A 57,671-nucleotide genomic window follows, 5' to 3' on the forward strand; every position below is an offset into this window, starting at 1 on the left:
ACCCAGTCCTCCTCGTCGAAGGCCCACCCGGCGTGCGCCAGCGCCGCCACGAGCAGACCGTTCCACGCCGTGACGACCTTGTCGTCCCGGCCGGGCTGGGGGCGCAGGCTGCGCTGCACGTCCAGGCGCTGCCGGGTGGCCGCCCACCAGGGCGCGTCGTCGGGGTCGGCGGTCAGCTGGAGGGTCGACCGACCGTGCTCGAAGGTGCCCGCGGGGGTGACCCCGAGCAGGTCGGCTGCCCGCTCCCCGTCGCCCTCGCCCAGCGCGGCGACCAGCTCCTCGCGGGTCCAGGTGTAGGTGGCGCCCTCGACACCGTCGGTGTCGGCGTCCAGCGAGCTGGCGAAGGCCTCCTGCTCGGTCCACAGCTCGCGCAGGAGCCACTCGACGGTCTCCCGGACCACGCGCTCCGCCCAGGGGCGGGACACCGGGTCGGTGCGGGCGAGGTCGGTGTAGACGCCCAGCAGCAGCGCGTTGTCGTAGAGCATCTTCTCGAAGTGCGGGACCACCCAGGCCCGGTCCACGGCATACCTCGCGAAACCGCCGCCCACCTGGTCGTACATCCCCGAGCGGGCCATCCGCTCGCAGGTGTGGCGCACCATCTCCAGGGAGCGCGCCTCGCCCGTCCGGGCGTGGTGCCGCAGCAGGAAGGCCAGGACCATCGAGGGCGGGAACTTCGGGGCGCCGCCGAAGCCTCCCCACTGCGGGTCGGCATCCGCCGCGAGGGAGCGCGCCGCCTCGTCGGCGAGTCGGGCGTCCAGCCCCTCCGCGCTGCCTGCCGCTGCGCGCTGCTGCGCCTCGGTGAGCGTCCGCACGACCTCTGCGCCGCCGTGCTCCAACCGTGGCCGGTCCTGCTCCCACTGCACCGACGCGGCCCGCAGCAGCTGGAGGAAGCCGTCCTTGGGGAGGTAGGTGCCGGCCCAGAAGGGCTCACCGGTGGGCGTGAGCAGGCACGTCATGGGCCACCCGCCCTGCCCGGTGAGGGCCGTCAGCGCGCTCATGTAGGCGGCGTCGACGTCGGGGCGCTCCTCCCGGTCGACCTTCACCGTCACGAAGCCGACACGCAGCACCTCGGCGACCTCGTCGTCCTCGAAGGACTCGTGCGCCATGACGTGGCACCAGTGGCAGGCGGCATACCCCACCGAGAGCAGGACCGGCACCCCGCGACGCCCGGCCTCCTCGAAGGCCGCCGGGCCCCACTCCCACCAGTCGACCGGGTTGTCCGCGTGCTGCTGGAGGTAGGGCGAGGTGCTGGACGACAGGCGGTTGGGCATGCACCCAGTCTGCCTCGGCCGATCTCACCGGTGGGGTGCCGGCCCGAGCGACAACGTGCGACGGTCCTCGGCGCACCGTGCCCTGAGGACCGTCGCGATCGAGCGGTCCTCAGGGCAGGGTCATGCCGGGGAAGGCCGTGGTGCCGGCGCCGAGCCGGCGGGACCATGCGGTGGCCTCGACCGTGAGCCGCAGGGTGGACCCGACCTGAGCGGGGTCGGACCCGGCGCGGTCGGCGACCCGCAGGACCGCGGGGGCGATGTCCGCGACCACCGCCCGGGCCAGCCCCTCGCGGTCCGAGCGGCTCGCGAGCGGCTCGGGCAGGTCGTAGCCGAGCGGTGGCACCGGGGCGGCGTCACCGGCCAGCGTGGTCAGGGTCCTGGTCATCCCCCGCAGCGGCGCGAGGACCGCCTCGTAGGCCTCACGCTCCTCGCCACCGGATCGGGCGGCGACCACCTCGAGGGCGTAGACCGCGGGACGGGCGGTCGCGAGGATCGGCACCGCCGCGGCACCGGTCGGCCCGCTGAGCGCCGGCCAGTCGACCGGCGCCCCAGCCCGGTCCGCGCTGAACAGCTGCTGGGCCGCCAGGGAGAGCAGCATGGGGCGGTTCGTGGCGGTCGACGCGCCGATCTCCTCGACCATCACCTCTCGGTCCGCGCGCACCGTGCGACCCAGGGTCAGCAGGTCCGACGGTGCGGAGCTCGTCGCGGCGGCGTCGTCGGGCGGGCTCGTGCCGACTGCGGGATCATCGCTGCCCGAGGGGCGCTCGAGCGCGGTGAGCAACAGCTCCAGCCGTTCCGCCTGGAGCGTCCACAGCTCGTCGAGGCGGCGCACGAGCGCCCGCTGCTCCGACGTCGGTCCGACCTGCGCGAGCGCGCTGCGGTAGCCGGCGACGCGGTGACGTGCGGCACGGATCAGCGGCAGGTCCGGTGCGTCAGGACCGGAGTCCTGGGCCGGTGGCTCGGGAGCCCACGGGGTCCGCAGCCGGTCACCGCTGCACCCGGACAGCATCGCTGCCGCGCCCGCCCAGGCCGCGGCACGCAGCGCGGTGCGCCGGGGAACCGGGACGGGTGGCATGACCGTCATCCTCGCAGACGGTAGGGTGTGTGCCCCGGACGGCACCGCCGCGCCCACCCACCCGTGCGCGCCCGTCGCGGGCACGACAGCAGAAGACGAGGAGCACGCCATGGACGCACGCGCGGCCGCCGCCACGATCACGCGGCACGCGACCGAGGCGCTGGCGGACACCGATCTCGACGTCGTGGTGGACGGTGTGACCGTCCAGGAGGCAGGACGCCGCCGCCTCGTCCGGGTGCTGCTGGCACGTGACCTGTCGGGCCTGGCGCCCGACGACGTCACCTCGACCGTCCAGCCACTGAGCCTGGACGAGGTCTCCGAGGCGACCCGGAGCGTGTCCGCCGCGGTGGACACCTGCTCGGTCATGGGCGAGCGGCCCTACACCCTGGAGGTCGGCTCGACCGGGCTGGACCGGCCGCTCACCGAGTTCGGCCACTTCCGACGCAACGTGGGCCGGCTGCTCAAGGTCAGCCGGTCCGACGGGAGCACCCTGGAAGGTCGACTGGTGGAGGCCGGACCCGACCACCTCACGATCGCCGACCACGGCCCGCTGCCGCTGGCCGACGTGGCCAAGGCGACGGTCCAGGTGGAGTTCAGCAGCCCCGAGCGGAAGGACGCATGATGGATATCGACATGGCAGCGCTGCGCATGCTCGAGCGCGAGCGCGAGATCCCGATGGACGTCATCGTCGAGGCCATCGAGCAGGCGCTGCTCTCGGCGTACCAGCGCGTCGACGGCCACGCGCGGCACGCCCGGGTCGAGCTGGACCGGACGTCCGGGCACGTCACCGTCTGGGCCCGCGAGGACCCTCCCGTGAGCGAGCACGGCACGCCGGGGGAGCCCGGACCTGAGTACGACGACACCCCCGAGGGGTTCGGGCGGGTGGCGGCGGCCACGGGCCGGCAGGTCATCGCCCAGCGCATGCGCGACCTCGAGGACGACGCCGTGCTCGGCGACTTCCGGGGCCGCGAGGGCGACATCGTCTCCGGCATCATCCAGCAGTCCAACGACCCCCGCCGGATCCTCGTCGACTTCGGGACGATCGAGGGGGAGCTGCCCGTCTCCGAGCAGGTGCCCGGCGAGAGCTACGAGCACGGGCAGCGGCTGCGCTGCTTCGTGGTCAGCGCCAAGCGCGGCCTGCGTGGGCCGCACGTCACCCTGTCCCGGACGCACCCCAACCTCGTGCGCCGGCTCTTCGCCCTGGAGGTGCCGGAGATCGCCGACGGGACCGTCCAGATCCAGGCGGTGGCGCGTGAGGCGGGCCACCGGACCAAGATCGCCGTGCACTCCACCGTGCCCGGGGTCAACGCCAAGGGCGCGTGCATCGGGCCGATGGGGCAGCGCGTGCGTGCCGTCATGGCCGAGCTGCAGGGCGAGAAGATCGACATCGTCGACTACGTGGACGACCCGGCGCAGTTCGTCGCCGCGGCGCTGTCTCCGGCCAGGGTGTCCTCGGCCACCATCGTCGACGGTCGGGCCAAGCAGGTACGCGTGGTCGTCCCCGACTATCAGCTGTCCCTCGCCATCGGGCGCGAGGGTCAGAACGCCCGGCTGGCCAACCGGCTGACCGGGTGGAAGATCGACATCCGGGCCGACACCGAGGAGCAGGTCGACGGCGGGGTGGACGCCGCGGCGACGACGTCGGCGTGTAGAGTGGAGGGTCGGAGCGGAGCCGTCTCCACCTCGCAGGTCGGGCACTCACCGGTGCGGACCTGCGTCGGATGTCGGACCCGCTGCGAGCAGACCGCGCTGCTGCGGTTCGTTGCACGACAGGATGCCCCCGCACGATGGCGGGTGGTCCTGGACGTGCGGCGGCGGCTGCCGGGCCGAGGTGTATACGTGCACCCCGCCCCGGAGTGCGTGGAGTCGGCGATCACCCGTCGTGCTCTCCTCCGCGCCCTGCGCCTCCCGGCGTCGGGCGAGGTGGACCTGGGCGACGTCCGCCGGCACGCGCAGCAGCACGGCTGAGAGCACCACCCGGGCCACCTGGCCTGGGCGAGACCACCGGCGGGCCCGACGACAGGGCCTGTCATCGAGGACACCGGAAGCGGGTTTGACGCTGATGAGCACCCGATGAGTACTCAGCGATGAGCACCCACCAGCAGTAGTCGCGACCGCCCCTGAGCGGGTCACGGTCGTGGCGCCAACACCGAGGAGACACCACACCGTGCCAAAGCTCAGGGTTTACGAGCTCGCCAAGGAGCTCGGGGTCGAGAGCAAGGAGCTGCTCGCCCACCTGAAGGACCAGGGAGAGTTCGTGAGGTCGGCGTCGTCGACCATCGAGCCCCCGGTCGTCCGCAAGATCCGCGAGAACCCCCCCGCCACCGCCGAGAAGGGCGGCGGTGGCACGGCCGCGGAGACGACGAAGGCTCCCGCGAGCCCGCCCAGGAAGTCGGCCGCCCCCAAGCCCGGCCCCGCCGGCGGGGCCGCCGAGAAGGCGTCCTCCGCGGAGGCCCCGACCCCGGGCGCCGCGAAGGACGCCGCGTCGGCGACGGCGCCGGCGACCGACACGCCGCCCACCTCGACCCCGGCGCGACACCGTCCGCGCCGGCCGCCAAGGAGGAGGCGCCGAAGTCGCCCCGACCCGGCGCCAAGCCCGGCCCGCGGCCGGGCAACAACCCCTTCAGCTCCAACCAGGGCATGGGCCAGTCCCGTGACCGGCGGGGCGGGTCGGGCGACCGGTCCGGCACGCCGCGCCCGGGCAACAACCCGTTCGCGACGAGCCAGGGCATGCCTCGCCCCGGCGGCAGCCGTGGCGCCGAGCGTCCCGGTGGTCGGCAGGGCACCGGTGCTGCCGGGCCGCGCCCGGGCGGTCCGCGCCCCAACCCGGGCATGATGCCTGCCCAGGCGGCCGTCCCGCGACCCGGGGAGCGCCCCACGCGCGGCGGTGGCCGCGGCCGTCCGGGCGGCGGCCCCGGCGGTCCTCCCGGCGGTGGCTTCCGCGGACCCGGCGGTGGCCGCGGAGGCGGTCCGCGCGGTCGTGGCGGCACCCAGGGTGCCTTCGGTCGAGGCGGCGGGAAGGTCCGCGGGCGCAAGTCCAAGCGGGCCAAGCGTCAGGAGTTCGAGCAGATGCAGGCGCCCTCCATCGGTGGCGTCAGCATCCCCCGGGGCAACGGCGCCACCATCACGGTGCGCCGCGGTGCCTCGCTCACCGACTTCGCGGACAAGATCAACGTCGACCCGGCCTCGCTGGTGACGGTCCTGTTCCACCTCGGCGAGATGGCCACGGCCACGCAGTCGCTGGACGAAGACACCTTCGGCGTGCTGGGCCAGGAGCTCGACTACACCATCCGTGTCGTCTCCCCCGAGGAGGAGGAGCGCGAGCTGCTCAGCTCCTTCAACATCGACCTGGAGGCCGAGGCCGACGCCGAGTCCGACGAGGACCTCGAGGCCCGCCCCCCGGTGGTCACCGTCATGGGTCACGTCGACCACGGCAAGACCCGGCTGCTGGACGCGATCCGGCAGGCCGACGTCACCGCCGACGAGGCCGGTGGGATCACCCAGCACATCGGGGCATACCAGGTCCACACCGAGCACGAGGGCGAGGAGCGGGCCATCACCTTCATCGACACCCCGGGACACGAGGCCTTCACGGCCATGCGTGCCCGTGGTGCGAAGGTGACGGACATCGCGATCCTCGTGGTCGCCGCGGACGACGGTGTCATGCCCCAGACGATCGAGGCGCTCAACCACGCCCAGGCGGCGGACGTGCCGATCGTGGTCGCGGTCAACAAGATCGACGTCGACGGTGCGGACGCGGCCAAGGTGCGCGGTCAGCTGACCGAGTACAACCTCGTCGCCGAGGAGTACGGCGGCGAGACGATGTTCGTCGACGTCTCCGCCAAGAACCAGCTCAACATCGAGGAACTGCTCGACGCGGTGCTGCTGACGGCCGACGCGGCGCTCGACCTGCGGGCCAACCCGGACAAGGACGCGCGCGGTGTCGCCATCGAGGCGAACCTCGACAAGGGGCGCGGCGCGGTCGCGACGGTGCTGGTCCAGCAGGGCACGCTGCGGGTCGGCGACGCCATCGTCTCCGGCGGCAGCCACGGTCGCGTCCGGGCGATGCTCGACGAGCACGGCACCAACGTCGAGGAGGCCACTCCCTCGCGTCCGGTCCAGGTGCTCGGCATGGACACGGTGGCCCGGGCCGGCGACACCTTCGTCGTCGCTCCGGACGACCGCACGGCACGGCAGATCGCCGAGAAGCGCGAGGCCGCCGACCGGCAGGCCGCCCTGGCCAAGTCGCGCAAGCGGATCAGCCTGGAGGACCTCAACCAGGCCCTCGCGCAGGGCAAGGTCGAGACCCTCAACCTCATCCTCAAGGGCGACGTGTCCGGTTCGGTGGAGGCGCTGGAGGACGCGCTGCTGCAGATCGACGTCGGCGACGAGGTCGACCTGCGGATCATCGACCGCGGCGTCGGCGCGATCACGATGAACAACATCAACCTCGCCGTCGCCTCGGACGCGGTGATCCTCGGCTTCACGTCCGCGCGGAGGGGCAGAACGCCGACTACGCGGACAAGGAGGGTGTGGAGATCCGCTACTACTCGGTGATCTACCAGGCCATCGAGGACATCGAGAACGCCCTCAAGGGCATGCTCAAGCCGGAGTACGAAGAGGTCGAGACGGGCACGGCGGAGGTCCGCGAGATCTTCCGCAGCTCGAAGTTCGGCAACGTCGCCGGCTGCCTGGTCAGGAGCGGCGAGATGCGACGCGGTGCGAAGGCCCGGATCACCCGGGACGGCGTCGTCATCACCGAGGGTCTGCAGATCGCCGGGCTGCGGCGGTTCAAGGACGACGTCACCGAGGTCCGCGAGGGCTTCGAGTGCGGCGTCAACCTGGGGTCGTTCAACGACCTCCAGGCCGACGACCTCATCACCACCTACGAGATGCGCGAGATCCCGCGCACCTGACCCGGTACGGACCGGATCCGGGTCGGCCCCTTCCTGCACCGGGAGGGGCGACCCGCGCCCACGGTGCCTCCTCCTGCCCCTTCGTAGGATGGGTCCGGCACCGCAGCAGTCACCGACGTCGAGGAGGAGTCATGGCGGACCCGGCACGCGCCCGACGCATCGCCGAGCGCACCAAGCAGCTGGTCACCCAGGGCCTGTCACAGGTGGTCAAGGACGAGCGGGTCGGATTCATCACGATCACCGACGTCCGGGTGACCGGCGACCTGCAGCACGCCAGCGTGTTCTACACCGTGCTGGGGGACGACGCGGACCGGGAGACGGCCGCGGAGATCCTGCAGGACTACCGGGGCCGGCTGCGCTCGTTCGTGGGCAAGGGCCTCGGCATCCGGCTCACGCCGACCCTGGAGTTCATCCTCGACGCGCTGCCCGAGGACGCGCAGCACATGGACGACCTGCTGCGGCGGGTGGCCGAGCGCGACGCCGAGCTCGCGGCGGGCCGGGCGGCGACGGGGTATGCGGGCGAGGCCGATCCCTATCGCAAGCCGCGGACGGACGAGACCGACGAGCAGGTCGCCGACGCCGACCCGCTCCCGGACGGACTGCCCGACGACCAGGCATCGGGCGCGGACCGCTCTCGATGAGCGCCGCCGAGGCGCGGCTGCCCGGTCCCAGCGTGGGTGACGGTCTGCTCGTGGTCGACAAGCCGACCGGGTGGACGAGCCACGACGTGGTCGCCCGGGCGCGGCGGCTGTGCCGCACCCGCAGGGTCGGCCACGCCGGCACGCTGGACCCCATGGCGACCGGTGTGCTCGTGCTCGGCGTCGGGCGCGGCACCAAGCTGCTCACCTTCCTCGTCGGCCACGACAAGGCCTACGAGGCGACGATCAGGCTGGGGGAGAGCACCGTCACCGACGACGCCGAGGGGGAGGTCGTCCGTCGTGCCGACGCCTCCGGCGTCACCGACGACGACATCGACGCCGCCGTGGGCGGACTGACCGGCGAGCTCGAGCAGGTCCCGAGCGCCGTGAGCGCGATCAAGGTCGACGGGGTGCGGTCCTATGCGAGGGTGCGCTCCGGGCAGGACGTCGAGCTCACCGCACGGCCGGTGACGGTGAGCCGGTTCGAGGTGCTGGACAGGCACAGGTCGCGTCCGCACCTGGACCTGGACGTGCGGGTCGAGGTGTCCTCCGGCACCTACGTCCGGGCCCTCGCCCGCGACCTGGGTGCCGCGCTGGGCGTCGGCGGGCACCTCACCGCCCTGCGGCGGACGAGGGTCGGCGGCCTGGACCTGGACCGTGCCGTGACCCTGGAGTCGCTCGAGGCGGACGGCGCCGAGAGGCACCTGATCTCGCTCGCGGTGGCGGCCCGGAGCGCGCTGGCGGTGCGCGAGCTCGACGAGCCGGAGGCACGGGCCCTGGGCTACGGGCAGCGCGTGGCCTCCGCCCGCCCGGGACGCGAGGAGCCCGTGGCGGCCTTCGGCCCGGACGGCAGGCTCGTCGCCGTCCTGGACGAGCGGGCCGAGCAGGCCCGTGCCCACGTGGTCCTCGCCCCGGCCGGCGAGAGCTAGAGTGACGCCCGTGCATCGCTGGACCAGCCTGGAGGACGTGCCGGCCGAGCTCGGGCCGACCGTGGCCACGCTCGGCAACTTCGACGGTGTGCACCGGGGGCACCGGACCGTGCTGGAGACGGTGACCGGGATCGCGCGGGAGCGGGGACTCGCCTCGGTCGCCGTCACCTTCGACCCGCACCCGGTGGCGGTGCTCCACCCGGAGCGGGCACCCCAGGAGATCGCCGGTCTCGAGCACCGCCTCGACCTCCTGGAGGAGGCCGGGCTGGACGCCGTCGTCGTCATCGAGTTCACCAAGGAGTATGCCCGGCTCTCGCCGGAGGACTTCGTCGTCGAGACCTTCGTCGACGGGCTGCGCGCCGAGGTCGTCGTCGTCGGGCAGGACACCCGCTTCGGGCTGCACAACTCCGGCGACGTCGGCACCATGCGTGAGCTCGGGGAGGTGCACGGCTTCGACGTCGTGGTGCAGCACACCGCCGGCGCCCTGGACGGGGGCCTGCGCACCTGGTCCTCGACCGCCCTGCGCCAGGCGCTCGCCGACGGGGACCTCGCCACCGCCAACGCGATCCTCGATCGTCCGCACCGGGTGTCCGGCGAGGTCGTGCACGGCCACCACCGTGGCCGGGAGCTCGGCTACCCGACGGCCAACCTCGCCTTCGACTGCGTCGGCATGATCCCGGCGGACGGCGTCTACGCCGGCTGGCTGGAGCGTCCCGACCTCCCCGCCGGGCACCCCGACCGCCGGCTGCCCGCAGCCATCTCGGTCGGCACGAACCCCACCTTCGACGACGTCGAGCAGCGGACCGTCGAGGCCTACGTCCTCGACCGGGACGACCTCGACCTCTACGGCGAGGTCGTGCGGGTCGACTTCGTGCAGCGGCTGCGCGGCAACGTCCGGTTCGACTCGCTCGACGAGCTCATGGCACAGATGGCCGCCGACGTCGACCGCAGCCGCGACCTCCTGCAGCAGGACTAGCGCCGGGTGCGCGAGCGCTATCTGCGCACCGACTGGGCACCGGTCGTCGCGGCCCTCGGCCTCTGCCTCGTGGGTGCGCTGCTCGTGTGGTCGACGACGCATACCTGGGCCGGGTCGGCGCTGGCGGTCCGCCACCTTGTCAACACCGCGGTCGGCATCGTGCTGGCCCTCGTGCTGATCGGCACGGACGTGCGATGGCTGCGCGCCGCGGCGCCGTGGGTCTACCTCGCCGGGCTGGTCGGGCTCGCCACGGTCCTCACCCCTCTGGGCCAGACGGTCAACGGCTCCCGGTCCTGGCTCTTCCTCCCGGGAGGGTTCTCGCTGCAACCTGCGGAGCTCGCCAAGATCGGACTGGTGGTGGGGCTGGCCATGATCCTGGCGGAGGGTCGGGACCCCTATGCCCGGCCGGGGTGGCGCGAGGTGCTGCCCGCGTGGGTGCTCGCCGCGGTCCCGGTGGGCCTCATCATGCTGCAGCCGGACCTCGGCAGCGCCCTCGTCCTGGGCGTGCTCACGATCGGGATGGTCGCGACCTCCGGCGCCTCGTGGCGCTGGACCGCGACAGCCCTGGTCGGGACGGTGAGCGCCGTGGTGGCCGCGATCCGGGTGCCGTTGCTCGACCCCTACCAGGTGGACCGGCTGCTGGCGTTCCGGGACCCGGCGCTGGATCCCGGCGGCATCGGCTACCAGACCCGACAGGCGCGGCTGGCGATCGGGTCCGGCGGCTGGTCGGGCACCGGGCTGGGGGAGGGGCCTCAGACGCAGGGCGGGTTCATCCCGTTCCAGTACACCGACTTCATCTTCTCGGTGGCCGGGGAGGAGCTCGGTCTCCTCGGCGCGGGGGGCCTGATCCTGCTGCTCGGCTTCCTCGTGATGCGAGGACTGGTGGTGGCGCTGCGGTGCGAGGACCCGTTCGGCCGGCTCCTGGCGGTCGGGGTGGCGTCCTGGTTCGGCTTCCAGATCTTCCAGAACATCGGGATGAACCTCGGGCTCATGCCGGTGACGGGGCTGCCGCTGCCCTTCCTCTCCTACGGGGGGTCCTCGATGCTCGCCTGCTGGCTGGCCCTGGGGCTGCTCGCCTGCGCCAGCCGGCGCGAGCCGCGGACGGTCCCGTCTTGGCCGGTCCGATCGAACCTGCCAAGATGAGCACCCGCAGGACCCTTCGACCTCAGGAGTTGCCGTGGCCCGTCTCATCGATGAGCAGCCAGACCTGTCCGTGATCGAGAACCGCGCCCCGAGCGTGGGCCACCTCCTCCGTGAGCGGGTCGCGGCCACCCCGGCCGCCGACGCCTTCCTCTACCCCGAGGGCGAGAGCTGGACCGCCCTGACGTGGTCCCAGACCGGTGATCGCGCCTACGCGTTGGCGGCAGGGCTGATCGAGCTCGGTGTGCAGCCGGAGGAGCGCGTGGCGTTCGCCTGCTCGACGCGGATCGAGTGGGTCCTGGTCGACCTCGCAGTCATGTGCGCCGGCGCCGCCACCACGACGATCTACCCGTCCACGCTGTCCGACGACGTCGCCTTCATCGTCACCGACTCCGGCAGCCGGGTGGTGGTCGCCGAGGACCAGGAGCAGGTGGCCAAGGTGCTCGAGCACCGGGCCGAGCTCGGGGCCGTGCTCAAGATCGTCGTCATCGACGGCGAGGGGGACGGGGGCGACGTCATGACCCTCGCCGAGCTGGAGGAGCTCGGCCGGTCCCGGCTGGCGGCCGAGCCCGGTGTCGTGGACGAGCGGATCGACAGCCTCACCCCGGACCACCTGGCCACGATCATCTACACCTCGGGCACGACCGGTCGACCGAAGGGGGTGCGGCTGCCGCACTCCGCCTGGACCTACGAGGGCGCCAGCGTCGACGCGGTGCGCCTGCTCGGACCGGACGACCTGCAGTACCTCTGGCTGCCGCTGGCGCACGTCTTCGCCAAGTGCCTGCTGGTGCTGCCGCTGCAGATGGGCTTCCCCACGGCGGTGGACGGCCGGGTGGAGAAGATCGTCGAGAACCTCGGCGTCGTGCGACCGACCTTCATGGGCGCCGCGCCGCGCATCTTCGAGAAGGCCTACGGCCGGATCACCACGATGATGGCCGACGAGGGCGGGGTGAAGGAGCAGCTCTTCGACTGGGCCAGCGGCGTCGGCCGGGAGGTCGCCGAGATCCGGGCCGCCGGGGGGCAGCCCGGTGGTCTGCTCAAGGCCAAGCACGCCGTCGCGGACAAGCTGGTGCTCTCCAAGATCCGGGAGCGCTTCGGGGGCCGCATCCGCTTCTTCATCTCCGGGTCCGCCGCGCTGAACCACGACATCGCGCACTGGTTCGACGCCATGGGCCTGCGGATCATCGAGGGCTACGGCCTGACCGAGTCCAGTGCCGCATCGATCGTCAACCGGCCCCAGGACGGCGTCAACAAGATCGGCAGCGTGGGGTGGCCGCTGCCCGGCACCGAGGTGCGCCTCGCCGACGACGGTGAGCTGCTGATGCGCGGCCCGGGCATCATGACCGGCTACCACCAGAACGACGAAGCCACGTCCGAGGCGCTGCAGGACGGCTGGCTGGCCACCGGCGACATCGCCGAGATCGACGAGGACGGCTACGTCCGCATCACCGACCGCAAGAAGGACCTGTTCAAGACCTCCGGCGGCAAGTACGTCGCACCCTCGCGCATCGAGTCGCTCTTCAAGGGGGTCTGCCCCTACGCCAGCCAGCTCATCGTCGAGGGGGACGGGCGCAACTTCGTCTCGGCCCTCATCACCCTCGACCAGGACGCCATCACCGGCTGGGCGGCCAAGAACGGCATGGCCGGCGACTCGTACGCCCAGATCGTCACCTCTGACGCAGCACGGGAGATGGTGCAGGGGCACGTCGACCAGCTCAACGAGAAGCTGGCGCGGCACGAGCAGGTCAAGCAGTTCCACATCCTCGACCACGACCTGTCCATCGAGGAGGGCGACCTGACCCCCAGCATGAAGCTCAAGCGGCGGGCCGTGACGGCGAAGTACAAGGACGAGCTCGACCGGTTCTACACCGGCTGACGATCCCCACCCGCCGGGCAGGCCTCGGTGCGTCGGGCCGACGGGTCTCGGGGAGCCGGTGGCGGAACCGCCCTCACACGCCGTGCATGGTGGCGACGAGGTCCCGGTAGCGGTCGCGGACGTCCTGCCCTGCGGACGACGGGCTTCCCTCCAGCCGCTCGGCGGTCCCGGCACGCCACGGTGGCAGCTCCCCGCCCCGCAGCGTCCAGGCGGCCTGGCGTGCGGCGCCGAGCGCGACGTACTCTCCCGGCTCGGGGATGACGACCGGGACGCCGAGGAGGTCGACCGCGATCTCGCGGACGGCGCGGGAGGCGACGGCGCCACCGATGAGGTGCACGCGGTCGATCGGGACCCCTTCGCGGCGCAACGAGTCGACGCCTGCGCCCACCCCGAGGAGCATGCCCTCCACCACCGCCCGGGCGACGTTCTCCGGGGTCATGTTGTCCCGCGTCATCCCGGACACCGTGCCGGTGGCGTCCGGCAGGTTGGGGGTGCGCTCGCCGTCGAGGTAGGGGAGCAGCGTGAGCCCGCCGGCGCCGGGAGCGGCAGCCAGCGCGAGACGCTCCAGTCCGGCCAGGTCGGTGCCGAGGACAGCTGCCCCGGCGCTCAGCACGCGGGCGGCGTTGAGGGTGCAGACGAGCGGGAGGAAGCCTCCCGTCGCGTCGGCGTAGCTCGCGACCTCGCCGGTGGCGTCCGAGGTCGGGGCGTCGTGCCGGGCGAAGGCGGTCCCGCTGGTCCCCAGGGACATCACCACGTCGCCACGCTCCAGGCCGAGACCCAGCGCGGCGGCGGCGTTGTCACCGGTACCGGGTCCGAGGAGCGCGCCGGTCCCGGTGGTGCCGGCCCGGTCGGCAGGTCCGAGCACCGCCGGCAGGGTCAGGTCCCGGCCGGTGGCCAGCCGTACCAGCTCGCGGTCGTAGTCACCGCTGGCCGCGCTGTAGTAGCCGGTCCCCGAGGCGTCACCCCGGTCGGTCGTCCAGCCGTCGACCTCGCCCCCTAGACGACGGGCGATCTGTCCGGTGAGCCAGTCGTGGGGCAGCACGCAGGTCGCGGCCCGGGACAGGTGCTCGGGCTCGTGCTCGGCCACCCACCGCAGCTTGCTCACGGTGATCGCGGCCAGCGGCACGACCCCGACACGCTGCGCCCACGCCGTGGCGTCGCCCAGCTGCGTGACCAGGTCCGCCGCCGCCTGCGCCGAGCGCGTGTCGTTCCACAGCAGGGCCGGACGGATCACCTGGTCGTGCTCGTCGAGCAGCACCATGCCATGCTGCTGGCCCCCGACCGCGATGGCCCCGACACCGTCGAGCAGGTCGTCGGCGGTCGCCTGCTCGAAGGCGGTCCACCAGTGCTCCGGGTCGACCTCGGTGCCGTTCGGGTGGGTGCCCCGTCCCTGCCGGACGATCTCGCCGGTGTCCGCGTCGCACACGACGACCTTGCAGGACTGGGTCGAGGTGTCGACCCCGGCGACCAGTGTGCCGTCAGCTCCAGTCATGACCCTCAAGCGTGGCGCGTGCCCCCACCTCGTGCAACTGCTCGAGGAAGTGGGTGTAGGCGGCGGTGAAGATCTCCTGCTCGCGCAGGTCGCCGAAGAAGGTCTCGTCCTCGAGGAAGGCCAGCGGCTCCTCCCGCTGTCGCGCGGCGGCCGCCATGACCCGGTCCTGGTGGCGGTCGACGACCTCGATGGGCTCGCCCTGCTCGTCCACGCCCTCGGCATACCGGGCCCAGGCAGCCACCACGAGGGCAGAGCGCTCGATCTGGCCGCCGTGCTCGAGGTTGTGCCGGATGACGGGGACGAGCCACTTGGGTATGCGGTCGCTGCTCTCGGCGCAGAGCCGGGCCAGCGTGTCGCGCACCTCGGGGTTGGCGAAGCGTTCGACGAGGGTCCGGCTGTAGTCCGCCAGGTCGACGTCCGGCACCTCGGGGAGGGTCGGGATCGCCTCCTTCTCCATGTAGCCGAGGAGGAAGTCGACGAAGAGCGGGTCCTGGGCCACCTCGTGCGCGTAGCGGTACCCGGCGAGGTAGCCCAGGTAGCCCAGGGCCTGGTGTCCGGCGTTGAGCAGCCGCAGCTTCATGAGCTCGTAGGGCACGACGTCGTCGACCACCTGGACGCCGACCTCCTCGACCGCGGGGCGACCGGCGGTGAAGTGGTCCTCGAGCACCCACTGGGTGAACGGTTCGCACACGACCGGCCAGGCGTCCTCCACGCCGAACCGGTCGGCGAGCGCGTCGATGTCCTCCTGGGTGGTCACCGGGGTGATCCGGTCCACCATGGAGTTGGGGAACTGCACGTGCTCCTCCATCCAGTCCGCGAGCGGGTCGGCACCCTCACGGTTCTCGTCCTGCATGCGGGCGAAGGACGTGAGCATCTGGCCGGCGACGTCGCCGTTGCCCGGCAGGTTGTCGCAGGACATCACCGTGAAGGGCTCGGTGCCCGCCTCGCGGCGACGGCGCAGCGCCTCGGTGATGAAGCCGAAGGCGCTGCGGGGCGCGTCCCCGGGACCGGCGGCGATGTCCTCCTGGAGCGACTCGTCGGCGGGGTCGAACTCTCCGGTGACCTGGTTGACGTGGTAGCCACCCTCGGTGATCGTGAGGCTGACGATGCGGACCTGGTCGTCGGTGAGCTGAGCCAGGACGGCCTCCGGGTCGTCCGGGGCGAAGAGGTAGGCGGACATCGCTCCGAGGACGCGTGGCTCGAGCCGGCCGTCCGGGTGCTTGACGACGAGGGTGTAGAGGCAGTCCTGCGCGGCCATGGCGTCGCGCATCCGCGCGTCCCCGGGCATCGTGCCGACCCCGACGATCGACCAGCCCAGGGAGTCGTCGGGCTGCTCGTCCATGAGGGTGTCGAGGTACATCGCCTGGTGCGCCCGGTGGAACCCGCCGACGCCGAAGTGGACGATCCCCGGGCGCAGCCTGGACCGGTCGTAGGTCGGGCGGGCCACCTCCTCCGGGAGCCCGGGCAGGGTGTCGTCGCGGAGGGTGATCCGTGCCGTGCTCACTTGACTGCTCCCATGGACAGACCCTGCACCAGTTTGTCCTGCGCCGCAAAGCCGGCCGCCAGCACGGGCAGCGAGACGACGAAGGAGGCGGCGCAGACCTTGGCCAGGAAGAGCCCCTGGCTGGTGACGAAGTGCACTCGAGCCTCCACATCTGGTGCTCATCAGAGCACGTGCGTACGCACATATGAGTATGCTCAGTGAATCCGCCGCCGGTCGGGTTGTCAAGGACATGGACGTCGGCGGCTCGAGCCGGGATAATGGCGTGGCTCACAGGCCGCGGACCGCGGCGGACTCAGGGAGGTTCGGGTGCCGGTGAAAGACGAGTACGACCTCGTCCTGGCCGTCGCGGTCGCCAGGCGGCACTACGAGCAGCACCAGGCCAAGACGGAGATCGCCGAGGCGCTCGGCATCAGCCGGTTCAAGGTCGCCCGCCTGCTCGACCTGGCCCACGAGGCGGGGGTCGTGCGGATCGAGATCGTCGAGCCCGTCGCCGACGGGGGCCTGGCGCGCGAGCTGGAGCGCGCCTTCGACCTGCGGTGCTGCAGCGTCGTCCCGATGCCCTCGTCCGCGCCCGAGGTGCGCGCCGAGGTGGGTCGGGCCGCCGCGCGGCTCCTCGATGAGACCTTGCGGCCCGACGACGTCCTCGGCCTGCCCTGGAGCCGCTCGGTCTACGACATGGTGGCCGTTCTGGAGACGCTGCCGCAGGTGCCGATCATCCAGCTCAGCGGGGCGCTCGCCGGGGTGCGGGAGGACTCCAGCGCCGTGGACCTGGTGCGTCGCGCGGGCCGGATCGCCGGCGGCGGACGACAGGTGTTCTTCGCTCCCCTCGTCATGCCGGACGACGCGGCGGCCCAGGCCGTGCGGCGTGACCCCGCGGTCCGGGACACCCTGTCGGCGGCCGACCGGGTGACGGTGGCGATGGTGGGCGTCGGTGCCTGGGAGCCCGGACAGTCGACGATCTTCGACGCCGTGGACGAGGAGTGCCGGGACCGGGTCCGCGAGGCCGGTGTCGTGGGCGAGTCCGTCGGTGCCTGCTTCGACGCCGGCGGCACCCTGGTGAGCACCTGCCTGACCGACCGGCTCATCGCCCTCTCCCCGGACCAGCTCCGGTCGATCGGCACGGTGATCGCGGTGGCGCACGGGGAGGGCAAGGTCGAGGCGCTGCGCGCCGCCATGACCGGGGACCTGGTCAACGGCCTGGTCACCACGCACGACACCGCGCAGGCCATGCTGGAGCTGGCCTGAGGCTGACCGCTAGCACCCGTGGCCATCCTCCGGGCTGCCGGCCGGCATGCGCCAGGCCGCTACGGCGGCGGGCACGCTGAGCGCGATCGCGGTGCCAGCGACCACCGGGGTGAGCTCGAGGTGCAGCGTGAGCAGGCCGACCAGCGTCAGGGTCACCAGGAAACCCACCTCGCTGGCCACCCCCGCCACCGACGTCACCGTCGCGCGCACCTGGCTGTCCGCCCCGAGCGCGTGCTGCAGGCGGCTGTCACCGGCCAGGTAGAGGCTGCTCGCCGCGGCGTACCCCAGGCCCAGCGCCAGGGCCCCGGCCCACCCGGTGCCCCAGGCTCCCAGGCCCAGGAGCAGCCCGGCGAGGAGCACCAGGCCGGCGTGCCGCCAGCCGGTGAGGCCGGCGACCCGGTCGCTCATCGAGGTGCCGAGCGCCTCGAGCAGCACGACCCCAGACATGGCGAGGGCCACCCGACCGACGGCCAGGCCGTCCTCGGCGAGGACGAGCGGGAAGTACTCGTCGACGCGACGAGGGTCACGACCGCGGCATACCCGACGAGCACCCTGCGCACCGGCCCTGCCGCCCGGGCCTGGCCCAGGCCCTCCCGCAGGGTCGCCGCCCAACCGGCGCTCGCTGCACCGGCTGCCGGGTCGGGCACCGGGTCCACGGCGCGGGGTGACGTCGGGTGGGGGGACGTCAGCCGCTCCGCAGTCGCTGGAATGCCTGGTCGTCCCGGTCGGGGGAGGCGCAGGGTCACGCCGACGTGGACGAGCGCCGCAGCCAGGCTCGCCGCGCCGACCAGGGGATATCCCCCCAGATGGTGCAGCGGCGCGGCGGCCGCGATCGCGCCGGCCATGACGAGCAGGGCGATGCTCTCCGAGCGCGCCTTGACGTGGGCATACCGGACGGCGTGCCCCTGTGCGGTCAGCTGATCGAAGAGGTAGGCCTCCCACGTGCCCGAGTGCAGCGCGTCCGAGCACGACCAGAGGAGGAAGCCGAGCAGGAAACCCCAGAAGGTCGGCCAGACCATCCAGACGGCGAAGGCGCTGACATAGACGAGACCGGACGCGAGGAGCATCCGGCGGCGGTCCAGCAGGTCCGCCCACGCGCCGGAGGGGATCTCCAGCACGAAGGCGCTCACCGACCAGACCGCCAGCAGCACCGAGATCTGCGCCGTGCTCAGGCCGCTGTCGGCGAAGAGCAGGGCATAGATCCCGAAGAGCGGGATCGCCTCGTGCGTGGCGCGGTAGGCGACCGCGAGCGTCCGGATCCGGCCTCAACCCTCGCCGGAGGGGTAGCTGGCTCGACTCATACGAGCCACCCTAGAACTCCGGGCGAGGGTCGGAGCCGGTCTCAGTCGATCTTGCGTGCGCGGATGACGCCGTCGATCGCCAGGATCGACTCCTTGAGCTCGTCCTGCACCTCGCCCTCGACGTCGACGAGGGTGTAGGCGACCTCGCCCTTGGACTTGTTGGTGAACTCCGCCACGTTGAGGCCGGCGTCCGCCAGGGCCGCGGTGATCTGGCCGATCATGTTGGGCTTGTTGGCGTTGAAGATGCCCAGCCGCGTGGTGCCCGGGGTCCGGGCCATGACGACCTCCGGGAAGTTGACCGAGTTGCGGATGTTGCCGTGCAGCAGGTAGTCCGACAGCTGGTCGGCCGCCATGACCGCGCAGTTGTCCTCGGCCTCACCGGTGGACGCGCCCAGGTGGGGGAGCGCGATGACCTTCGGGTGCACCGAGCCGGCCTCGGAGGGGAAGTCGTTGACGTAGGCGTGCAGGTGCCCCGCGTCGAGCGCGTCCAGCACCGCCTGCTCGTCCACGACGCCGCCGCGGGCGAAGTTGAGCACCACGCCGCCGGGCGCCATCGAGGCGATCCGGTCGGCGTCCACGAGGCCCTTGGTCGCCTCGACGAGCGGCACGTGCAGCGTGATCATGTCGCTCCGGGCGAAGAGCTCCTCGACGCTGGTCACCTGCTCCACGTTGGGGGAGAGCTGCCAGGCACGCTCGACCGTGATGGCCGGGTCGTAGCCGAGGACCTTGAGCCCGAGCGACTGCGCCGCGTTGGCGACCAGCACGCCGATGGCGCCCAGGCCGATGACGCCGAGGGTCTTGCCCGGGAGCTCGTAGCCCGCGAACTGCTTCTTGCCGGCCTCGACCTGCTTGTCCAGCTCGGCCCCGGTCAGCTCCTGCTCGGCGACGAGACCGCGGGTGTAGTCGGCCGCGTGGTAGAGATTGCGGGCGGCCAGGAGCATGCCCGCGATGACGAGCTCCTTGACCGCGTTGGCGTTGGCCCCCGGCGTGTTGAAGACCGGTATGCCGCGGGACGCCATCTCCGAGACGGGGATGTTGTTGGTGCCCGCCCCGGCGCGGGCGACGGCGTACAGCGAGTCGGGGATCGGCGCCGAGTGGAGGTCGGCCGAGCGCAGCAGGATGCCGCGCGGCTCGGGGATGTCGGTGCCGAGGTCGAAGATCTCGCGGTCGAGCCGCTGCAGGCCGACGGGGGAGATCGCGTTGAGGGTCTGGATCGGGTAGGTCTGCGTCATGGGGGTGGTGTTCTCAGCCGTTCTGCTGCTCGAAGTCGGTCATGAAGTCGACGAGGGCCTGGACGCCCTCGATCGGCATGGCGTTGTAGATGCTGGCGCGCATGCCACCCACGCTGCGGTGGCCGGAGAGCCCGGAGAGCCCGGCCTCCGCGGCGGCCGCGACGAAGGGCTTCTCCAGCGCGGGGTCCGGCACGAGGAAGGGCACGTTCATCCACGACCGCGCCTGCGGCTGCACCGGGTTGGAGTAGAAGTCGGAGGCGTCGATCGCGCCGTAGAGCAGGTCGGCCTTGGCCTGGTTGCGGCGGCCCATCTCGGCCACGCCGCCCTGCTGCTCGACCCACTCCAGGACCAGCCCGACGAGGTACCACGCCAGCGTGGGCGGGGTGTTGAGCATGGAGTCGGCGGCGGCCATGGCCTTCCAGTCCAGGGCGGCGGGCACCTCGGCGCGGGCCCGCTCCAGCAGGTCACGGCGCACGATGACGACGACGAGCCCGGCGGGCCCGAGGTTCTTCTGCGCCCCGGCGTAGATCACGCCGAAGCGGGACACGTCGAGCGGGCGGGACAGGATCGTGGAGCTGGCATCGGTGACCAGCGGGACGTCGCCGGAGTCGGGCACGTAGGGGAACTCGACGCCGCCGATCGTCTCGTTCAGGGTGTAGTGCAGGTAGGCCGCGTCGTCCGGGACGTCGAACGAGCTCTCGGCGGGGACGGTGGAGTAGTTCGACGCCTTCTCGTCCGCGAGGACCCGGACGTCGGCATACTTCTCGCCCTCGCTGATCGCCTTCTTCGACCACGACCCGGTGTTGAGATAGGCCGCGGCCTGGCCGGACGCGGCCAGGTTGAGCGGCACGCCGGCGAACTGGCCGGTGGCTCCGCCCTGCAGGAAGAGAACGGCGTGGTCGTCCGGGACCGAGAGCAGGGCGCGCATCCGCTGCTCGGCCTCGGCGGCGATGGACACGAACTCGGGGCTGCGGTGGGACATCTCCATGACCGACATCCCCGAGCCGCGCCAGTCGGTGAGCTCGGACTGGGCGCGCTCGAGCACCTCGAGCGGCATGGTGGCTGGACCGGCTGAGAAGTTGAAGACTCGCACGGGCACCTACCGTACCGTCAAGGAACGGCGCGCCCGGTCTCGGCCCGAGTGGCCGGGGAGGGCCTCACCCGTGTGCGATACTGCTGAGCGGTCGAGCGCGGACCCACACCTGCGTGAGACCCGGTGCGAGTCCCTCGCGGTGCGGCCCGGAAGCAGGTCGGCACGCGGGACACGGTTGCTCGAGGTGAGCCCGGACCGGCCCGCACCGCACCGCTGGTCGGTGCCGCGCGAGTGCGCGAGCCGTCCTCGTCGGTGACACGGATGACTTCCGTCGCGGCCGGCCGGTCGCGGCGACACAGCACCCGCGCCGCGCGGGCAGTGGGGCGGTCCGACCGGCCCCGAGGTGTGGACTGGCCACGCGCGGCCTGGAAGGACACGACGTGTCTGACGAGCGCACCACCGACACCCCCACCGACGAGCGACTGACGAGCGACACCCCCGAGGCCACGTCGACGGGCTCCAGCGACACGGCGCCAGCCGGCCCGGGCGCCGCAGTCCAGGAGTCGGACGCCCCGGAGCAGAGCGACGAGGAGACTGTCGAGGAGCCTGACCGGACGTCCGAGACAGAGCCCGAAGACGCCCCCGCGGAGGCCGACGACGAGGCGTCCCCCGGGCCCGAGCCCGAGGCGTCGACCTCGGCGGTGCCGTCCTTCGGGCTGGTCTTCCAGGCCCCCGACCTGACCGACCTGCCCAAGCGCCGCTCGCGACGGGCGACCGCGGCCTCCGCCGCGCCGGCGCCGGCGGCCGAGGACCCGAGCGGGACCGGCGACGACGTTCCTCCGGGGACGACGCCGTGTCGTCCGACGACGCGGACGGGGACGACGAGCAGGGTGGGCGTGGCCGCCGTCGTCGTCGGCGCGGGGGCAAGGGGCGCAAGGCGCGCTCCGATGAGCAAGGCGACGGAGCGGCCGCGGACGGTGCCGACGAGGGTGACGACGGGACGCCGGCGAAGGGGACGACCTCGGGCGGCGGCCGGCGTCGTCACGGTGGGGACGGCTCGCAGGGCGGTTCCGGTAAGGGGGCTCAGAAGGACACCGGCAAGGACGCGGCCGTCAAGAACGGCTCCGGCGAAGGGTCCGACAACCGTGCCACGGCCGACGACACCGCCTCCGAGGGGGACGGCGGTGGCACCAAGCGTCGTCGTCGCCGGTCCCGCAGCGGCAGCGAGCGTCCGGCCAAGGACGAGGTCGCCTCCGTCAAGGGCTCGACCCGGTTGGAGGCCAAGCGGCAGCGTCGGCGTGAGGGGCGCGAGGCCGGGCGGCGCCGGACCGTCATCACCGAAGCCGAGTTCCTGGCCCGGCGCGAGAGCGTGGAGCGGGTCATGGTCGTCCGGGGCCTGGAGGACCGCACCCAGATCGCGGTGCTCGAGGACGGGGTGCCGGTGGAGCACTACGTGTCCCGCTCGGCACAGTCCACGATGGTGGGCAACGTCTACCTGGGCCGGGTCCAGAACGTCCTGCCCAGCATGGAGGCCGCCTTCGTGGACATCGGCAAGGGCCGCAACGCGGTCCTCTACGCCGGTGAGGTCAACTGGGACGCCGCCGGGCTCGAGGGCAACCAGCCCAAGCGGATCGAGAACGCGCTGAGCTCGGGCGAGTCCGTCCTGGTGCAGGTCACCAAGGACCCGATCGGTCACAAGGGCGCCCGGCTGACCTCGCAGGTCTCCCTGCCCGGCCGCTACCTCGTCTACGTGCCCGGCAACTCCATGACCGGGATCTCGCGCAAGCTGCCCGACACCGAGCGCACACGGCTCAAGAAGATCCTCAAGGAGGTCGTCCCCGACGACGCCGGCGTGATCGTCCGCACCGCGGCGGAGGGCGCTTCCGAGGCCGAGCTGCGGGCCGACGTCGAGCGGCTCACCGCGATGTGGGAGCGGATCGAGGCGAAGGCGAAGACCGCGAACGCCCCGGCGCTGCTCCACGGCGAGCCGGACATGACCGTCAGGGTCATCCGCGACGTCTTCAACGAGGACTTCGCCAAGCTCGTGGTCTCCGGCGACAAGGCCTGGACCGAGGTCAAGCGCTACATCGACGAGGTCGCCCCGGACCTCGCCGAGCGGGTGGAGAAGTACACCGGCACGACCGACGTCTTCGCCACGCACCGCGTGCACGAGGCGATCGCCAAGGCGATGGACCGCAAGGTCTGGCTGCCCTCGGGCGGGTCCCTGGTCATCGACCGCACCGAGGCGATGACCGTCGTCGACGTCAACACCGGCAAGTTCACCGGCTCCGGCGGCAACCTCGAGGAGACGGTCACCAAGAACAACATCGAGGCGGCGGAGGAGATCGTCCGCCAGCTGCGGCTGCGCGACATCGGCGGCATCATCGTCGTCGACTTCATCGACATGGTCCTCGAGAGCAACCGGGACCTCGTCGTCCGGCGGCTGCTGGAGTGCCTCGGGCGAGACCGCACGAAGCACCAGGTGGCCGAGGTGACCTCGCTCGGCCTCGTGCAGATGACCCGCAAGCGGGTCGGCTCGGGCCTCATCGAGGTCTTCTCGGAGAGCTGCGCCCACTGCTCCGGGCGCGGGGTCGTCGTGCAGTCCGAGCCGGTGGTCCGCACCGGCGGCGACGAGGGCGGCAGCAACGGCGGCGGCAAGCGTCGTGGCAAGGGCCGGGGCAAGAGTGCCGGCCCGGCCGAGCCGAAGAACGTGCTGCCCACGCCCAACCCCAACGGTCCGACCCCGGCCCAGATCGCCGCGGCGGCGCACGCCGCTGCCCTCACCGCCGGCGCGAGCTCGGAGGCGGCGGACGCCGCTGCGCAGGCCGCGGCCGGCGAGGTGACCGAGGAGGCGCCCCGGCAGGCCGCCGCGGCCACGACCGATCCGGCACCGGCGCAGGGCGCCGACGCGGCTGCCGGGTCGGACGACCCGACGGCCGCCCCGACGCACCGTCCTCCGACCAGACCACGGTCCCGGACGCCGCCGAGGAGGCGACGACGTCCGCTCCGGCTGCGGAGCAGGAGGCCGCCGCGCCGCGCCCGAAGCGCCGTCGTCGGGGTCGGGTGGTCTCACCCGCCGGTCCGCCCACCGGGGAGGTCGGCACCGACCCGGCGCCGGGCTCCGCGGAGCCCTCCGAGGCCGCCCCGCAGGACGAGTCCTGAGTTTGGAGCGACGCCGGTCGGCACGGTAGCCTGGTGCGTCGGTTCGCCCTGGAGGGTCGGCCCGGTCTCGCAGACGGCATCCCGTGTCGGCTCGACCGTGCCACAACCAGGTGCGCGTCCGAGCCCACCGCGACCAGAAGTCAGAAAGCGAGTTCAACGTGTACGCGATCGTCCGTGCTGGCGGCCGCCAGGAGAAGGTCTCCGTCGGCGACGTGCTGACCATCGACAAGGTCGGTGGCGACGCCACGGCCGGCGACACCGTCGAGCTCGCCCCCGTGCTGCTGGTCGACGGCCAGACCGTGACCACCGACGCCGACGCCCTCGGCAAGGCCACGGTCACCGCCGAGATCCTCGGCGCGGCCAAGGGCCCCAAGATCGTCATCCAGAAGTACAAGAACAAGACCGGTTACAAGAAGCGGCAGGGCCACCGCCAGCCGCTCACCCAGGTCAAGATCACCGCTATCGACGCCTGAGCGTCGTCACGAGCCACGAAGGAGTCAGCAGATGGCACACAAGAAGGGTGCGTCCTCGACCCGCAACGGTCGTGACTCGAACGCCCAGCGTCTCGGCGTGAAGCGCTTCGGCGGTCAGGTCGTCGGCGCCGGCGAGATCATCGTCCGGCAGCGCGGGACCCACTTCCACCCCGGTGAGGGCGTGGGGCGCGGCGGCGACGACACGCTGTTCGCGCTGGTCCCCGGTGTGGTCGAGTTCGGCGCCAAGCGGGGCCGCAAGACCGTCAACATCGTCGCGGGCGCGACGGAGACCGTCGACGCCTGAGGCGCGGCACGACAGACCGCAGCGACGCCGGCGGAGCCCGAGGCTCCGCCGGCGTCGCGCTGTCTGCACCACCCTGAGAGGATCACCCATGGCCAACTTCGTGGACCGTGTCGTGCTGCACCTGCGTGCCGGCAAGGGCGGGCACGGCGTCGCCTCCGTCCACCGCGAGAAGTTCAAGCCGCTCGGCGGTCCGGATGGTGGCAACGGGGGTCGGGGCGGGGACATCGTGCTGCGGGTGGACCCGCAGGTCACGACGCTCATCGACTACCACCACGGCCCGCACCGCACCGCCCCGAACGGCCGACCGGGGGAGGGGGACGAGCGCAACGGGGCCCAGGGGGAGGACCTCGTCCTGCCCGTCCCCTCCGGGACGGTGGTGACCACCCGTGGGGGCGAGGTCCTGGCCGACCTGGTCGGGGACGGCGCCGAGCTCGTCGCCGCCCGCGGCGGACGTGGCGGGCTGGGCAACAAGGCCCTGGCCTCGCCCCGCAGGAAGGCACCCGGCTTCGCCCTGCTCGGGGAGCCGGGCGAGGAGGCCGAGGTCGTCCTCGAGCTCAAGACGCTTGCCGACGTGGCGCTCGTCGGTTTCCCCTCGGCGGGGAAGTCGTCGCTGGTCAGCGTGCTGTCGGCGGCGCGCCCGAAGATCGCCGACTACCCCTTCACGACGCTCGTGCCCAACCTGGGGGTGGTCACCGCCGGCGGCGAGCGCTTCACCATCGCCGACGTGCCCGGGCTCATCCCCGGCGCCAGCGAGGGCAAGGGTCTGGGGCTGCAGTTCCTCCGGCACGTCGAGCGGTGCCACGTGCTCGCGCACGTCGTGGACTGCGCGACCCTCGAGCCCGGGCGCGACCCGCTCACCGACCTGGAGGTCATCGAGGAGGAGCTCGCCGCCTACGTGCCCCACGGCGAGCTGGGCGGCATACCCCTGGCCGAGCGGGTGCGCGTCGTCGTGCTCAACAAGGCCGACGTGCCCGAGGCGCGGGAGCTGGCGGAGATGGTGCGGCCGGACCTGGAGGAGCAGGGCTACGAGGTGCACGTCGTCTCGGCCGTCGCCCACCAAGGACTCAAGGAGCTGACCTTCGCGCTCGCGGGTCATGTGCGACGGGCCCGCGAGGAGCAGATCGAGGTCGAGCCGCAGCGGGTCGTCATCCGGCCCCGGGCCGTCGACGACCAGGGCTTCACGGTGCGTCGCGAGAACACCGCCGACGGCGAGGTCTTCCGGGTCGTGGGTGAGCGGCCGACGCGGTGGGTGCGGCAGACGGACTTCGCCAACGACGAGGCGGTCGGCTACCTCGCCGACCGGCTGGGGCGGCTGGGCGTGGAGGAGGAGCTGCTCAAGGCGGGCGCCGTCGCCGGGTCCACCGTGCTCATCGGACCGGAGCAGGACGCGGTCGTCTTCGACTGGGAGCCGACCATGGCCGGCGGCGCCGAGCTGCTCGGCAGCCGTGGCACGGATGTCCGGCTGGAGGACCGCTCCCGGCCCACCCGCGCCGAGCGGCGGGAAGCCTTCCACGACCGCAAGGACGCCCAGAGCGAGGCGCGCGCGGAGCTGGAGTCCGAGCGGCGCGCCGGTCACTGGACCGACGACACCTGAGCCAGGCTCCGACCCCGGCCCCACCATGGAGCACCCCGGCCGACCCCGGTCCGTAGGGTGTGGGGATGACCGAGATCGACGTCAGGCCCAGCCCCGCGGAGCTCGTCGACCTGCTCACCGAGCTGGTCGCCTCGCCCTGGCCGACCACGGAGTCCGAGCGCGTCGCGTGGTTCGCCGAGCACGGCCTGGTCGTGGCGGGACCCGAGCCGGAGCCCCGGGACGGTGGGTCGCAGGCGTGGGTCGGGACCGGCCCGGAGCAGTGGGGATGGTCCAGGTGCGGCTGGAGCACCTTCGAGGACGAGTTCGTCGGTGTCTTCTGGTTCCTGTGGCGGGGCACCTCGATGGAGGGGTCCGAGCTGGCGGCGCGCGCCCTGCGTGACCAGCTGGCGCAGCGGTTCGGCGAGCCGGCGCAGGAGCACGTGACCGAGCCGGAGACCGGACGGTTCACCGCCTTCTGGGAGACGCCCGGTCACACGATCGACCTCTACCTCCACGGGGGTATGCGCCCCCAGGGCGCCGAGGACCAGTTCTACGACGAGCCGGTCATCCAGCTGCACCTGGACCACGCCGAGCGGTCGGCCCGTCGCGATGCGGAGGCGCGAGAGCGCCATGGCGGCGAGGTCGCGCCACGGCCGGCGGACCAGGGCTGAGGCGCCCACGCCCGTGTGGGGCCCTCCACCTCGTGGATGCATGAGTATGCGTGACAGTGGAATAGTATTCGTCCCATGGGCTCGACCGTCGACCGCAGCGTCATCCGCGACGCGCACCGCATGGTGGTCAAGGTCGGCTCGTCCTCGTTGACCGGCCCGAAGGGCGGGTTGGACGGGTTCCGGCTGCAGGCGCTCGCGACCTCGTTGGCGAAAAAGGCGATGTCCGGCACCCAGGTGGTGCTCGTGTCCTCCGGCGCCATCGCCGCCGGGATGGTGCCGCTGGGCCTGGAGCGCCGCCCCAAGGACCTCGCGACCCAGCAGGCGGCGGCCAGCGCCGGGCAAGGGGCGCTGATGTCGGCCTACACCCGGGCTTTCACGATGCACGGGGTCCAGGTCGGCCAGGTCCTGCTCACCGCCGACGACATGCACAGGCGCAGCCACTACGTCAACGCCTCCCGCACCCTGGAGCGGCTCCTCGAGCTCGAGGTGGTCCCGATCATCAACGAGAACGACACCGTCGCGACCGACGAGATCCGCTTCGGCGACAACGACCGGCTGGCCGCCCTCGTCGCCCACCTCGTGGACGCCGACGCCCTGGTGCTGCTCTCCGACGTCGACGCGCTCTACACCGGGCACCCCGCCCGGGCCGGCTCCGAGCGCATCCCGCTCGTGGCGGGGCCCGAGGCGCTGGCCGAGGTCGACGTCTCGCGCGCCGGGTCGGCGGTCGGCACCGGCGGCATGCAGACCAAGGTGGGGGCCGCCCAGATGTCGGTCGCCGAGGGCATACCCGTGCTGCTGACGAATGCCGAGCAGGTGCACCAGGCCCTCCTCGGTGAGGACGTGGGCACCCTGTTCACCCCGGTCGGGACCAAGAGCCCCGCCCGCCGCCGCTGGCTGGCGCACGCCAGCAGCGCCACCGGTCGCGTCGTCCTGGACGACGGAGCGGTCGAGGCCGTCGTGCGCCGGCGCACCTCGCTGCTCCCGGTCGGCATCACCCGCGTCGAGGGACGCTTCAGCGCCGGGGACACCGTGGACCTGTGCGACCAGCACGGGAGCGTGGTGGCGCGGGGTCTCGTCGGCTACGGCGCCGAGGAGCTCGGGACGCTCGTCGGGCGCCGGCTGGTCCGCGACGCCGCCCTGCGCTCCAGCACCCCTGCCCCCCGCCCGGTCGTCCGTCGCGACGACCTCGTCGTCCTCTGACCACCCAGCACGAGCCCCCACCCGCAGGAGCAGCACATGACCGTCACCATCGCCCCCGACGTCACCGAGCAGGTTGCCGCGGTCGCCCGCTCCGCGCGGGTCGCCGCACGCGAGCTGGCGCTGCTGACCCGGGCGGAGAAGGACACCGCCCTCCTGGCCCTGGCCGACGCGCTGGACGCGAGGGCCGCGCATGTCGTGCAGGCCAACCACGAGGACCTGCGCCGGGGCCAGGACAGGGGCCTGGCCGCCAACCTGCTGGACCGGCTCACCCTGGACGAGGAGCGGGTGCGCACGGTGGCCGATGCCCTGCGCCAGGTCGCCGGGCTGCCCGACCCCGTCGGTGAGGTGGTCCGTGGGTCGACCCTGGCCAACGGCCTCCAGATCCGCCAGGTCCGGGTGCCGATGGGCGTCGTCGGCATGATCTACGAGGCACGCCCCAACGTCACCGTCGACGCCGCGGGCCTCGGGCTCAAGAGCGGCAACGCGGTCATCCTGCGCGGCGGCTCGGCGGCCGGGTCCACCAACGCCGCCCTCGTCACGATCCTGCGCGACGCGCTCGAGGCGAAAGGCATCAACCCCGACGCGGTCAACCTGCTGTCCGAGGGCGGCCACGACGCCGCCCGGGCGCTGATGACCGCCCGCGGCCTGGTCGACCTGGTGATCCCGCGCGGCGGCGCCAGCCTCATCCAGACGGTCGTCACCGAGTCCACAGTCCCGGTCATCGAGACCGGGGTGGGCAACTGCCACGTCTACGTCGACGCCAGCGCCGACACCGACATGGCCACGGCGATCGTCACCAACTCCAAGACGCACCGCACCTCGGTCTGCAACGCCGCGGAGTCGCTGCTCGTGCACCGGGACGCGGCGCAGCGCGTGCTGCCGCCCATCATGCGTGAGCTCGCCGCCGCCGGCGTCACCGTGCACGGCGACGCCGGCGTGCAGGGGTATGCCGAGGCCGCCGGGGCGGCATACCAGCCGGTCACGGAGGAGGACGACGACACCGAGTTCCTCTCCCTGGACATCTCGGCACGGGTGGTGGACGACCTCGACGCGGCCCTGACCCACATCCGGGAGCACACGAGCGGCCACACCGAGGCGATCGTCACCGCCGACCGGGCAGCGGCACGACGCTTCACCACCGAGATCGATGCGGCAGCGGTCCTCGTCAACGCCTCGACCCGGTTCACCGACGGCGGCGAGTTCGGCTTCGGTGCCGAGATCGGGATCTCCACGCAGAAGCTGCACGCCCGCGGCCCGATGGCGCTGCCCGAGCTCACGACGACCAAGTGGGTCGTCGAGGGGGACGGGCAGGTGCGCTGACGCCGAGCCGTCCCGGTGCGGAGGTAGAGTGTCACCATGACGCCCGCGCAGTTCTTCGTCGCGGCCGCCGAGGAAGGCGGCCACCACATCGTCAACGAGCTCCCGTTCCCGCCGATCATGTTCGGCGTCTTCGCGATGCTCGCCTTCCTGCTGCTGCTGGGCTTCCTCTGGGCCTTCCGCAACACGCTGGCGCTCGACCCGCACGGTGTCGCGGACGGCAAGCACGACCCCGACATGGGTCGAACCCAGCACTGATGCGTCTGGGGGTGATGGGTGGGACCTTCGATCCCATCCACCACGGCCACCTGGTGGCCGCGAGCGAGGCGGCGCACCTGCTGGGCCTGGACGAGGTGGTCTTCGTGCCCACCGGCCAGCCCTACCGCAAGGACGCGAGCAAGGTCACCGACGCCGAGCACCGCTACCTCATGACCGTCATCGCGACCGCCTCCAACCCGTCTTTCACGGTCAGCCGGGTGGACGTCGATCGGGACGGTCCGACCTACACCCGCGACACGCTGCGCGACCTGCGGGCGGAGCGGCCGGACGACGAGCTGTTCTTCATCACCGGCGCCGACGCCCTGGCGCAGATCCTGTCGTGGAAGGGCGTGGACGAGCTGTGGGACCTCGCCCACTTCGTCGGGGTCACCCGCCCGGGCCACGTGCTCACCGACGCGGGGCTCCCCGAGGACAAGGTGACCCTGCTCGAGGTGCCCGCCATGGCGATCAGCTCCACCGGCTGCCGCGAGCGCACCGCGGAGGGCGACCCGGTCTGGTATCTCGTGCCGGACGGCGTCGTCCAGTACATCGGCAAGTACGACCTCTACCGGAAGGACCGTGAGTGAGGGCCACGCAGCGTGCGATCGAGCTCGCCCAGGCCGCCGCGGCCGCGGCGCAGGACAAGTTGGGGCAGGACGTCGTCGGTCTCGACGTCTCCGGCCAGCTCGCCCTGACCGACGTCTTCGTCATCGCCTCGGCGCCCAACGAGCGGCAGGTCGGTGCCATCGTCGACGCGTCGAGGAGCGCCTGCTCCAACTGGGGGCCAAGCCGCTGCGCCGCGAGGGGCAGCACGAGGGCCGGTGGGTGCTGCTGGACTTCAGCGACATCGTCGTGCACGTCATGCACGCCGAGGACCGGGAGTTCTACGCCCTGGAGCGGCTCTGGAAGGACTGCCCGCCCGTGCTGCTCCCCGAGCCCGGCACCCCTGCCGGCGAGAGCTGAGGTATGCGGCGGGTCATCGTCTGGCGGCACGGCGAGACCGAGCACAACGCCGGCGGCATCTACCAGGGCCAGCTGGACACCGAGCTCTCCGTCCGCGGTCGCGAGCAGGCCCGGCGTGCGGCCGAGGTGCTCGCCGCGCGGGGGGTCGTGCGCCTGGTGACCTCCGACCTGACCCGGGCCGTCCAGACGGCGACCTGCCTGGCCGAGCGGACCGGGCTGCGGACCGAGCCGGACGCGCGGTTGCGGGAGATCCACGTCGGCCGGTGGCAGGGGTTGACCCACCAGGAGGTGCTCGCCCGCGACCCCGAAGCGCAGCAGGCGCTGGAGCGCGGCGAGGACGTCGTCCGGGGCCAGACGGGGGAGCGGGTGGCCGATGTCGCGGCCCGTGCCCGGGCGGCTTTCGAGGAGGTCGTCGCCGACCTGCCCGAGCACGGCCCCGCCGTGCTGGCCTCCCACGGTCTGGCGTCCCGCGCCCTCGTCTGCGCCGTCGTCGGCCTGGACTTCCAGCAGGCCTCGCAGGCCCTCGTCGGGTTGCGCAACTGCCACTGGGCCGAGCTCGTGGAGCATGCCACCGGATGGCGCCTCGAGGCCTGGAACGTGGGGGTCCCGGAGGACCACGCGGTGCCGACGATCGCCCACCCCGTGCCCTGACCAGGGATTTGGCGATTGCCGAGGGCGCTGGGTAAAGTAGTCCAGTCCTCACGGGGCCACCCCGGGGCTGTGGCGCAGTTGGTAGCGCACCTCCATGGCATGGAGGGGGTCAGGGGTTCGAATCCCCTCAGCTCCACCGGACGAGCGGGCCGGACACCACCAGGTGTCCGGCCCGCACGCGTGAGAGGAGGGGGTCGGTGCCGCGGCACGAGGACGCCTTCCGGCTGCGGGACATCGCCCTGCCGGCCGTCGCCCCCGAGCATCGTCAACGCGGTCGGCCTGAGCGCCGTCACCCCGGTCCTGGCGCTGCACGCCCGCGACCTGGGGGCCAGCGTCGGGCAGGCCGCACTCGTCGTGGCGCTGCTCGGCCTCGGCAGCCTGCTCGGGCCGGTGCTGGGCGGTGTGCTCATCGGCGCCACGGGCCAGGTGTCGTCGGTCTTCTGGCTCGGTGCGGCGATGGGGCTCATGGCCGCGCTCGTGGTGCGGGCCGCGCCCGACCTCACCGCTGGTCTCGAACGGACCCCCGGCACGCCGGCCCCGACCCGGGTGCTCTCCGTGATCTGGGAGCACCGGCGAACCCTCGCCTCGGTCGGCAGCGCGGTGGTCGTCATCTCCGGGGCCCGGACCCTTCGGATCACCCTGCTGCCCCTCTGGGCCGAGCAGATCGGCGTGTCCGCGGCCACGACCTCCCTCGTCTTCGGGCTGGCGGCCTTCTCGAAGATCCTGCTCTTCTACCCCGCCGGCTGGGTGATGGACCGCTACGGCAGGAGCGTCGCGGTCACGGTGGTGCTGCTCATCGGTGCCGGGGTGCTGCTCCTGCCGCTGAGCCAGGGCCTGATCGGCTTCACCCTCCTCGCTCTCCGGCCTGACCCTTCTCGCCCCGCTGGCGGTGGCCTGCGTCACGGCGGGCACGGTATGCCTGCTCGGCGCCGGGTGGGTGGCGCACCGCGTCGGTCGCATCGACCGTCGGCGACGGTCGGCCGACGGGTGACCGCAGCCCTCACAGGTCGGGGAGATGCCTGCGGACCTCGGCCAGGACCCGGTCGAAGACGTCCTCGTCCAGCTGCGCCCCGGTGCGTCGCACCGCGTCGCGTTCGAGCCGCAGCAGCCGGTCGACCCGCGCCTCGCTGGGCCGACGTCGGTGGTCCCAGTCGCCCGAGCCGATGTCGGTCCAGTACCGGCCCGCCGCAGCCTCCTGAGCGGCGTCCCGGTCGTGGTCCTGGCCGGTGAGCGGCAGCGCGAGCAGCCGCGGCCCCTCGCGCCCGATGACCAGCACCGGCCGGTCCTTGCCCTAGGAGGCGTCCTCCTCGTAGGGCACCCAGGCCCAGACCACCTCGCCTGGATCGGCCCGGTCGTCCGCCACCGGGGCATACCCGAGGCGTGGTCGGTCCTCCATGGTGTGCACCCTACCGGCGCATCCGGACGGCCTCGGGCCCGTCGCCAGCGCGACGGGTCGGTCATGGGCTACAGTGCGCCCAGGTGACGGCGCGCCGAGGAGGGGGCGTCGCCCTGCGAGGAGAGGTGTCGACGTGGACAACCTGGCTGTGCTGAGCCTGTTGGCGATCGCGCCGATCGCCGTCGTGGGGGTCCTCCTCGCCGGGTTGCGGTGGCCGGCGAAGCTGGCCATGCCGGTGGGGTATGCCGTGACCGTCGTCATCGCGCTCGTGGTCTGGCAGATGCGCCCCACCGCGGTCGTCGCGGCGACGCTCGAGGGCCTCATCATCGCGGTCACGCTGCTCTACATCGTCTTCGGCGCCCTGCTGCTCCTGGCGACCGTCATCTCCAGCGGGGCGATGGCCACCATCCGCTCCGGGTTCACCGCGATCTCCCCGGACCGCCGGGTGCAGGCCATCATCATCGGCTGGCTCTTCGGGTCCTTCCTCGAGGGCGCCTCGGGCTTCGGCACGCCCGCCGCGGTCGTCGCCCCGCTGCTCCTGGCGCTGGGCTTCCCCGCGATGGCGGCGGTCATGGTGGGTCTGATCATCCAGTCCACCCCTGTCTCCTTCGGGGCCGTCGGTACGCCGATCATCGTGGGGGTGGGCACCGGCCTGCAGGGCGGTGCCGGGGTGGAGCAGCGCGCCGGCGAGCTGGGTCTGGACTACGACGGGCTCATCGCCGAGATCGGCTTCCAGGTGGCGGCGATCCATGCGGTCGTCGGACTGCTCGTGCCGCTGCTCATCGCGGTCTTCCTCACCGGGTTCTTCGGCGAGCGACGCAGCTTCGCCGAGGGACTGAAGGTGTGGCCCTTCGCCCTCTACGCCTCGGTCGCGATGACCGTGCCCTCGGTGCTCGTCGCCCGGTTCTTCGGCCCCGAGTTCCCCTCGCTCCTGGGCGGGCTGGCCGGGCTCGCGCTGGTGATGTTCACCTCCTCGCGCGGCTTCCTCATGCCCGACCGGGAGCACACCTTCGACTTCGGGCCGCGGTCCGGCTGGCAGGAGCGCTGGATGGGCACGTTGGACACCGACCATCTCGGTGACCTGGACACCCGTCGGATGGGCCTGGTGACGGCGTGGTTGCCCTACGTCCTCATCGCGTTGCTGCTGCTGGCGACGCGGCTGGTGGAGCCGCTCACCGCGGCGCTGCGCTCGGAGAACCCCGCGGTGACCCTCCCCTTCGAGGACCTGCTCGGCACCGGGATCTCGACGACCTGGCAGTGGCTCTACAGCCCGGGGACCGTCTTCATCCTGACCTGTCTGCTCACCTACGCCCTGCACCGCATGAGCGCCCGACAGATCAGGCAGACGTGGTCCGTCGCCGGTCGGCAGATCCTCGGCACCGGGGTCGCGCTGCTCTTCGCGGTGCCCCTCGTGCGGCTGCTCATCCGCTCCGGTCCCGAGTTCACCGAGTCCGGCCTGGCCTCCATGCCGGTCACCCTGGCCGAGGGCGCCGCGGCGGTGGCGGGCTCCAACTGGCCGCTCGTCGCGCCGTGGATCGGTGCGCTGGGCGCCTTCGTGGCCGGCTCCAACACGGTGAGCAACCTGACCTTCTCGCTGTTCCAGTTCGCGACCGGTGAGGAGATCGGGGTGGCGCCGGAGAGCGTGGTCGCCGCCCAGGCAATCGGTGGTGCCGGTGGCAACCCGGTGGCGATCCACAACATCGTCGCCGCCTCCGCGACGGTCGGGCTGCTGGGCCGCGAGGGCGACCTCATCCGCAAGACCGCCCTGGTCACGGCCTACTACTGCCTCGCCGGCGGCGCCCTCAGCTACCTGTGGATCTATGGCGTCGGGCTCAACCTCGGGCTGCTCCAGCTCGTGGCGCTGCTCGCCCTGCTGGTGGGGCTCGTCGTGTGGGCGCGCCGCCGCGACGCGCGCACCCACGTGGGCGCGTGAGGCGACGGGGCGTCAGCGCACCGGCACCCCACGGATCGAGGCGTCCAGGAGCGAGGCCGTGTGGACGAAGGGCAGGGGCCGCCCGGCCCGCTCCAGCGCCTGGGTGATCTGCATGAGGCACCCCGGGTTGGCGGTGACCAAGAGCTCGGCGCCGGTGCGCAGGATGGAGGCCGCCTTGCGGTCGCCGAGCTCGGTCGCCGGCTCGGGGTTGAGGATGTTGTAGACCCCCGCCGACCCGCAGCAGATCTCGCCGTCCGGGATCTCCACCAGCTCCACCCCGGGTATGCCCCGGATCAGCTCGCGCGGCGCGCTCACCACGCCCTGGGCGTGCCGCAGGTGGCAGGCGTCGTGATAGGCGACCGTCAGCTCGGGCCCACCCAGCCCGCCGGTGCGCAGCGGGTGGCGCTGCGCGACCGGTCCCAGCTCGTGCAGGAACTCGGCGAGGTCGCGCACCCGGTCGCTGAACGCGTGGGCACGCTCGGCATACGCCGGGTCGTCGGCGAGCAGGTGGACGTAGTCCTTCATCGTCGACCCGCATCCCGCGGAGTTGACCACCACGGTCTCGACGCCGGCCTCCTCGAAGGTGTCGATGAGCCGGCGGGCGAAGCCGATGCCCTCCTCCTCGCGGCCGGTATGCACCGAGAGGGCGCCGCAGCAGCCCTGGCGCGCGGGCGCGACCACCTCGCAGCCCTCGGCCGCGAGCACGCGGGCGGTCGCGGCGTTGACGTCGCCGAAGAACTCCCGCTGGACGCACCCGGTGAGCATCCCGACCACGGCCCGGCGGGTCCCGACGGCAGGGGTGCGTTCCGGCACCATGACGCGCGGGCCCAGCGGCGGGGCGAGCGACTGCATGACGTCGAGCTCGGGGCTGACGCGCCCGACCAGGCCGCTGCGTCGCACCAGGCCGAGCGCACCGGAGCGCTGGGCGGCGCGCAGCGGGCCGCGCAGCGCCCGCAGGCGGGTGGGGTAGGGGAACAGCGAGAAGATCAGCCGCCGCAGCGCGCGGTCCCGTCGCGGGCGGGTGACGCGGCGCTCCACCTGGGCGCGGGTCGACTCCAGAATGCGGTCGTACTGCACGCCCGACGGGCAGCTGGTCACGCAGGCCATGCAGCCGAGGCAGGCATCCAGGTGGCCGACCGTCGCGGCGGTGAGGGGCGCGCCCTGCGCCGCGGCCCTGATCTGGTCGATGCGACCGCGCGGGCTGTCCATCTCCTCGCCCCAGAGCTGGTAGGTGGGGCAGGTGGTGAGGCAGAAGCCGCAGTGCACGCAGTCGTCGAGCAGGTCCGGGTCGGGCGGCCGCAGCGCGTCGAAGGCGGCTGCGCCAGCACGGCGGACTCGATCCCCCGGACCCGGGGCATACCGAGGTGGGTGTGGCCTCCGGTGCTCATCACAGTCCTCCCACGAAACGGCCCGGCGCCAGCAGGCGCACGGGGTCGAACTCGGCCTTGACCCGGCGCATGAGATCCAGACCCGGCACGGAACCCCACGTGGCCTCGGCGTCGAGCCCTGCCTTGACCGCCGGCGGTGCGTCCAGGACCACGGTGGAGCCACCCAGCCGCAGGGTGAGCGCACGGACCTCCTCGACGGCGCGACGGACCGCGTCCGGGGCGGTGCCCTCGGGGAGCCGGGCGTGCAGCACCCCCACCCCGGCCGAACCGGTCACCGCGAACCCCCGGTCCGTGGCCTCCCGCACCAGCTCGGGTATGCCGCTGAGCCGGCTCGTGGCGCGCACCAGGGTCGGACGGGCCGACTGGTCGGCGTCGGTCTCGTCGGTGGCGGTCCCGTGCGTTCCGGTCTCGTCGGCGAGGAGCTGGGCCGTCTTCTCCGGGGGGCCCTCCGGGCCGACCACCGCCACCGACGGGCCGGCGAGGTCGGGCGACCCCAGCTCGGCCGCCAGCGTCTGCGCCCGCTCCCGGGTGCCCTCGACCGAGCCGCCGAGCCCGATGCTCAGCAGCGGGTCGGCCCCGGGCCGTGCCGAGACCTCCAGCGTGCGGGGCGCGAGCTGGGAGGCGACGAGGAGGGCCAGGGCCGGGCCGAGGCGGTCATGGGGGACCCGGGCGAGCACCGTGGCCTCTTCCTGGGGGAGGGGGTGCAGCCGCACGGTGACCTCGGTGACGACGGCGAGCGTGCCGTAGGAACCGGTCAGCAGCTTGGCCAGGTCGTAGCCCGCGACGTTCTTGACGACCTTGCCGCCGCTGCGGGCGATCGTGCCGTCGGCGAGCACCAGCCGCACCCCGATGACGAGGTCGCGCAACGGCCCGGCCCACAGGCGCCGCGGCCCCGACAGCCCGGTGGCCACCGCGCCCCCCAGGGTCGAGCCCGCGCCGTCGGCACCGCGCCCCGCGGCGAGGTCGTCGACGACGAGCTGGTGCCCGCCCCCGGCGAGCAGGTCGCCGAGCCGGGCCAGCGGCATACCGGCCCCCGCCGTCGCGACCAGGTCGCCGCGGGAGTGCTCGACCAGCTCGTCCATAGCGCCGGTCTCGAGGATCACGTCCACCCGCTCCGGCGCCCGCCCCCAGGTGAGCTTGCTGCCGTGGCCCCGGACGACGACCGCAAGACCCTCGGCGTGGCAGGCCGCGAGCAAGGCCGAGGTCTGCTCCGCGCAGGACGGTCGCGCCACGGCCTGCGCCGGCACCCCGTCGACCGTGTCGGCCTCGCCCGCCGGGCGCACCGCACAGGCTCCCGAGAGGCGCTCCACCACCGACATCAGAAGACCTCGGCGCCGTCCACCACCGGCTCGTCGGCGGCGTGGACGACCCGCGGGCGCTCGCCGCACATGCGGGGGGTGGGGTAGATCTTGCCGGGGTTGGCCAGGTGCTGCGGGTCGAAGGCGCAGCGCACGAGCTGCATCGTCTCCAGGTCCTGGTCGCCGAACATGCGGGGCATGTAGCGCGCCTTGTCGGCTCCCACGCCGTGCTCCCCGGTGATCGACCCGCCGTGCTCGATGCAGAGGTCCAGGATCATCCCGGAGACCTCCTCGGCCCGCTCGGTCGCGCCGCTCTGCGCCGCGTCGAAGAGCACCAGCGGGTGCAGGTTGCCGTCGCCGGCGTGGAAGACGTTGGCGACCCGCACGCCGCGCTCGCGGGAGATCCGCCCCATCTCGCGCAGCACCTCCGGCAGCGAGGTCCGCGGCACCACGCCGTCCTGGACGATGTAGTCGGGAGAGATTCGCCCCACCGCCGCGAAGGCCGACTTGCGGCCCTTCCAGATCTCGGCGCGCTCCGCGGCGTCGGTCGCGGCGCGGAACTCGAAGCAACCCTGCCCGTCGCAGAGCCGCCGCACCTGCTCCAGCTCGTGCGCCACCTCCACCTCCGGGCCGTCCAGCTCGACCACCAGCACGGCGCCGGCGCCCTCCGGGTAGCCGCACGACACCGCCTCCTCGGCGGCCTCGATCGCGAGGGCGTCCATGATCTCGATCGCCGCCGGGACGATGCCGGCGGCGATGATCGCGCTGGTCGCCGCGCCGGCCTCGTCGGTGCTGGCGAAACCGGCCAGGCAGGTCCGCACGTCGTGCGGCAGCCGGGTCAGCCGCAGCGTGGCGCGGGTGGCGATCCCGAGGGTGCCCTCGCTCCCGACGAAGGCGCCGAGCAGGTCGTAGCCTGGGGCGTCCGGTGCCTCGGTGCCGAGGGTGACGTGGTCACCCTCGGGCGTGACCACGTCCAGGGAGAGCACGTGCCCGGCGGTGAAGCCGTACTTCAGGCAGTGCGCGCCGCCGGAGTTCTCCGCCACGTTGCCCCCGATCGAACAGATCTGCTGGCTGCTCGGGTCCGGGGCGAAGTAGTACCCGTGCGGGTTCGCCGCGTGGCTGACCTGGAGGTTGATGACCCCGGGGTCGGCCACGGCGCGCTGGTCCTGCGGCCGGACGTCGTGCAGCGTGCGGAGCCGGCTGGTGACGACGAGCACCCCGTCGGCGTGCGGCAGGGCGCCGCCGGACAGCCCCGTCCCCGAGCCACGGGCGACGAAGGGCACGCCGTGGCGCGCGCACGCCCTGACCGTGGTCGCGACCTGCTCCGCGTCCTCGACGAGGACGACCAGCCCGGGCCGGACGCGGTATGCCGCGAGCCCGTCGCAGGCATACGTGTCCCGCTGCGAGGGGTCGGTGACCAGCGTGTGCGCCGGCAGCGATCCGCGCAGGTCCGTGAGGAGATCGTCCATGGTCCGCTCGTGCTGCGTCATCGTCACTCTCCTCGACGGCCCCGTCCGGGCTCGTCCTGTCACCCTAGCCGCCAGCGCGGACGGACTCAGGGCATGGTCTCGTAGGCCGGCACGGTGAGGAAGTCGGCGAACTCCTCGGCGACGGCCACCTGCAGGAAGAGCTCGGTCGCCGCGCGGTGCTCGTCCGCGCCACCGGGCAGCTCCTCCAGGACCTGGTCGGTGAGCTTTCGGACGAGCTCGGGGGTGACCTTCTCCCCGGTGTCGTCCAGGGTGATGCCCTGGTGCAGCCACTGCCACACCTGGCTGCGGCTGATCTCCGCCGTGGCGGCGTCCTCCATGAGGTTGTGGATGGCCACGGCGCCGCGGCCGGTGAGCCAGACCGAGAGGTAGGCGATGGCCACCTCGATGTTGGCCTTCAGCCCCTGCTCGGTGACCTCGCCGGGGGTGGAGGCGACGTCCAGCAGGTCGGCGGCGCGGACCTGGACGTCCTCACGGGTGCGGTCGAGCTGGTTCGGCCGGTCGCCGAGCACGGCGTCGAAGACCTCCCGGCAGGTGGGCACCATCGCCGGGTGGGCGACCCACGACCCGTCGAAGCCGTCACGCGCCTCCCGCTCCTTGTCGGTCCGGACCTTCTCGTAGGCCGCGGCGTTGACCTCCTCGTCGTTGGCCGGGACGAAGGCCGACATGCCACCGATGGCGTGCGCGCCGCGTCGGTGGCAGGTCCGCACCAGCAGCTCGGTGTAGGCCCGCATGAACGGGGCGGTCATGGTGACGGCGGCCCGGTCGGGTAGGACGAAGTCGGCTCCCCGGGTGCGATAGGTCTTGATGACGCTGAAGAGGTAGTCCCAGCGCCCCGCGTTGAGCCCGGCCGAGTGCTCGCGCAGCTCGTAGAGGATCTCCTCCATCTGGAAGGCCGCGGGGTAGGTCTCGATGAGGCAGGTGGCGCGGATCGTGCCCTGCGGTATGCCGAGTGCGTCCTGGGCGAGGACGAAGGCGTCGTTCCAGAGGCGGGCCTCGAGGTGGTGCTCCATCTTGGGCAGGTAGAGGTAGGGACCCTTGCCGGCGTCCAGCTGCAGCTGGGCGCTGGCGCACAGGTAGAGTGCGACGTCCACCAGGCCTCCCGCGACCCGCTGCCCGTCGACCGTGATGTGCTTCTCGTCCAGGTGCCACCCGCGCGGGCGCATGACGATGGTGGGGAGCTGCTGCTGGTCGGTGGTGGTGAGGGCATACTCCTTGCCCTCGGGGGAGGTGAAGGAGATCGTGCCGCTGATCGCGTCACGGAGGTTGATCTGACCCTCGACGACGTTCTCCCACAGCGGGGTGTTGGCGTCCTCCTGGTCGGCCAGCCACACCCTGGCCCCGGAGTTCATCGCGTTGATCGTCATCTTGCGGTCGGTGGGGCCGGTCATCTCGACGCGGCGGTCGACCAGGCCCGGCGCCGGGTCGGCGACCCGCCAGGTGTCGTCGGCGCGGACCTGCGCGGTCTCGGGCAGGAAGTCCAGGTCCTCGCCGTCGGCGACCCTGCGCACCACGTCGGCGCGGGCGGCCAGGCACTCCTGCCGTCGCGTCTCCAGCGAGCGGTGCAGCTGCGCGACGAGCTCGAGGGCCGGTCGGGTGAGGATCTCGTCGTAGCCCGGACGCAGCTCGCCGGTGACCAGCACCCCCTCGGGCAGATCCAGGGTGATGTGGGCGTCGGTGCTGGCCATGAGACTCCTCGGCATTCCGTCTAGGGGAAACAGATATCCACTGGTCGGAAGACACAGTATCGTCTCGACGTGGAGATATCTACGCCCTGACCGGTGGTGCCGCGCCCTGTGGCAGGCCCGCGCGTGCTCACCTAGTCTCGGTGCCGTGACCGGACACGAGATCGTCATCACCGCTGACGACCGACCGGCGCGAGAGGAGCTGCTGGGCCTCTACGACGCCGTCGGCTGGTCCGCCTACACGACCGACCCCGACGCCCTGGAGGCGGCCGTGGCCGGGTCCACCCGGGTCGTCACCGCCCGCTACGGCGGGGAGCTCCTGGGCCTGGCCCGGGTGATCTCCGACGGGGCCAGCATCGCCTACCTGCAGGACGTGCTCGTGCGCCCCGAGCTGCAGCGCGAGGGCGTGGGCCGGGCGCTCGTGGTCGCGGCGCTGGAGCCCTTCGAGGGGTGCCGGCAGAAGGTGCTCCTGACCGAGGACGAGCCGCGGCAGCGCGCGTTCTACGAGGCGCTGGGCTGGACTGAGATCCGTGACCACGCGGAGGGGCGGCTGCGGGCCTTCGTGCAGCTCAGCCAGCCTGGTGTGAGCTAGGTCACACATCCGGAGGAGTGCCCGGGGCCGAACCCTGGGCATGACGACGACACCCACCCGCCGGACGGCCCGCGCGGCCGGAGCCGGCTCCGGCCTGCTCGCCGGGGCCTCCGGCGTGCTCGCCGGCACGGGGCTGGCGGCGGTCCTGGGCGTCACCGGACCGGTCGTGGCCGTCGGCAACCGGGTGGTGGACCTGACGCCCCGCCCGGTCAAGGAATGGGCCATCGAGACCTTCGGCAGCGCGGACAAGCTCGTGCTGCTCTCCGGGGTGCTCGTCGTCCTCGCGGTCGCGCTCGCCGTCCTCGGCATGGTCGGGGTGCGCCGCCGCGCGGCGGCGCTCACCGGGCTGGCCGTCCTCATCGCGCTCGCCGCCGCCGCGATGCTCCTCGACCCGGCGCAGGGGGCCGGGTCGCTGGAGATCCTCGCGTGCGTCGCCGTGATGCTGGCGGTCGGCCTGGGGGGACTGGCGTGGATGCTCTCCTCGCTCGATGCCCCGGCACGCGAGGACGGTCCACGCCGGCGCAGCGTGCTGGCCGCGGCCTCGGGGGTGGCCGCCGTCGGTGCGGTCGGCGCCGCCGCGCGGACGGCGGGGAGCCGCTCTGCCGGCCCGGCGGCGCTGGACCTGCCGCAACCGGCGACGGCGGCCGAGCCGGTTCCCTCCGGGGTGAGCTTCGACGTGGACGGCCTCACGCCGCACATCACGCCCACCGAGAAGTTCTACCGTGTCGACACGGCGCTGCAGGTGCCCCAGGTGGAGGCACGGGACCACGTCCTGCGCATCACCGGGATGGTCGACCGCCCGCTCGAGCTCACCGTCGCTGACCTGCTGGAGCGCGACCTCGTCGAGCGCCGCATCACCATGACCTGCGTGAGCAACCCGGTCGGTGGTGACCTGCTGGGCACGGCGACCTGGATCGGCATACCCACGCGTGAGCTGCTCGCCGAGGCTGGCGTGCAGGACGGCGCCGACGCGGTCCGCTCGGTGAGCACCGACGGCTTCACCGCCGGCACCCCGCTCGGCGTGCTGACCGACGACCGCGGCGCCCTCGTCGCGCTCGGGATGAACGGCGGTCCGCTGCCGGCCGAGCACGGCTACCCGGTGCGGATGGTCACGCCCGGTCTCTACGGCTACGTCTCCGCCACCAAGTGGCTCACCGAGCTGGAGGTGACCCGGTTCGAGGACTTCACCGCCTACTGGACCGACCGCGGGTATGCCGCGAAGGCCCCGATCAAGCTCTCCTCCCGGATCGACGTGCCCGGCCCCTTCGCCCAGCTGGGCGCGGGGGACGTGACCGTCGCGGGCGTCGCCTGGGCGCAGACCGTCGGCGTCGAGCGGGTCGAGGTCCGCGTCGACGAGGGGGAGTGGCACGACGCCGAGCTGGGCGTCGAGGACTCCGACCAGACCTGGCGCGCCTGGCGCTGGGTGTGGCCGGCCGAGCCGGGGAACCGCCGGCTCGAGGTCCGCGCGACCGATCGCGCGGGCCAGGTACAGACCTCCCGGCGGGAGCCCATCGCTCCTGACGGGTCGACCGGGTGGCACAGCGTGACGGTCTCCGTCGCCTGACCACCGACCCATCAGAAAGGAATGCACGATGCGTATCTCCAAGGGAATTCTTGCCGTCTCCATGGCCTCGATGCTCGCCCTGTCCGCCTGTGGCGGGGGCGAGGACATGTCCGACGAGGCCGCAGCGCCGCCGAGAGTGCCAGCGAGGACATGGGCTCGGAGGAGGAGAGCTCTGAGGACATGGAGTCCGAGGAGGACATGGCCGACGACGAGATGGCCACCGAGGACGACATGGCCATGGACCCGGCCGCGGGCCTGGTCGGTCCCGGCTGCGAGGACTACGCCGCGCAGGTGCCGGACGGCGCCGGCTCGGTCGAGGGCATGGCCCAGGACCCGGTCGCCGTGGCCGCCTCCAACAACCCGCTGCTGACCCAGCTGACCGCTGCCGTCTCCGGCGAGGTCAACCCGGACGTCAACCTGGTCGACACCCTCAACGGCGACGAGTTCACCGTCTTCGCCCCGGTCGACGAGGCCTTCGAGGCCATCGACGACGAGACGATGGCGACCCTCGGCGAGGACGCGGAGCTGCTCCAGTCGATCCTCACCTACCACGTCGTCCCCGGTCAGATGACCCCGGACGAGGTCGCGGGCGAGCAGACCACCGCCCAGGGCGAGACCCTGGAGGTGACCGGCTCCGGCGACGAGCTCATGGTCAACGACGCCTCCGTCATCTGCGGTGGCGTCCAGACCGCCAACGCCACCGTCTACCTCATCGACGGTGTGCTGATGCCGCAGGGCTGACCCCCAAGACCGGCGCCACCGCGGGAAGAGACCACCCGCGGCGGCGCCTTCCCGAGACGCGCGTCCGGGCCCCGTCCCTTCCGTCGGGAGCCCGGGCGCGCGCCTTCGTCTCCCTGGCCGGTCCGGCGTGCCCGGCATGGGAGACTGGAGGGCAGACCCCTGTCCGCGCGACGCATACCTGTGAGGTGCCCGCCCTGTCTCCGCTCGCCCGCCCCGACACCGTGCCGCAGCCGGCCGCGACCCCGCCGGAGGTGATCCGCAACTTCTGCATCATCGCGCACATCGACCACGGCAAGTCGACCCTGGCCGACCGGATGCTGCAGGTCACCGGTGTGGTGGACCAACGGCAGATGCGGGCGCAGTACCTCGACCGCATGGACATCGAGCGCGAGCGTGGCATCACCATTAAGAGCCAGGCCGTGCGGATGCCGTGGACCGCGACGCAGGAGCCTGGTCCACGGAGCAGCGGGAGCGAGCGACCGCAGGGAGCTCCGAGCCGTGAGCGGACGTATGTCCTGAACATGATCGACACCCCGGGTCACGTCGACTTCACCTACGAGGTGAGCCGCAGCCTCGCGGCCTGCGAGGGGGCGGTGCTGCTCGTCGACGCGGCGCAGGGCATCGAGGCGCAGACGCTGGCGAACCTCTACCTCGCGATGGAGAACGACCTCGCGATCATCCCGGTGCTCAACAAGATCGACCTGCCCTCGGCCCAGCCGGAGAAGTATGCCGAGGAGATCGCGGGCCTCATCGGCTGCGACCCGCAGGACGTGCTCAAGGTGTCCGGCAAGACCGGCGAGGGCGTCCCGGAGCTGCTGGACCGCATCGTCGCCGAGATCCCGCCGCCGGTGGGTGACGCGGACGCCCCGGCGCGTGCCATGATCTTCGACTCGGTCTACGACACCTACCGCGGCGTCGTCACCTACGTGCGGGTCGTGGACGGCAGCCTGTCCCCGCGCGAGCGGATCGCGATGATGTCGACCAAGGCCACCCACGAGCTGCTGGAGATCGGGGCGATCAGCCCCGAGCCGGCGCCGACGAAGGGCCTGGGCGTGGGTGAGGTGGGCTACCTCATCACCGGGGTCAAGGACGTGCGCCAGTCCAAGGTCGGCGACACGGTGACGGGGGAGCGGCGGCAGGCCGACCAGCCGCTCGGCGGCTACAAGGACCCCAAGCCGATGGTCTTCTCGGGGCTCTACCCGATCGACGGCTCGGACTACCCGATCCTGCGCGACGCGCTGGACAAGCTGAAGCTCAACGACGCGGCGCTGGTCTACGAGCCGGAGACCTCCGGGGCCCTGGGCTTCGGCTTCCGCGTCGGCTTCCTCGGGATGCTGCACCTCGAGATCGTCCGGGAGCGGTTGGAGCGGGAGTTCAACCTCGACCTCATCTCGACCCTGCCCAACGTCTCCTACGACGTGCGGCTCGACGACGGCACCGAGCTCGAGGTGACCAACCCCAGCGAGTTCCCGGCCGGCAAGATCGCCTCCATCACCGAGCCGGTGGTCCGCGGGACCGTGCTCGCCCCGAGCGAGTTCATCGGGGCGATCATGGAGCTGTGCCAGGCGCGCCGCGGCACCTTGCTCGGGATGGACTACCTCTCGCCGGAGCGGGTCGAGCTGCGCTACACCCTGCCGCTGGCGGAGATCGTCTTCGACTTCTTCGACGCGCTGAAGTCCAGGACCCGGGGGTATGCCTCGCTCGACTACGAGCCCTCCGGCGACCAGGAGGCGGACCTGGTCAAGGTGGACATCCTGCTGCAGGGCGACACCGTCGACGCCTTCAGCGCCATCGTGCACCGGGACAAGGCCTACGCCTACGGCGTGCAGATGGCCGGCAAGCTCAAGGAGCTCATCCCTCGGCAGCAGTTCGAGGTGCCGGTGCAGGCGGCGATCGGCTCGCGCGTCATCGCCCGCGAGACCATCCGCGCCATCCGCAAGGACGTCCTGGCCAAGTGCTACGGCGGTGACATCAGCCGCAAGCGCAAGCTGTTGGAGAAGCAGAAGGAGGGCAAGAAGCGGATGAAGATGGTCGGCTCCGTCGAGGTGCCGCAGGAGGCCTTCATCGCCGCGCTCTCCCAGGACGGCAGCGGCGCCGAGCCCGCGAAGAGCAAGAAGTGACCCGACCGGACACCCCGTCCGTCCGCCCCGAGGCCCCGACGGGTCACCAGGCGCACGGCCACCCGGCCGTGGGGCCGCGCCCGTTGGCACGCACCCGGTCCTTCACCCGGCGCGGTGGCCGGATGCTCAAGGACTCCCACCAGGCCGCCTGGGACCGGTATGCCGACGCCCTCGTCCTCGACGTCCCCCGCCCGCACGGCGCGGACGGCTCGACCGGGGTGGACCCGGCACACCGGATCGACCCGGAGGAAGTCTTCGGGCGGACGGCGCCGCTGGTGGTGGAGATCGGCTCCGGCTCGGGGGACGCCCTGGTGAACGCCGCGACCGAGCAGCCGGGCTGGGACTTCCTGGCCCTGGAGGTGTGGCGCCCGGGCATCGGGCACGCGATGGCCAAGATGGACAAGGGGGAGCCGCTCACCAACGTCCGCTTCGTCGAGGCCGACGCCGCGTTGGCGCTGCAGACGATCCTGCCGCCGGGCTGCGCCCACGAGGTGTGGACCTTCTTCCCCGACCCGTGGCCCAAGACGCGCCACCACAAGCGCCGGCTCGTCTCCGCGGAGTTCGCCTCGACCGTGGCCGACCTCGTGCGCCCCGGCAGCCTGTGGCGGCTCGCGACCGACTGGGCCGACTACGCCGACGCGATGCGCACGGTGCTGGACCGGCATACCGCCTGGGAGCTGGAGTCCACCGAGCGCGCCCCGCTGCGGCCGATGACCCGCTTCGAGCGCCGCGGCATCGAGGCCGGTCGGCACATCACCGACCTGGCGTACCGGCGCGGCTGAGGCGCCGTCGGTCGGGCGGCGCATCGCCCACACCGGGTCGCCGCGACGGGGGGCCAGGGGTGTGTTGCCGGGCGCACGTCACCGATCGGGCGTGGGTGGAGGCCATGCCGACATCGGGTGCCACGAGGAGTTCGAGGACGTCGACCGGCAGATCACGACCTTCGTCAACAAGGACGGCTTCGTCACCCCCTCCTGCGCCCGGCCGGCCCGGTCTGCACCTCCGGAGAGCGCCACCGGGCGGACGGCACTCACCCTATGACGGTCCCGCCGTCAGCTCAGCTGATGATCAGTCGCCGGCGCTGTCCCGGGCCCGCTTGACCAGCCGAGGGTCGGGCCGGAGGACGACGTCGTGGTCCTTGCCCTCGTATTCGAACTGGGACAGGAAGTGGCGCATGGCGTTGATGCGGGCGCGCTTCTTGTCGTTGCTCTTGATCGTCACCCAGGGCGCCCAGTCGGTGTCCGTGCGCCGGAACATCTCCTCCTTGGCCTCGGTGTAGGCCTCCCACCGGTCCAGGCTCTCCAGGTCCATGGGCGACAGCTTCCACTGCCGCACCGGGTCCAGCTGCCGGATCGCGAAGCGGGTGCGCTGCTCGGTCTGGGTGACCGAGAACCAGAACTTCGTGATCGACACCCCGGCCTCGACGAGCATCTGCTCGAAGAGCGGAGCCTGGATCATGAACCGGTCGTACTCCGCGCTCGAGCAGAAGCCCATGACCCGCTCGACCCCGGCGCGGTTGTACCAGGACCGGTCGAAGAGCACCATCTCACCGGCGGTCGGCAGGTGCTGGATGTAGCGCTGGAAGTACCACTGCCCGGCTTCGACCTCGGTCGGCTTGTTGAGCGCGACCACCCGGGCGCCGCGAGGGTTGAGGTGCTCGGTGAAGCGCTTGATCGAGCCGCCCTTCCCGGCGGCGTCGCGTCCCTCGAAGATCAGGACGTGCCGGCTGCCGTGGTCCTTGGCCCAGTACTGGAACTTCAGCAGCTCCACCTGCAGCAGCCACTTCTCGACCTCGTAGTAGTCCCGGGTCATCCGCTCGCTGTAGGGGTAGTCCTCGCGCCAGGTGTCGACCGCACTGCCGTCAGGCGTGATGAGGTCCGGGTCCGACCCCTGGTCGTCCCGGACGGTGTACCCCTGCACCCGCAGGGTGTCGATGTACTCGCGGAGGCGCTGCTGCACCCTCTGACCCTAGCGCGCGCCGGTGACGTGCAGGTGGACGACCCGGGACCGGCGTCGACGAAGTTCACGGGTGGGAGAATCGCCGGTATGCCCTCCACCTTCCCCCCGGGCGAGGCCGCGCCCGAGGACGGCTCGCTGCCGCCGTCCGCGCTGGAGGGTATGCCCGGCCGTCCCTTCTCGGTCTACCTGCACGTGCCGTTCTGCCGGGTCCGCTGCGGCTACTGCGACTTCAACACCTACACGCTTCCCGAGCTCGACGACGGTGCGGCGCCGGAGGGCTACCTGGCGGCGGCTCACGGCGAGCTCGACGTGGCCGCCCGGGTGCTGGCACCCGGCGGCCCCGGGCCGGTGCAGACGGTCTTCGTCGGGGGCGGCACGCCGACCATGCTGTCCCCGGTCGCCCTGGGCTCGCTGGTCACGGGGGTCCGGGACCGGTGGGGGTTGGCGCCCGACGCCGAGGTGACCACGGAGGCCAACCCGGACACGATCACCCCGCAGGTCGCCGAGCAGCTCGCGGCGCACGGCTACACCCGGGTCAGCCTGGGGATGCAGTCGGCCGTCCCGCACGTGCTGCAGACCCTCGACCGGACCCACGACCCGGCCGGTGTGGCGCGGGCGGTCACCGCCGTCCGCGGGGCCGGGCTCCAGGTCAGCCTCGACCTCATCTACGGCACCCCGGGCGAGTCGCTCGGGGACTGGCGCACGAGCCTGGAGGAGGCGGTGGCCCTGGAGCCGGACCACGTCTCGGCCTACGCCCTGGTCGTGGAGCCGGGCACCCGGCTGCACGGACAGGTGCGTCGCGGCGAGGTCCCGGCGCCGGAGGACGACGACGAGGCGGACAAGTACGAGCTGGCCGACGAGCTGCTCGCGGCCGCGGGCTACGGGTGGTACGAGATCTCCAACTGGGCGCGCTCGCCCGAGCACCGGTGCCGGCACAACGTGGCCTACTGGAACGGCGCGGACTGGTGGGGGGTCGGGCCCGGTGCGCACAGCCACGTCGGCGGGGTCCGCTGGTGGAACGTCAAGCACCCGCGCGCCTACGCCGACCGGCTGGGTCGGGGTCTCAGCCCGGTGCACGAGCGCGAGGTCCTCGACGACGAGCAGCGGTATGCCGAGCGCGTCCTGCTGGGGGTCCGGCTGGCCGACGGGCTGCCGCTGGGCGCCCTCGAGCAGTCGGGTCGTGCCGCGGTGGCCGGGCTGGTCGCCGACGGGCTGGTCGACGGTCGGTCGGCGGTGCAGGGGAGGGTCGTGCTGACCCTGCGCGGGCGGCTGCTGGCCGACACCGTGGTCCACCGCCTCCTCCCGACGCCGCAGCGCAGCCCGTCGTCGTCCTCCCTGGGCAGCGCCGGTGAGTGAGTGCCCCGGCCCGCTGCGCGGGACGGACATGGGTCGGGTGCTGCGGACCTTCCGCTGCTGGCCCGGACCGATCTCGTCGGCAGTGATGACCCTGATCACGGTCGGGGTGGTGGCCTGGCAGTGGTGGGCCGTCCCGGACGACCCGCTCTGGTTCCGGTTCTTCGTGCTGTTCCTCATGCTGCTGCTCTGCTCAGCGCTGGCGCTGCCGGGGATCCTCGAACGGCACCGGGTGTGCGAGCACGGTCTGGTGCTGGGCTACGGTCCCACGCGCAGCGCGAGGTATGTCGTCCCCTGGTCGAGCGTCGACCCCGGGCGCGTGCGCCTGCTGCGCCGAGGGCAGCTGATCTCGCGGCACCGGGGGATGCCGCAGGTCAGCCCGCACTACCGGATCGGCACCGGCCCCTTGGCCTACCGCTCGCTGGCTGTGAACGGCCTCGACACGGCGACCAACCCGTCGCGGGACGGCCGACGCGGTTCCGGCTACGCGTGGTGGCTCCTGGGCAGTCCCCAGCCGGAGAAGGTGGCGAGGGCCATCGAGGACGCGATGGTGGCGGACGGGCATACCCGGGCCAGGGGGCTGGCCGTCCGCGCCGTCGAGCAGGAGATCGTCGTGCCCTGGACCCCGGGGCCGCCCCCGCTCCGGCCACGCGCGAGATAGACCTCGCCCGTCCGGCGCAGTTCACCGACACGCCAACGGTGGTCCCCTGTCACGACACCTGCTGCCCCGACACTGGGGGCAGACCCTGCCGGGTATGAGCCTGCAGGGCCTGAACACCCCGGACGAGGTGTGGCCCGGTTCGCGAAGTATGAGTTCGCGAACCGGGCCACGGCCAGCCGTGATGCTGCTGGCGGTGCGCAAGGGGCCAGAGGCTCTGCTCCCGCATCACCGGGAGGTCCGCCCCGAGGGGCGGTCGAATCCTCGGCCGTCTCGCGACCCGCACTCCCCGAGGGGAGTGCGTGCAGACATGTCTACGCCTGGAGGCCCGCCCGCGCAAGAGGTCGCGACGGAGAATTCGTCGCCCCTCGGCGTGTCGCGGTGGACACGCCGAGCAGCGGTGAGGGGTGTGGCTGGTGGGGCCTCAGCTCAGCAGGCGCAGCTGGAACGGGTAGTCGTAGACCCGCCCGTCCGCGGCGCGCAACGCGCCCTTGATGTGGCACCAGAGCTGGATGACGACGAGGGCGATCCAGCCGGGGATCGCCCAGACGAGCCCGATGAAGAGCGTCAGGAAGACGCTGATCCACAGCCCGACGCTGATGATCGCCAGCGTGAGGTTGAAGTTGAAGGCACCGGCAGAGGCCGTCCGCACCGCAGCCGACTTGTCCTTGTAGAACAGCCAGATGAGCAACGGCCCGAGGAAGGGCACCCAGCCGACGCTGAGCAGCATCGACAGCGGGGCCGACAGGTGGGCGAGCAGCATCATGGTGCGCTCGTCGCCCTCGAGGGCGGGGCCTCGTGCTTCCCTGCCGTACCCGGTCGATCCGCCGTAGCTCTGCGGGCCCGGTGGCGGCCCCGAGGGTGTGCCCGGCTGCGGCTGGCTCTGCTGCCCGTCGCCCTGTCTGGGGTCCTGCCAAGGTTGGCTGCTCGGGGGAGGTGGTGTCTGGGTCATGCTGCTCACTCCTCGTGAGGTGGTGGAACCGTGACGAAGTCGATCAACTCTTCGACGCTGGCGAGCAGCGTCGGTTCCAGGTCGCGGTAGGAACGCACGGTGCCCAGGATCCTCTTCCACCCCTGGGCGACGTCCGCCTGCGACGCGTGCGGCCAGCCGAGCTCGGCGAGGATGCCGTGCTTCCACGAGCGACCACGCTCGATGACCGGCCAGGCGTCCAGCCCGAGCCGGGCCGGCTTCACCGACTGCCAGACGTCGACGTAGGGGTGACCGAGGATCCGCACCCAGGGGCTGACCCGTTGCGCCTCCTGGACGATGCGGGTCTCCTTGGTGCCGGGCACGAGGTGGTCGACGAGTATGCCGAGCCGCTGGTCCCGGGTCGGGCCGAAGCCACGGATCTCCGCCGCCAGGTCGTCGACGCCGTTCAGCATCTCGACGACCACGCCCTCCACCCGCAGGTCGTCACCCCAGACCTTCTCCACCAGCTCGGCGTCGTGCCGTCCCTCGACCCAGAGACGCGAACCGGTGGCGACCCGGGCGGGCTGGTCGGAGACGCGCACCGATCCGCTCGCGGTGCGGCGCGCGGTCTCACGACGGGCGGCCAGGTGGTCGTTCGCCCGCTGGTCGACGGGCGCGGTGAGCACGACGGGGCTGCCGTCGAGGAGGAAGCCTGGTCCGAGCGGGAAGCCCTTGCGCCGCCCACGCCGGTCCTCCAGGTGGACCACCTGCATGCCCCCGACCTTCTCGACCCCGACGACGGCGCCGCACCATCCGGTGTCGACGTCCTCGACGACGAGGCCCGGATCGGCGCTCACCTCCTGGGCGCGGCCGCGCCGGGGGGCACGCCAGTCGGTCGACAGGACATCGGTGCCGTAGCGGTCGTTCACAACGGACGACCGTAACGCGTGTGACTGATGAGGTCGGTGAGGCGCGCCCTCGACGCGGTCGGTCGCGGCGTCGGACGGGTCAGACCTGCCGAGGTCGGGTCATGTCCAGCGGCACGACCCAGGCGTCGAACTCCTCGGCGGTGAGGTGGCCGCTCTCCAGGGCCGCCTCGCGCAGCGTCTGCCCGGACTTGTGGGCCGACTTGGCGATCGCGGCCGCCTTGTCGTAGCCGATGTGCGGGTTGAGCGCCGTGACCTGCATGAGGTTGCTGGCCAGGTTGGCCTCGATCCGCTCGGTGTGCGGCTCGATGCCCTGGGCGCAGCCGGCGTCGAAGGCGAGGCAGGCGTCCGCGATGAGCCGGATGCTCTCGAGCACCGCGTGCACCATGACCGGCTTGAAGACGTTGAGCTGGAAGTTGCCCTGGCTGCCGGCGAAGCCGACGGTCGCGTCGTTGCCGAAGACCCGCGTCGCGACCATCGTCATGGCCTCGGACTGGGTGGGGTTCACCTTGCCCGGCATGATCGAGCTGCCCGGCTCGTTCTCCGGGATGAGCAGCTCGCCGATGCCGTTGCGCGGCCCGGAGGCCAGCCACCGCACGTCGTTGGCCATCTTCATGAGGGCCCCCGCGAGGTCCGCAGCGAGGACGAGGTCTGCACCAGCGCGTCGTGCGCGGACAGCGCCGCGAACTTGTCGTCCGCGCTGCGCAGCTCCAGGCCCGCCTCCTCGCCCATCTTCCGCGCGGCGAGCGCGCCGAAGTCGGGGTGGGCGTTGAGCCCGGTGCCGACCGCCGTGCCGCCGATCGCCAGCTCGCGCAGCCCCTCCCCGGCGTGCCGGACCTCGCCCAGGGCGTAGTCCAGCTGGGCGACCCAGCCGCCGATCTCCTGGCCGAGCGTGATGGGAGTGGCGTCCTGCAGGTGGGTGCGGCCGACCTTGACGACGTCGGCATACTGCTCCGCCTTGGCCGCCAGCGTGTCGCGCAGCGTCGTGACCCCCGGCTCGAGCCGGTCCCGCAGCTCCAGCAGCACCGCGATGTGCATGGCGGTGGGGAAGGTGTCGTTGCTGCTCTGCCCGCGGTTGACGTGATCGTTGGGGTGCACCGGGGTCTTGCTGCCCATCTCGCCGCCGGCCAGCTCGATGGCGCGGTTGGAGATGACCTCGTTGCTGTTCATGTTGCTCTGTGTGCCCGACCCTGTCTGGAAGACCACGAGCGGGAAGTGGTCGTCCAGGTCCCCGGCGATGACCTCGTCGGCCGCCCGGACGACGAGGTCGGCGACGTCCTGCGGCAGCTCGCCCAGCTCGGCGTTGGCCTGGGCGGCGCCCTTCTTGAGGATCCCCAGCGCCTGGATGATCGGCCGCCCCCAGACGAAGGTGTCCTGGCCGATGGGGAAGTTGCGGATGCTGCGCTGCGTCTGCGCCCCCCAGTAGCGGTCGGCGGCGACCTCGACCTCGCCCATGCTGTCCGTCTCGATGCGCACTCCGCTGTCCATGGCGGACATGGTATGCCTCCCCTCGCCGCTCCCGTAGACTGGCACTCCTGTCCGACGAGTGCCAACGAGTGCCCAGGGAGGAGGCAGACCGGTGAGCGACGACCGACGGCTGGACGTGCTGCGCGCGATCGTGCAGGACTACGTGCGGACCTCGGAGCCGGTCGGCTCCAAGTCCCTGCTGGAGCGGCACCAGCTGGGCGTCTCGGCCGCCACGGTGCGCAACGACATGGCCGTGCTGGAGGAGGAGGGGCTCATCACCGCCCCGCACACCAGCGCGGGCCGGGTGCCCACCGATGCCGGCTACCGCCTCTTCGTCGACCGGCTGCAGCAGATCAAGCCGATGACCCGGGCCGAGCGCACCGCGATAGCCCGTTTCCTCGACGGCGCCGTCGACCTCGACGACGTCGTCTCCCGCACCACGCGCCTGCTCTCCAGCCTCACCCAGCAGGTCGCGGTGATGCAGTATCCCAGCCTGTCCCGCTCCACCGTCCGGCACGTCGAGCTGGTCCCGGTGGGTGGCACCCGCCTCATGATCGTCCTCATCGTCAACACCGGGCGGGTGGAGCAGCGGGTGGTCGACGTCGGGCGTGACCTCACCCTCGAGCCCGAGGTGGTCGCGCAGCTGCGGGCCGTCGTCAACGAGCTCACGGTGGGCGAGCGGCTCAGCACGGTCGCCGCCGGCACGGCCACGACCGGCACCCGGGTGGCCCCCGCCGACCGCGCGCTCGCCGAGGTCGTCCTCGACGCGCTGGCCGACGCCGCCGACGAGCAGACCGAGGAGCGCATCGCCATGGCGGGCACCGGCAACCTGGCGCGCGTCGGCAGCGACTTCCCCACGTCTCTCTCGCAGGTCCTCGAGGCGCTGGAGGAGCACGTCGTCCTGCTCAAGCTCATGGGGAGCATGGCGAGCCTCGACGACGCCAGCACCGTCGCCGTCTCCATCGGTGCCGAGAACCCCTACGAGCCGTTGCGCACGACCTCCGTCGTCGCGACCACCTACGGCACCGCCGGCGGGCTCGGGGTGGTCGGACCGACGCGGATGGACTACCCGCAGGCGATGGCCACCGTCCGCGCCGTCGCCCATTACGTCGCCGACATCCTGGATGGGTGAGCCACCTCACGGCATACCCCGACCTCGCCCATCGTTGAACCCGACCAGACCGCAAACGCCACGACCGCAAGGACGTCCTACGCCGTGAACGACTATTACGCCGATCTCGGGGTGGCCCGCGAGGCCAGCGCCGAGGAGATCAAGAAGGCCTACCGCAAGAAGGCCCGCCAGCTGCACCCCGACGTCAACCCCGGCCCCGAGGCGGAGGCGGAGTTCAAGCGGGTGAGCCAGGCCTACGACGTGCTGGGCGACCCGGCCAAGCGCGCGTCCTACGACCGGGGGCAGGACCCCTACGGCGGCGCGACCGGTGGCTTCGGGCAGGGCTTCACCTTCAGCGACATCATGGATGCCTTCTTCGGGGGCACCGCTGCCGGCGCCCGCGGGCCGCGCTCGCGCACCCAGCGCGGGCACGACGCGCTGATCCGGTTGGACGTGGACCTGCAGACCGCCGTCTTCGGTGGCGAGCAGACCCTGCAGATCGACACCGCGGTGGTGTGCAGCACGTGCAGCGGCGCCGGCGCCCAGCCCGGCACCGGCACCCGCAGCTGCGACGTCTGCAGCGGACGTGGTGAGGTCCAGCAGGTGCAGCGATCCTTCCTCGGCCAGGTGATGACCTCGCGGCCGTGCCAGGCCTGCCGCGGCTTCGGCGACGTCATCGAGCACCCCTGCTTCGACTGCTCCGGCGAGGGCCGGGTCCGCACCCGGCGCGACCTCACCCTCAAGGTGCCCGGCGGCGTCGACTCCGGGACCCGGATCGCGCTCGCCGGCGAGGGCGAGGTGGGTCCCTTCGGCGGTGAGCCCGGCGACCTCTACGTCGAGATCGCGGTCGAGCCGCACGACGTCTTCACCCGGCGCGGCGACGACCTGCACTGCACGCTCGAGGTGCCGATGACGGCGGCCGCGCTGGGGGCGACCCTGCCGGTGGAGACCTTGGACGGGCCGGTCGAGGTGGACCTGCGGCCGGGCACGCAGCCGGGGCACACCCTCTCCCTGGACGGCAAGGGTGTCACCCACCTGCGGGGCCAGGGGCGGGGCGAGCTGGTCGTCCACCTGGACGTCAAGGTGCCCACCAAGCTGGACGACCGGCAGCGCGAGCTGCTCGCGCAGCTCGCCGAGAGCCGCGGTGAGTCGAGCCCGACCGGCCGGATGGGCAGCTCCGGCGGTGGCGCCGGTCGCAAGCACAGCCTGTGGGACGCCCTGCGGGGCCGGTGAGGCGTGAGCGACCCGCTCTTCCTCGTCGACCCTGAGGAGCTCGGGACGGACCGACCGCGGCTGCAGGGCACCGAGGGGCGGCACGCCGCGACCGTGCAGCGCATCACCGCAGGGGAGACGGTGCTGCTGTCCGACGGCCGGGGTCGGGGCGCGCGCTGCCGGGTGCTGGGTGCGGAGCGGTCCGAGCTGCAGCTCGAGGTCGTGGAGCGGTTGGACGAGCCCGAGCCGGCACTGCGCGTGGTGCTCGCCCAGGCGCTCGCCAAGGGCGACCGCGACCTGCAGGCGATCGAGGCCGCGACCGAGCTCGACGTCGACGAGGTGGTGCCGTGGCAGGCCGACCGCAGCGTCGTCCGGTGGCGCGGGGAGCGCGTCGCCAAGTCGTTGCGCCGCTGGGACCAGGCACTCGGGAGCGCGACCAAGCAGTCGCGACGGCTGCGCCGGCCCGCGCTCGGCCAGCCTGTCGGGCGCACCGGTCTGCTCGACCGGGTCGCGGGGAGCGCACTGACCCTGGTGCTCCACGAGGAGGCGACCGAGCCGCTGGCCTCGGTCGACCTGCCGGACTCCGGGGACCTGCTGCTCGTCGTCGGGCCCGAGGGCGGGATCTCTCCCGAGGAGCTCGACGACCTGGTCGACGCCGGTGCCCGACCGGTCCGTCTGGGGCGGACCGTCCTGCGGACCTCCACCGCCGGCCCGGCGGCGCTCGCCGTGCTCGGCGCCTCGGGCAGGTGGCGGTGAGCAGCAGCGCAAGGACGACGCGGGAGGCGGCTCCCCGCAGCGGGGCGGTCTTCGCCCCGGGCATCCGCAGCGCCTCGGTCGGCGCCACCGTGCTCATCGCGATGTTCGCGCTGGAGTACATCGCCGTCGGCGCCGCCATGCCGACGGTCGCGGATGCGCTCGACGGCTACCACCTCTACAACATGGCCTTCGGCGCCACCGTCGCCCTCAGCGTGGTCGGGATGATCCTCGCGGGCTGGTGGTCCGACCGCTCCGGGCCCCGGCCGGTGGTCGTCGCCGGGTCCGCGGTCTTCGCCGCCGGGCTGCTCGTGGCCGGGCTCGCGCCGACGATGGAGGTCCTCATCGTCGGGCGGGCGCTGCAGGGCCTGGGCAGTGGGCTGGCCTCGGTGGCGATCTACGTCGTCATCGCCCAGCGGGTGCCGGACGGCCTGCGCCCCGCGGTCTTCTCCCTGCTCGCCGCGGCCTGGGTCCTGCCCGGTCTCGCCGGTCCGCTGCTGACCGGGACCCTGGTCGAGCACCTGTCCTGGCGGTGGGTCTTCCTCGGCGTGGTGCCCGTGGTCCTGCTGTCGGTCTGGGTCCTCCGCCCGGCGCTGCGCGCCACCTACCCCGGTGACGACGCGGGCTACCTGCGCGGCTCCGTCATCGGCTGGGCGGTGGTCGCCGCGCTCGGCGTGGGTCTGCTCAACCTCGCCGGCGACCGGCTCAGTCGCTGGGAGTATGCCGTCGGCGCGCTCGTCCTGGTCCTGCTGGTCCTGGCGGCCCGCCGCCTGCTGCCGCGGGGGACGCTCTCGCTGCGGCGGGGGCTGCCCTCGGTGGTCGGTGTGCGCGCGGCCCTCGGCGGGTCGTTCATCGCGGCCGAGGCCTACCTGCCGCTCATGCTGCGCGACGAGCACGGCTACAGCCCGGCGCAGGCGGGTGCCGTGCTCGCCGTCGCGTCGTGCACCTGGGCGTTCGGGTCGTGGGGCCAGGCGCGCGTCGGCCCGGGCCGCGACCGCTACCGGCTCATGGTCGCGGGCACGCTGCTGTATGCCGTCCTCATGGTGCTCCTGGCCGTGTCCGTGTCGGCCTCGTGGCCCGGGTGGGCGGTCATCGCGCTCTACGGTCTCGCCACGCTCGGGGTGGGGATCGCCTACCCGACCACCTCGCTGCTGACGATGCGGCTGTCGCCGGAGGCCGAGATCGGGCGCAACTCCTCCTCGTTGCAGGTGGGAGAAGCGCTGACCAGTGCCTTCGTCCTGGCGGTCACCGGTGTCGTCTTCGGCGTCTCCTACGCCACCGCCCCCCACACCGCCTTCGTCGGCACCCTGGTCGTCGCGGTAGCCGTCGGGCTGCTCTCGGTGGGCAGCGCGCTGCGGGCCCGTCCCGCGGACCCGGCGCCTGTCCGTGCCGCCGTCTAGACTGGGATCCCTCATGACGCAGACCGATCCCACCGCCGCACCGCAGCCCACGCATACCGTCGTCATCCCCGACGAGGTCCCGATGGTGACCCTCCTCGGTCCCCGCGACGAGCTCCTGCGCACCGTCGAGCGCGCCTTCCCCAAGGTCGACGTGCACGTGCGCGGCAACGAGTTCCGGCTCACCGGCGACTCCGCCGAGCTGGCGCTGGTCGAGCGCCTCGTCGACGAGCTGCTCGCGATCGTGGGGCGCGGGCAGCCGCTCAACCGGGACGCCGTCGAGCGCAGCATCGGTATGCTACGCACCGCGACCTCGGACCGGCCGGCCGACGTGCTGACGATGAACATCGTGTCCAACCGGGGCAAGACCATCCGGCCCAAGACGCTCAACCAGAAGCACTACGTCGAGGCGATCGACGCGCACACCATCGTCTTCGGGCTCGGCCCGGCCGGCACCGGCAAGACCTACCTCGCGATGGCCAAGGCCGTGGCGGCGCTGCAGGCCAAGGAGGTCAACCGGA

46 protein-coding genes, 1 tRNA gene and 8 pseudogenes (2 of these 55 cut by a window edge) are annotated in these 57,671 nt (G+C 72.6%); 37 read left to right on the top strand and 18 right to left on the bottom strand.

What is annotated here, in order from left to right:
* On the bottom strand, positions 1–1,271 hold the 5' portion of the coding sequence (locus BJF80_RS16005; protein ID WP_075815109.1) for a thioredoxin domain-containing protein. Its footprint begins 670 nt before the window's first position; the window shows 1,271 of its 1,941 coding nt (coding positions 1–1,271); the start codon lies at positions 1,269–1,271; the stop codon falls past the left edge of the window.
* Between the two features lie 109 nt (positions 1,272–1,380).
* Complete coding sequence (locus BJF80_RS16010) at positions 1,381–2,346, bottom strand: ferritin family protein (protein ID WP_075815111.1); 966 nt, start codon at positions 2,344–2,346, stop codon at positions 1,381–1,383.
* 109 nt (positions 2,347–2,455) lie between these two features.
* On the opposite strand from BJF80_RS16010, the gene rimP reads away from it, so the two are divergent.
* The 9 genes and pseudogenes from rimP (at position 2,456) to BJF80_RS16060 (ending at position 12,821) form a co-directional block, all read left to right on the top strand.
* Complete coding sequence (rimP, locus tag BJF80_RS16015) at positions 2,456–2,968, top strand: ribosome maturation factor RimP (RefSeq protein ID WP_075815113.1); 513 nt, start codon at positions 2,456–2,458, stop codon at positions 2,966–2,968.
* Positions 2,968–3,975: pseudogene (nusA, locus tag BJF80_RS16020) on the top strand (transcription termination factor NusA); the annotation flags it as partial. The gene rimP and the pseudogene nusA, both read left to right, overlap by 1 nt.
* A 75-nt stretch (positions 3,976–4,050) precedes the next feature.
* The gene (locus BJF80_RS20555; protein ID WP_237767676.1) at positions 4,051–4,314 is read left to right on the top strand and encodes a YlxR family protein; all 264 of its coding nucleotides are present in this window, start codon (positions 4,051–4,053) and stop codon (positions 4,312–4,314) included.
* Between the two features lie 199 nt (positions 4,315–4,513).
* Positions 4,514–7,262: pseudogene (infB, locus tag BJF80_RS16035) on the top strand (translation initiation factor IF-2).
* A 131-nt stretch (positions 7,263–7,393) separates the two neighbouring features.
* Complete coding sequence (gene rbfA, locus BJF80_RS16040; RefSeq protein ID WP_075815117.1) at positions 7,394–7,903, top strand: 30S ribosome-binding factor RbfA; 510 nt, start codon at positions 7,394–7,396, stop codon at positions 7,901–7,903.
* Positions 7,900–8,829 (top strand): tRNA pseudouridine(55) synthase TruB, encoded by a 930-nt coding sequence (truB, locus tag BJF80_RS16045; RefSeq protein ID WP_075815119.1) that lies wholly within the window; start codon positions 7,900–7,902, stop codon positions 8,827–8,829. Before rbfA ends, truB begins: the two co-directional genes overlap by 4 nt.
* 10 nt (positions 8,830–8,839) lie before the next feature.
* The gene (locus tag BJF80_RS16050; RefSeq protein ID WP_075815374.1) at positions 8,840–9,805 is read left to right on the top strand and encodes a bifunctional riboflavin kinase/FAD synthetase; all 966 of its coding nucleotides are present in this window, start codon (positions 8,840–8,842) and stop codon (positions 9,803–9,805) included.
* A gap of 6 nt (positions 9,806–9,811) precedes the next feature.
* Complete coding sequence (rodA, locus tag BJF80_RS16055; RefSeq protein WP_075815121.1) at positions 9,812–10,948, top strand: rod shape-determining protein RodA; 1,137 nt, start codon at positions 9,812–9,814, stop codon at positions 10,946–10,948.
* A 34-nt stretch (positions 10,949–10,982) separates the two neighbouring features.
* The gene (locus BJF80_RS16060) at positions 10,983–12,821 is read left to right on the top strand and encodes an AMP-dependent synthetase/ligase (RefSeq protein WP_075815123.1); all 1,839 of its coding nucleotides are present in this window, start codon (positions 10,983–10,985) and stop codon (positions 12,819–12,821) included.
* A gap of 73 nt (positions 12,822–12,894) precedes the next feature.
* Here the strand turns inward: BJF80_RS16060 and xylB are convergent, their stop codons facing one another.
* The 3 genes and pseudogenes from xylB to BJF80_RS20560 all read right to left on the bottom strand — a co-directional run.
* Positions 12,895–14,313, bottom strand: coding sequence for a xylulokinase (gene xylB / locus BJF80_RS16065; protein WP_075815125.1), 1,419 nt, complete (start codon positions 14,311–14,313; stop codon positions 12,895–12,897).
* Positions 14,300–15,817 carry a mannitol dehydrogenase family protein gene (locus BJF80_RS16070; protein ID WP_075815127.1) on the bottom strand — a complete coding sequence of 506 codons (1,518 nt, stop codon included), beginning with the start codon at positions 15,815–15,817 and terminating at the stop codon, positions 14,300–14,302. Before BJF80_RS16070 ends, xylB begins: the two co-directional genes overlap by 14 nt.
* A pseudogene (locus tag BJF80_RS20560) lies at positions 15,814–15,948 on the bottom strand (carbohydrate ABC transporter permease); the annotation flags it as partial. The gene BJF80_RS16070 and the pseudogene BJF80_RS20560, both read right to left, overlap by 4 nt.
* A gap of 175 nt (positions 15,949–16,123) precedes the next feature.
* On the opposite strand from BJF80_RS20560, the gene BJF80_RS16080 reads away from it, so the two are divergent.
* Positions 16,124–17,062 carry a sugar-binding transcriptional regulator gene (locus BJF80_RS16080; protein WP_075815129.1) on the top strand — a complete coding sequence of 313 codons (939 nt, stop codon included), beginning with the start codon at positions 16,124–16,126 and terminating at the stop codon, positions 17,060–17,062.
* Between the two features lie 9 nt (positions 17,063–17,071).
* Here the strand turns inward: BJF80_RS16080 and BJF80_RS16085 are convergent, their stop codons facing one another.
* The 4 genes from BJF80_RS16085 to serC all read right to left on the bottom strand — a co-directional run bounded on the left by BJF80_RS16085 (position 17,072) and on the right by serC (position 20,688).
* Entirely contained in the window at positions 17,072–17,509 is a 438-nt protein-coding gene (locus tag BJF80_RS16085) for a hypothetical protein (RefSeq protein WP_143554159.1), read from the bottom strand.
* Positions 17,467–18,213: an MFS transporter gene (locus tag BJF80_RS16090; protein ID WP_075815133.1), complete on the bottom strand. Its 747-nt coding sequence runs from the start codon at positions 18,211–18,213 to the stop codon at positions 17,467–17,469. The genes BJF80_RS16085 and BJF80_RS16090 overlap by 43 nt, the downstream gene beginning before the upstream one ends.
* 191 nt (positions 18,214–18,404) lie before the next feature.
* Positions 18,405–19,595, bottom strand: coding sequence for a phosphoglycerate dehydrogenase (locus BJF80_RS16095; RefSeq protein WP_075815135.1), 1,191 nt, complete (start codon positions 19,593–19,595; stop codon positions 18,405–18,407).
* Between the two features lie 13 nt (positions 19,596–19,608).
* The gene (gene serC / locus BJF80_RS16100) at positions 19,609–20,688 is read right to left on the bottom strand and encodes a 3-phosphoserine/phosphohydroxythreonine transaminase (RefSeq protein ID WP_075815376.1); all 1,080 of its coding nucleotides are present in this window, start codon (positions 20,686–20,688) and stop codon (positions 19,609–19,611) included.
* A 784-nt stretch (positions 20,689–21,472) separates the two neighbouring features.
* Here serC and BJF80_RS21830 point away from each other — a divergent pair.
* From BJF80_RS21830 to BJF80_RS21700, 13 genes and pseudogenes are all read left to right on the top strand, one after another.
* Positions 21,473–23,560: pseudogene (locus tag BJF80_RS21830) on the top strand (Rne/Rng family ribonuclease); the annotation flags it as partial.
* Positions 23,561–23,948: 388 nt separating this feature from the next.
* Entirely contained in the window at positions 23,949–24,263 is a 315-nt protein-coding gene (rplU, locus tag BJF80_RS16110; protein WP_022925660.1) for a 50S ribosomal protein L21, read from the top strand.
* A gap of 31 nt (positions 24,264–24,294) precedes the next feature.
* Complete coding sequence (gene rpmA / locus BJF80_RS16115; RefSeq protein ID WP_022925659.1) at positions 24,295–24,567, top strand: 50S ribosomal protein L27; 273 nt, start codon at positions 24,295–24,297, stop codon at positions 24,565–24,567.
* 88 nt (positions 24,568–24,655) lie between these two features.
* Entirely contained in the window at positions 24,656–26,161 is a 1,506-nt protein-coding gene (gene obgE, locus BJF80_RS16120) for a GTPase ObgE (RefSeq protein WP_075815137.1), read from the top strand.
* A gap of 65 nt (positions 26,162–26,226) precedes the next feature.
* Positions 26,227–26,811 (top strand): hypothetical protein, encoded by a 585-nt coding sequence (locus BJF80_RS16125; protein ID WP_075815139.1) that lies wholly within the window; start codon positions 26,227–26,229, stop codon positions 26,809–26,811.
* Positions 26,812–26,886: 75 nt separating this feature from the next.
* The gene (proB, locus tag BJF80_RS16130) at positions 26,887–28,011 is read left to right on the top strand and encodes a glutamate 5-kinase (RefSeq protein WP_075815141.1); all 1,125 of its coding nucleotides are present in this window, start codon (positions 26,887–26,889) and stop codon (positions 28,009–28,011) included.
* A 30-nt stretch (positions 28,012–28,041) separates the two neighbouring features.
* Positions 28,042–29,331, top strand: a pseudogene (locus tag BJF80_RS16135) (glutamate-5-semialdehyde dehydrogenase); the annotation flags it as partial.
* A gap of 36 nt (positions 29,332–29,367) precedes the next feature.
* Positions 29,368–29,586, top strand: coding sequence for a hypothetical protein (locus tag BJF80_RS16140; protein ID WP_075815145.1), 219 nt, complete (start codon positions 29,368–29,370; stop codon positions 29,584–29,586).
* 14 nt (positions 29,587–29,600) lie between these two features.
* Positions 29,601–30,173, top strand: a complete 573-nt coding sequence (gene nadD / locus BJF80_RS16145) for a nicotinate-nucleotide adenylyltransferase (protein WP_028131138.1) — start codon at positions 29,601–29,603, stop codon at positions 30,171–30,173.
* Positions 30,170–30,549 (top strand): annotated as a pseudogene (gene rsfS / locus BJF80_RS16150) (ribosome silencing factor). Before nadD ends, rsfS begins: the two are co-directional and overlap by 4 nt.
* Before the next feature lie 3 nt (positions 30,550–30,552).
* Positions 30,553–31,200, top strand: a complete 648-nt coding sequence (locus tag BJF80_RS16155; protein ID WP_075815147.1) for a histidine phosphatase family protein — start codon at positions 30,553–30,555, stop codon at positions 31,198–31,200.
* 63 nt (positions 31,201–31,263) lie between these two features.
* Positions 31,264–31,336, top strand: a tRNA-Ala gene (locus BJF80_RS16160).
* Positions 31,300–31,974: pseudogene (locus BJF80_RS21700) on the top strand (MFS transporter); the annotation flags it as partial. The gene BJF80_RS16160 and the pseudogene BJF80_RS21700, both read left to right, overlap by 37 nt.
* 226 nt (positions 31,975–32,200) lie before the next feature.
* On the opposite strand, the gene BJF80_RS16170 reads toward BJF80_RS21700, so the two are convergent.
* Positions 32,201–32,476 (bottom strand): hypothetical protein, encoded by a 276-nt coding sequence (locus tag BJF80_RS16170; RefSeq protein WP_414899304.1) that lies wholly within the window; start codon positions 32,474–32,476, stop codon positions 32,201–32,203.
* Between the two features lie 253 nt (positions 32,477–32,729).
* Here BJF80_RS16170 and BJF80_RS16175 point away from each other — a divergent pair, with 253 nt between their 5' ends.
* Positions 32,730–34,529, top strand: a complete 1,800-nt coding sequence (locus BJF80_RS16175; protein ID WP_075815151.1) for an L-lactate permease — start codon at positions 32,730–32,732, stop codon at positions 34,527–34,529.
* 12 nt (positions 34,530–34,541) lie between these two features.
* Here the strand turns inward: BJF80_RS16175 and BJF80_RS16180 are convergent, their stop codons facing one another.
* The 4 genes from BJF80_RS16180 to aceB form a co-directional block, all read right to left on the bottom strand.
* The gene (locus BJF80_RS16180) at positions 34,542–35,795 is read right to left on the bottom strand and encodes a (Fe-S)-binding protein (RefSeq protein ID WP_237767670.1); all 1,254 of its coding nucleotides are present in this window, start codon (positions 35,793–35,795) and stop codon (positions 34,542–34,544) included.
* Positions 35,796–35,916: 121 nt separating this feature from the next.
* Positions 35,917–37,236 carry an FAD-binding oxidoreductase gene (locus BJF80_RS16185; protein WP_075815153.1) on the bottom strand — a complete coding sequence of 440 codons (1,320 nt, stop codon included), beginning with the start codon at positions 37,234–37,236 and terminating at the stop codon, positions 35,917–35,919.
* Positions 37,236–38,705 carry an FAD-linked oxidase C-terminal domain-containing protein gene (locus BJF80_RS16190; protein WP_022925645.1) on the bottom strand — a complete coding sequence of 490 codons (1,470 nt, stop codon included), beginning with the start codon at positions 38,703–38,705 and terminating at the stop codon, positions 37,236–37,238. The genes BJF80_RS16185 and BJF80_RS16190 overlap by 1 nt, the downstream gene beginning before the upstream one ends.
* Positions 38,706–38,770: 65 nt before the next feature.
* Positions 38,771–40,390, bottom strand: a complete 1,620-nt coding sequence (aceB, locus tag BJF80_RS16195) for a malate synthase A (protein WP_075815155.1) — start codon at positions 40,388–40,390, stop codon at positions 38,771–38,773.
* Between the two features lie 145 nt (positions 40,391–40,535).
* Here aceB and BJF80_RS16200 point away from each other — a divergent pair, with 145 nt between their 5' ends.
* The 6 genes from BJF80_RS16200 (at position 40,536) to BJF80_RS18970 (ending at position 46,445) form a co-directional block, all read left to right on the top strand.
* The gene (locus BJF80_RS16200; RefSeq protein ID WP_022925643.1) at positions 40,536–40,979 is read left to right on the top strand and encodes a GNAT family N-acetyltransferase; all 444 of its coding nucleotides are present in this window, start codon (positions 40,536–40,538) and stop codon (positions 40,977–40,979) included.
* A 40-nt stretch (positions 40,980–41,019) separates the two neighbouring features.
* A complete protein-coding gene (locus BJF80_RS16205) occupies positions 41,020–42,543 on the top strand; it encodes a molybdopterin-dependent oxidoreductase (protein WP_075815157.1) in 1,524 nt (507 codons plus the stop codon).
* Between the two features lie 150 nt (positions 42,544–42,693).
* The gene (locus tag BJF80_RS21325; protein WP_083673755.1) at positions 42,694–43,284 is read left to right on the top strand and encodes a fasciclin domain-containing protein; all 591 of its coding nucleotides are present in this window, start codon (positions 42,694–42,696) and stop codon (positions 43,282–43,284) included.
* Between the two features lie 194 nt (positions 43,285–43,478).
* Complete coding sequence (gene lepA / locus BJF80_RS16215) at positions 43,479–45,404, top strand: translation elongation factor 4 (protein WP_075815382.1); 1,926 nt, start codon at positions 43,479–43,481, stop codon at positions 45,402–45,404.
* On the top strand, positions 45,401–46,186 hold the full coding sequence (trmB, locus tag BJF80_RS16220) for a tRNA (guanosine(46)-N7)-methyltransferase TrmB (RefSeq protein ID WP_237767671.1): 786 nt from the start codon (positions 45,401–45,403) through the stop codon (positions 46,184–46,186). Before lepA ends, trmB begins: the two co-directional genes overlap by 4 nt.
* Positions 46,187–46,277: 91 nt before the next feature.
* Positions 46,278–46,445 (top strand): hypothetical protein, encoded by a 168-nt coding sequence (locus tag BJF80_RS18970; RefSeq protein WP_158068555.1) that lies wholly within the window; start codon positions 46,278–46,280, stop codon positions 46,443–46,445.
* A gap of 27 nt (positions 46,446–46,472) precedes the next feature.
* On the opposite strand, the gene ppk2 is transcribed toward BJF80_RS18970, so the two are convergent.
* Positions 46,473–47,363, bottom strand: a complete 891-nt coding sequence (gene ppk2 / locus BJF80_RS16225) for a polyphosphate kinase 2 (protein WP_022925637.1) — start codon at positions 47,361–47,363, stop codon at positions 46,473–46,475.
* Positions 47,364–47,450: 87 nt separating this feature from the next.
* On the opposite strand from ppk2, the gene hemW reads away from it, so the two are divergent.
* Both hemW and BJF80_RS16235 read left to right on the top strand, forming a co-directional pair.
* Positions 47,451–48,719: a radical SAM family heme chaperone HemW gene (hemW, locus tag BJF80_RS16230; RefSeq protein WP_075815159.1), complete on the top strand. Its 1,269-nt coding sequence runs from the start codon at positions 47,451–47,453 to the stop codon at positions 48,717–48,719.
* Positions 48,712–49,377 (top strand): hypothetical protein, encoded by a 666-nt coding sequence (locus BJF80_RS16235; protein ID WP_143554161.1) that lies wholly within the window; start codon positions 48,712–48,714, stop codon positions 49,375–49,377. Before hemW ends, BJF80_RS16235 begins: the two co-directional genes overlap by 8 nt.
* A gap of 421 nt (positions 49,378–49,798) precedes the next feature.
* On the opposite strand, the gene BJF80_RS16240 is transcribed toward BJF80_RS16235, so the two are convergent.
* The 3 genes and pseudogenes from BJF80_RS16240 to fumC form a co-directional block, all read right to left on the bottom strand.
* Positions 49,799–50,140 (bottom strand): DUF4870 domain-containing protein, encoded by a 342-nt coding sequence (locus BJF80_RS16240; protein WP_075815163.1) that lies wholly within the window; start codon positions 50,138–50,140, stop codon positions 49,799–49,801.
* A gap of 191 nt (positions 50,141–50,331) precedes the next feature.
* Positions 50,332–51,213, bottom strand: coding sequence for a DUF3097 domain-containing protein (locus BJF80_RS16245; RefSeq protein WP_075815165.1), 882 nt, complete (start codon positions 51,211–51,213; stop codon positions 50,332–50,334).
* Positions 51,214–51,292: 79 nt separating this feature from the next.
* Positions 51,293–52,698, bottom strand: a pseudogene (gene fumC, locus BJF80_RS16250) (class II fumarate hydratase).
* A gap of 91 nt (positions 52,699–52,789) precedes the next feature.
* On the opposite strand from fumC, the gene hrcA reads away from it, so the two are divergent.
* From hrcA to BJF80_RS16275, 5 genes are all read left to right on the top strand, one after another.
* Complete coding sequence (gene hrcA, locus BJF80_RS16255) at positions 52,790–53,809, top strand: heat-inducible transcriptional repressor HrcA (RefSeq protein ID WP_075815167.1); 1,020 nt, start codon at positions 52,790–52,792, stop codon at positions 53,807–53,809.
* 84 nt (positions 53,810–53,893) lie between these two features.
* Positions 53,894–55,021, top strand: coding sequence for a molecular chaperone DnaJ (gene dnaJ, locus BJF80_RS16260; RefSeq protein WP_075815169.1), 1,128 nt, complete (start codon positions 53,894–53,896; stop codon positions 55,019–55,021).
* A 3-nt stretch (positions 55,022–55,024) separates the two neighbouring features.
* Entirely contained in the window at positions 55,025–55,756 is a 732-nt protein-coding gene (locus BJF80_RS16265) for a 16S rRNA (uracil(1498)-N(3))-methyltransferase (RefSeq protein WP_075815171.1), read from the top strand.
* Positions 55,753–57,153 carry an MFS transporter gene (locus BJF80_RS16270; RefSeq protein WP_075815173.1) on the top strand — a complete coding sequence of 467 codons (1,401 nt, stop codon included), beginning with the start codon at positions 55,753–55,755 and terminating at the stop codon, positions 57,151–57,153. Before BJF80_RS16265 ends, BJF80_RS16270 begins: the two co-directional genes overlap by 4 nt.
* Positions 57,154–57,166: 13 nt before the next feature.
* Positions 57,167–57,671 carry the beginning of a PhoH family protein gene (locus BJF80_RS16275; protein ID WP_075815175.1) on the top strand. The gene runs 554 nt beyond the window's last position, so 505 of the gene's 1,059 nt are visible here — the first part of the coding sequence; it begins with the start codon at positions 57,167–57,169; the stop codon falls past the right edge of the window.

The organism is Serinicoccus sp. CUA-874, assembly GCF_001942225.1.
Taxonomy (GTDB): domain Bacteria; phylum Actinomycetota; class Actinomycetes; order Actinomycetales; family Dermatophilaceae; genus Ornithinicoccus; species Ornithinicoccus marinus.

Coding starts and splice junctions, on each gene's coding strand:
- nadD (WP_028131138.1), top strand. CDS start 29,601: ATGGGTGGGACCTTCGATCCCATCCACCACGGCCACCTGGTGGCCGCG.
- proB (WP_075815141.1), top strand. CDS start 26,887: ATGGGCTCGACCGTCGACCGCAGCGTCATCCGCGACGCGCACCGCATG.
- BJF80_RS21325 (WP_083673755.1), top strand. CDS start 42,694: ATGGGCTCGGAGGAGGAGAGCTCTGAGGACATGGAGTCCGAGGAGGAC.
- BJF80_RS16010 (WP_075815111.1), bottom strand. CDS start 2,346: ATGCCACCCGTCCCGGTTCCCCGGCGCACCGCGCTGCGTGCCGCGGCC.
- xylB (WP_075815125.1), bottom strand. CDS start 14,313: ATGACTGGAGCTGACGGCACACTGGTCGCCGGGGTCGACACCTCGACC.
- rimP (WP_075815113.1), top strand. CDS start 2,456: ATGGACGCACGCGCGGCCGCCGCCACGATCACGCGGCACGCGACCGAG.
- BJF80_RS16185 (WP_075815153.1), bottom strand. CDS start 37,236: ATGTCGGTGGTGGAGCGCCTCTCGGGAGCCTGTGCGGTGCGCCCGGCG.
- obgE (WP_075815137.1), top strand. CDS start 24,656: ATGGCCAACTTCGTGGACCGTGTCGTGCTGCACCTGCGTGCCGGCAAG.
- BJF80_RS16240 (WP_075815163.1), bottom strand. CDS start 50,140: ATGATGCTGCTCGCCCACCTGTCGGCCCCGCTGTCGATGCTGCTCAGC.
- BJF80_RS16190 (WP_022925645.1), bottom strand. CDS start 38,705: ATGACGCAGCACGAGCGGACCATGGACGATCTCCTCACGGACCTGCGC.
- BJF80_RS16155 (WP_075815147.1), top strand. CDS start 30,553: ATGCGGCGGGTCATCGTCTGGCGGCACGGCGAGACCGAGCACAACGCC.
- rpmA (WP_022925659.1), top strand. CDS start 24,295: ATGGCACACAAGAAGGGTGCGTCCTCGACCCGCAACGGTCGTGACTCG.
- BJF80_RS16085 (WP_143554159.1), bottom strand. CDS start 17,509: ATGTCTGGGGTCGTGCTGCTCGAGGCGCTCGGCACCTCGATGAGCGAC.
- truB (WP_075815119.1), top strand. CDS start 7,900: ATGAGCGCCGCCGAGGCGCGGCTGCCCGGTCCCAGCGTGGGTGACGGT.
- BJF80_RS16140 (WP_075815145.1), top strand. CDS start 29,368: ATGACGCCCGCGCAGTTCTTCGTCGCGGCCGCCGAGGAAGGCGGCCAC.
- BJF80_RS16095 (WP_075815135.1), bottom strand. CDS start 19,595: ATGACGCAGACCTACCCGATCCAGACCCTCAACGCGATCTCCCCCGTC.
- BJF80_RS16205 (WP_075815157.1), top strand. CDS start 41,020: ATGACGACGACACCCACCCGCCGGACGGCCCGCGCGGCCGGAGCCGGC.
- BJF80_RS16125 (WP_075815139.1), top strand. CDS start 26,227: ATGACCGAGATCGACGTCAGGCCCAGCCCCGCGGAGCTCGTCGACCTG.
- aceB (WP_075815155.1), bottom strand. CDS start 40,390: ATGGCCAGCACCGACGCCCACATCACCCTGGATCTGCCCGAGGGGGTG.
- hemW (WP_075815159.1), top strand. CDS start 47,451: ATGCCCTCCACCTTCCCCCCGGGCGAGGCCGCGCCCGAGGACGGCTCG.
- rbfA (WP_075815117.1), top strand. CDS start 7,394: ATGGCGGACCCGGCACGCGCCCGACGCATCGCCGAGCGCACCAAGCAG.